Source organism: Providencia sp. LY12, assembly GCF_057621555.1.
In genome coordinates this window covers 576,713-634,383 of the sequence record NZ_CM172594.1, presented here as the reverse complement: position 1 = coordinate 634,383, position 57,671 = coordinate 576,713, and the positions used below count along the sequence as shown (strand labels likewise).

Genomic DNA, 57,671 nt, shown 5'->3' with positions numbered 1-57,671 from the left:
AATTGTAACTAACTCTATTATATACAACCAACGCTAAATACGGAAATGATCACAGCCTTATAAACTTGTCGCAAAACAAAGTCTACTTAATTATCCTCTCCTTTACACCAACCTACAAGCCACGACAATGCACCTACAGCCATAAATGCTGCTGCAATTCGGGTTAAGTCAGAAATAAAGAATAAGCTACCACAAAGAATAAAGGTCGCCCCAATTCCTAATAGGTACTGTGATTTACGTTGTTTAGTGCGTTGGTGCTTTAACTCTTGTGTAAGCTGTTCAATATTGGACTGCAAGAAACGGTGCTGCTTTAATGCCCCATAGATCAAATCAGGGATTTCTGGCATTTTTTCCGCCCAATACGGCGCTTTTTCTTTTAACGCTTTGGTGATAGCCGGAATGCCCACTTGGCTATGGATCCAATCCTCTAAGAATGGTTTTGCTGTTTTCCATAAGTCCAACTGTGGGTATAACTGACGACCCAAACCTTCAACGTACAATAAGGTTTTCTGCAATAACACCAATTGCGGCTGAACTTCCATATTAAAGCGACGAGCAGTATTGAACAGATTCAATAACACATGCCCAAATGAAATCTCAGCTAATGGCTTTTCAAAGATAGGCTCACAAACGGTGCGAATAGCAAACTCAAAATCTTCAACATTGGTATCTGGCGGAACCCAGCCGGAATCCACATGCAATTCAGCAACTTTACGATAGTCACGATTAAAGAAGGCAATAAAGTTTTCAGCTAAATAGCGCTTATCTTCTTTGTTAAGCGAACCCACGATCCCACAGTCGATACCAATATAAAGCGGATCTTCTGGATGATCGTAGCTAACAAAAATGTTGCCTGGGTGCATATCTGCGTGGAAGAAACTGTCACGAAATACCTGAGTAAAGAAGACTTTGACGCCCCGCTCTGCCAGCAATTTCATGTTCGTACCTTGCGCTTCTAATGCCGCAATATCCGAAACAGGAATACCGTAGATACGCTCCATGACCATCACGTTTTCACGGCAATAATCAGGGTAAACTTCTGGGATATACAGCATAGAGCTGTTTTCAAAGTTGCGTCGTAATTGGATAGCGTTAGCAGATTCGCGAAGAAGATTTAGCTCATCAATTAAGGTTTTCTCGTACTCGCGCACAACTTCTTTAGGACGTAAACGTCGTCCATCAGGAAGAAGAGGAACCCAATTGGCGATACGGTACATCAGCTTAATGTCCGCTTTGATGACAGGCAAAATATCAGGGCGAATAACTTTTAAAACAACATCTTTGCCATTTTCTTTTAATGTTGCAGTATGAACTTGGGCAATCGACGCAGAGGCAAGAGCCTGCTCATCAAAGTTATCAAACCACTGCTCTAACGGGCCACCAAGTGACTCTTCAATATAACGACGGGCTAATTTACCATCGAAACTCGCCACTTTGTCTTGTAACAATGACAGTTGGTCAGCAATTGCAGGAGGGAATAAATCTCGGCGAGTCGACAGCATTTGACCAAATTTGATCCAAACCGGCCCTAATTCTTGCAATGCTAAGCGCAGTCGTTCACCAAGATCTTTATCTTTGTGTTTGTTTTTGATCCAGAAAAAACCTAACCGCCCAACTCTTAAAGGCAATGTCAGCTTAATTTTAGGGATCAGCTCATCTAGTCCATAAGAGAGAAATACCCGAATAATGAAGTAAAGGCGTTTTATTTCACCGGGAGTCATTCTTCTCCTCCAACTGATTGAGTCGTTGTTCTAACTGACTCATTGAATTTGAAACCTGCTCAACTTCATCGCTAAAGTGCACTAATTCCAGCTGGCTTGGTGCCATTTTCCACTCTTCCAGAATAATGTCTTTAACGTATGTTTTTTGACGACTGACTAATCGAGACGCGAGGCAAGCCCCTTTACCCAACACTTTACTGATGCCTTCTGCCGCAATATCACCAATATAAGGCGATAAATAATGAGCTGGGTTCCAGATAGCTAAATCCAGTAATGAAGACCAATGTTGAACAATTTGCATATCGCCTTCAATCACAATATCGCCATTATTGATAAGTTGTGAAAGCTGCTGCTTATCTTTCAACTTAACCAATGTAAACAGTGACGTTTTGATAGTGCAATCCGCAGGTTCCTGCCATTCACTTAATACATCAACATGATTTTCAGCAAAAATAAGTGTCAGAGTTTTATTCAGCTCTTTAAGCTCAATCCCCATCACTTTACCTGCTAAACGCATTCTTGCAGGTTGCAGGACTTTTTCCTTGAACAACATATGGTTCAAGGAGGTTTCCATTAATGCCGTCATCAAGGAATACAAAACAGTATTAGGATTTTCAATATGCGCTGATGGTGCTTCCATCTTAGAATTTAAACCCTTTATGTAATGCAACAATACCACCGGTCATATTGTCATAAGAGACTTGCTCGAAACCTGCGTTTTCCATCATTCCTTTCAAGGTTTCTTGATTTGGGTGCATACGGATAGATTCAGCGAGGTAACGATAGCTTTCAGGATCATTCACAATCACTTGACCGATACGCGGTAAAATATGGAATGAGTAAGCATCGTAAGCTTTGTTCAGTGGTTCAAGAATTGGTTTAGAAAATTCAAGCACTAACAGGCGTCCACCCGGCTTCAATACGCGGAACATGGAGCGTAATGCTTTATCTTTATCGGTGACGTTACGTAAACCAAAAGAGATGGTAATACAGTCAAAATAGTTATCAGGGAATGGCAACTCTTCTGCGTTAGCTTGTACGTAATTAACATTACCAACAATGCCTAAATCGCGCAGTTTCTCGCGTCCCATTTTTAACATTGAATCGTTAATATCTGCGAGAACCACTTCACCTTTTTCACCCACAAGGCGAGAGAATTTTGCAGTGAGGTCACCGGTTCCACCAGCAAGGTCAAGTACACGTTGATTACGACGCACACCACTCGCTTCGATTGTGAAACGTTTCCAGATACGATGAATACCAAAAGACATTAAGTCATTCATCAGGTCATATTTAGAGGCTACAGAGTGAAAAACATTTGCTACTAGGCCAGCTTTTTCTTCTTTCTCTACAGTACGGAAACCAAAATCGATGGTTTCTTTTGTTGGTTCGGTCATTTCTATTATGCCTGTTAATCGTTCAAACTTTTTTGTGAAGTGTACCAGCCTTTGAGTGAAAACCCTATTATAACTCTAAGATTCCGCACAATTAGACTTGTCAGCCCGCTCAGCTAGCTGAGGGTCTATAGATTGCTTAACTTCCACACCTAACTCTTTAAAACTTTCCGCTTGAGCAAGCAAATTACCTCGGCCTTCAGCAAGGCGCTTCATTGCTGAAGAATAAGTGTGATTTGCTTTCTCTAAACTCGAGCCCAATACCTGCATATCATCAATAAATAAACGCAGCTTATCGTACATTTTAGCGGCTCTATCTGCGATTTCTTGAGCATTTTGCTCTTGCCGTTCATAGCGCCATAAATTATTAATGGTACGCACTGCCACCAGCAAGGTGGATGGGCAAACCAACATGATATTCAGTTTTAATCCTTCATCAAGTAGTTCAGGTGCTTCTTTTAATGCTAATAAATACGCAGGCTCAATCGGAATAAACATGAGCACATAATCTAAAGAGCGAACTCCCGGTAATTGATGGTAGTCCTTGCGACTGAGCATTTTCATATGGTTACGAATGGAAGCCACATGCTCTTTTATGCCTTGCTGCTGCTGTTCTGGGTCATCACTATTAAAATAGTGTTCATAAGCCACCAGCGACATTTTCGCATCGACCACCACATCCTTGCCTTCAGGAAGATGGATAATCACATCGGGTTGGTATCGGCTATTGAAGCCGGTGTTGATACTCACCTGAGTTTCAAATTCACTGCCTTTTCGCAGCCCTGAAACTTCTAAAATCCGCGTTAAAATCGTTTCCCCCCAGTTCCCTTGGATTTTGTTATCTCCTTTTAGGGCTCGAGTTAAGTTGACCGCTTCTTTGGTCATTTGATTATTTAACTGCTGTAATTGGCGGATTTCATAAGTGAGTGTATGGCGCTCTTTGGCTTCTTCGCCATAGCTTTGCTGCACTTGTTGGCGAAACCCTTCAAGTTGCTCACGAAACGGTGACAGCATAGCCATTAAATTTTTCTGATGTTGTTCGGATGCTCGACGTTCGTTCTGCTCAAAAATACGGTTCGCTAAATTTTCGAACTGAGCCGTAAGGCGTTGCTCGCTGTTTTGTAAAATCCGTTGTTTTTCTTCATTGGCAAGTTGCGTCTGTTCAAAGCGGGTCATCACTTCCCGCAGCTCTGCTTCTTGTTCGCGGTTAATATCCCGCTGTGTACGTAGCTCCTGATCGAGCCTGTCACATTCCTCTTTCCACTGGGCTAAATGCACATTTTTTTCATCGCTCACCGCCAATTGGCGGTATACCTCTTGTAGCTCTCGCTCTTTTCCCGCTATTTTTTGGACAATAGAAAACCAGACCGCTAAACCGCCGACCAAAATGCCACTTAAGGCGCCAATAATTGCATATAAAAGAGAGGTATCCACGAATCAATCCTTACTTTTTAAAATCTAGAGTAAGGTAATTGGATACTGTATAAGTGTCCAGAGGTAAATCTCCCAACGGCTACTTTTTGCGAGTGGCTTCGCAGCTTATCCCATCCAGCTCGCAAACCAACGTAAACCAAGCGCACCGGGGGCTAAAATACCAAACGCCCAAATCATCGCAGAGGCTAAGTTAGCGACTTGGAAATGTCGTTGCCGCATTTCACAAATCCCTGCAACAAGCGGTACCACCGCGCGTAATGGTCCAAAGAATCGACCGAAGAATATTCCCCAAACACCCCACTTTTCAAAGAAGCGATGCCCTTTGTCGATCATTTCAGGATTGCGGGAAATTGGCCACATTTCACGAACTTTTTCTTTATAGTGAAAACCAAACCAATAAGAGACCCAATCCCCAAAAAATGCACCTAATGCAGCGGCTAACCAAATCGGAAAAAAGGCAATTTCACTTTCACCAATCAATGCGCCCAGACCAAGTAAAATAACGGTCGCAGGGAGTAATAACGATAAAAACGCGAGGGATTCACCAAACGCAAGAATGAAAACAATAGGGATCGCCCACACTTCATGAGCGCGAGTAAATTCTGTAATGACCGTGACAATTTCATTAATACTCAAGGGCGAATTCCTACAGTTTAAGATTGATTTGTTAACTATAAGTCGACTAAGTAACTATTATTCAGCTAAGTAAACATATTATAGTTCTTGGAAGTAAATAAAGTTGCAACAAAACTGACGCGTTGCAACTTCAATTCCGCAGAGGTTTATTCGAGGAAATAACTTTGAAGTACACCGCGCTGAGCGTTATCTAAACCAAAGTCTTTTTCTAGCCAGTTATCCACGCTTCCATAGTTATTTTCTATGCTTTTCAATGCAGTTTGTAAAAACTCTTCACGAACAGAAAATACATACTCGAATTTTTTCACCACATTTTCACTCATGGTCTTGGAAAATTCTTCGAGTAAATGGTTACGAAATGGCGCTAACGTCTCGTTCGTTAAAAGGTAATCATCCATCACAGTATTCACATCTGCGCCCAGCGCAAACAGCACGAGAGCCGAGCCAACCCCTGTCCGGTCTTTACCCACAGCACAGTGTTGCACAAGCCCACCTTTTTCTGGCTGCTTCAACATGTTCACTAATTGGTGATAAGCGGCATTGTTCAACGGAAGCAACTCATAGAGGCGGAACATAAAGGCTTGAGGATCAAACTGTTCCAGCACTTCAGGAGTGAGTTTATCAAGGTTTGCACTCACTTCTTTTGCCAGCGGGTTTGCAGGGGCATGCACATAATGAGCGCCACTCCACACCACATCTGGTTTATCTAAAATTTCAGCTTCATCGCGATAATCGATGATTTGGAAAAGGTTTTGTGACTGTAAAACTTTTTCATCATCTTGGGTTAAGCGGTCGAGCGCCCCAGAACGAAATAAAACACCGGGCTTTATTTTTCCACCATTGGAAAGCTTTTTTCCCCCTAAATCACGAAAGTTAATTCCACCGGTTAAAGGCAACACAGAGGGGTGAAGGTAAGGTTTTGTTGACATACGTTTTCCCTTTTTAGCTCTGTCATTGCTCAAACTAAAAATAAACGAAATCATCAATTACTTGTAATTTGAGTAACTTAAGAGGCTTCTATTAATTGTTTTAAATGACAATAACAGATTCATAGATGAAGTGAATAAGAAAAACGCGAGAAAATAAATTTTGCGCTGATCAATTAGAGATACAAGAATATTTAAGATACGTGGGTATAACGATGATAACTGAACCCGTTTACCGAAAATCCACAACCGAGTGAAGTCAGTAAACGGGTCAGCTAATTAGGATTACAGCAGGCGGCGAGCAGCTTCGACAACGATGCTCAGAACATTGCCTTCTGTTTTTTTCAATAGAGCTTCATTTGGAATTTCTTGCTGAGTACGGTTTACGATAACCCCAGCCACCATACCCGCACGCAGGCCTTGGCTTGCACACATAGTTAACAGTGTTGCTGATTCCATTTCATAGTTCATCACGCCCATGTCTTGCCACTCTTTCATTGAGCCTCTGAAGTGGCGCATTACGCGACCTGTATAGGTATCGTAACGTTCTTGACCAGGGTAGAAGGTATCGGAAGATGCGGTAATACCGACGTGTACGGTTGCACCCGCTTCTGTCGCCGCAGCATACAGCGCATTAGTACAAGTGAAGTCAGCGACTGCTGGGAATTCCAGTGGTGCAAAGTGCTGGCTTGCGCCATCTAAACGAACAGCACCTGTGGTGACAAGTACATCACCCACATTGATGTTTTCTTGGATTGCACCTGTTGTACCAATACGTAAGAAAGTACGGATACCTAACTGAGCCAGTTCTTCAACTGCGATAGAGGTTGATGGACCACCAATACCGGTTGAGCAGACAATCACAGCTTTGCCATCAAGCTCGCCACGCCATGAGGTGAATTCGCGTAATGAAGCCAGATGTACAGGGTTGTCCATCAGACGTGCAATTTTTTCAACACGGTTAGGATCCCCAGGAACAATAGCAACGGTTGCACCCTGTAAGTCACTCTTTTTTAAACCTAAGTGGAAAACGTCAGACATATCAAACTCCTTTACACAATGGCATCATTGAATTAGTACATTATTGTCAATATAGCGCTTAGCTTTGATTAATTTAGTGACCAATATCTACTTTAATGGAAACAGATTCACTTGAATTTCATTAAAACGAGATCATGATCACAAATAAGTCTTATTGAGATGAATGTGAATAATGAGATACACCCAGTATAGATGAATGTTTGTGATTATCGAAAGAAAGCGCCCGAATGGGCGCTTTTATTAGGCAGAAGAAAAAAATACTATAATATCAATGTGCTAGATTTACAGCACGACATCAAGGATCAAGACCCCAACCAACCCGATAGCCCAAGCTATTGTTGTTGGAATAGACCAAACAATCATTTGTTGTTTAACGTCTTTGATCCCCATCATTCTGTTCACCACCCAGTAAAGGCTGTCGTTAAAGTAACCGAAGAACAGAGATCCCATCGTTGCCGCTTGGGCCGCAACTAATAAGTTGATATCAGGAATTTGGCTAATGATTGGCGCAGAAATCGAAGCTGCGGTGATCATTGCTACCGTTCCAGACCCCTGAATTAAACGCACTAATGTCGCGATAATAAACGGGATTAATACAGGTGTAATCGGTAAATTCGCCACATGCTCCGCAAGAATGGTTCCCGTCCCGCTATCACGCAATACTGCCCCTAATGCTCCACCAGCACCGGTCACAAGCAAGATGATACCCGCCGCTTGCAAACCTTCTTCCATACGGTCGATAACTTCTTCTTTCGACGCTTTTGGCATTAACGTATAGACCGAAATCAGGACGCTAATGGACAAGGCAATGATCGGTGCACCCAAGAATTGGAATGATTGGAAATACCAGTTATCATCCATGCCTTGGAATGCGGCTGTTTTCAGTAATAACCCGTTGATAGCATTAATGAAGATCAACAGAATTGGCGTGATGATTGGTAACAATGATAAGAATAAGCTTGGTAATGGTTTGTTGGCTTTTTCTTCCATGTAACGCGCATGCACTTCTTTTAAATCTTCGCTGCCCGTCTCATCTGGCATGAATTCAGGGTATTTAGTTCCCAACCATTTGGCGTAGAACACAATCCCGATGACACACGGCACTGCCAGCGTCATACCCGCTAAAATCATGGCACCAACATCAACCCCGAAGATCCCGGCAACACCGAGAGGACCTGGAGTTGGTGGCACAGTATGGTGGGTAACCACTAAACCACCCGCCAATGCGACACCAAGGGTTAAAATGCTGCGTTTTCCATTCTTCGCTAATGCTTTTGCCAGCGGATATAAGATAACGAATGCAGAGTCTACAAAGATAGGAATACTGACAATATAACCGGTAATTGCCAGCGCCCACTCTTCGCGTTTTTTACCTAACCATTTGATAAAACTATAAGCTATCTGCTCAGCAGCACCGGACACTTCCAGCACCCTTCCCATCATTACCCCGAGACCGATAACAATACCAATGCTACCGAGGGTCGAACCAAAGCCCTTTGTAATAACGGTGACGGTTTCCGCTGCAGTTAATCCCCCTGATAACCCTGCGATTGCAGCCGCAATCAACATCGCTAACAAGGCGTGAACCCGCGTTCGCAATACTAAAAAGATAAGGACAAATATGGCCACCGCGAGGCCAATAATAGGAATATAGGACATTATTTAATCTCCTATTTTGCACAGCCGTAGTGCTTAATGAAGGAACGGATCGCATCGCTAAATGACCCATCAGCTTTAAAACCTAAATCCAGTGCACGGCGAATATCGAATTTACCCGGCCAGCTTGCCACAATGCGGTTGACGGCTTCATCAGGCTCAAAACGAATTAAATCAACCGCTTGTTGACCAGCGACATCACGCAGGGCATCAATCATCTCTTGCACTGTCACGGTGATCCCCGGCAGGTTCACAGTACGTGAAAGACCAAATTTCTCTGCTGGAATTGAAACCGCATGGATGAAGTTGTTGATCACCGTTTCTGGGCTAGATAACCATAACGCCAACTCTGGAGACACTGGGCAAACACTCTCAATCCCATTTAGAGGCTCGCGGATAATGCCACTAGCAAAAGAAGATGCTGCTTTATTCGGAACTCCCGGGCGAATACTAATGGTAGGTAAGCGCATCACGCGTCCATCCACATAACCTTTACGGGAATAGTCGTTCACCATCAATTCACACATGGCTTTTTGAGCACCATAAGAAGACTGAGGGTTAACAACACACAGGTCTGTGATCACATCCGGTAATTCACCGCCAAATACCGCAAGGGAGCTGGTGAATAAAAACTTGATGGCAGGTTTTTTCGCGCGAGCAACTTCAAGCAATTGGCGAGTCGCATCGAAGTTCACTTTCATGCCTAAGTTAAAATCACTTTCAGCATGGCTACTGACAATCGCCGCAAGATGGAATACCACGTCAGTTTGCGCGTCAATCAGCTTATCTGCGGCTTCTGGCTGGGTTAAGTCTAATGCAACGCAACTCACGCGAGGATCTTCAATAGGCGATGTAGGGCATTGAATATCCGCTAAAACGAGTTGGTTAAATTTTAATCCTTGGTTGTTTTTAAGCAAAGCAGCGGCTAGCTGCTGGCCCAGAAAACCTGCGCCACCAGTAATAATAACTTTCATTGTCATTCTCCTTGCTATAACCCTGCCGGGCTATGCATCAGTAGGTAAGATGTTTTTTATGTATTTATTAAATGAAGTTTTATGTTTTTTTCGAGTATCTGTTGCACCACATCAGACGGTAAATGTTGGTCACAAATGATGTCGTGCAATTGATCTAATGGGCAGACACGGAACATACCGTATTTACCGAATTTACTGCTATCTGAAACCAGTACACACCGACGAGCGACATCCAATAAAGTTTGTTTTATTTGGACTTTTTCCTCATGTGGCGTGGAAACCCCATGTTGCAGATCCCATGAGCTAGTGCTAATAAACGCAATATCCACGTTTAATGTTTGCAACATAGCGGCCGCCGTATTGCCAACACAGGAATGGTTGCGTTTATCAACCTGCCCACCAGTGTGATACAAGTTCAGTTGTGATTTATTCATCAAATACTGCATGATGGAAAAATCATTGGTCACAATAGTGAGATTAAAACGCTCACCCAATACGCGGGCAATTTCGAAAGTAGTGGTGCCTGCATCGAGGTAAACCACCTGACCATCTTCAACCAGCGAACTGGCAAATTGACCGATTTCACGCTTCGTTTGATGATGAAGTCTTGCCTTTTCGCTCCACGGTAGCTCTTGGCGTAACGCATCATTTAATCGAACACCGCCGCTAATTCCGACAACCTTCCCTTCCTCTTCCAACATGCGAATATCACGTCGAACCGTCATATGAGAGACATTCATTAAGCCAACTAAGTCATTGATAGACACAGTTTGATGCTCATAGACATAGCGATAAATAAAATCACGACGTTCGGAAGGGATCATTCGGTTCTCCTAGGAATTAGCTTGTTTTAGCCAGCCTAAACCGTCTTCGGTGCGTCCTGCTGGGTGATATTCACATCCCAGCCAGCCTTCATATCCCATTTCATCAAGTTGATTAAAAATCCATGGGTAATTGACTTCACCGCTATCAGGTTCATGGCGAAAAGGTACTGATGCTATCTGAATATGACTAAATTTACCCCAAAGACGCTCAATTGTTTTCAATAAGTCACCTTCCATAATCTGGCAGTGATACAAATCCAATTGAATGAACACGTTTTCGCGATTGATTTCAGGTAACAGCGCTTCAGCCTGCTTTTGGGTCGTTAAGAAATACCCCGGCATATCGCGGGTATTAATCGGCTCGATAAGCACACGAATTCCGTGCTCAGCCATCACATCCGCAGCATGCTGTATATTCTTAATAAAACACGCTTTTTGCTCTTCATGTGTAAACTTGTCATCCACTTTGCCCGCCATGGCATGCACTTGTTTACAGCCTAGTGCTAAAGCGTACTTAAGTGCGGTTTGTACACCTTGAGCGAACTCGGCTTCACGACCAGGAATAGATGCCATTCCACGCTCGCCAGCACCCCAATTCCCCGCAGGCATATTAAATAATGCTTGGGTAAGTTGATATTTTTTCAATTCACCCGCAATAACATCCGCATCTTCTTCATAAGGGAAAAGATACTCAACGCCCTTAAAACCAGCCTGAGCGGCACGTTCAAAGCGTTGAATAAACGGAACTTCGTTAAACATCATACTGAGATTTGCTGCAAATTTAGCCATGTCTATCGCCTCATTTCTGTGGATAACGGCTTTCGAGCTCATGAACCTGCTCTTGCGTTAACGTGGTGAAGCCGTGTGGGCGCAATGTAATGTATAGGCGCGCGGTATCTTCTAATTCTTCCGCATTGAAAAACGCCTGCCTTAAGGTTTTTCCGCCAACAACAGGGCCGTGGTTAGAGAGTAAAATCGCATTATGATAAGGTGCTAATTTTGCGATTTCTTCACCAATACGGTCATCACCCGGTGGTAAATATTCAATCAAAGGTAATTTGCCCACACGCATTACGTAATAAGGTGTGATCGGTGGTAAACAGTTTGCGGTATCTAAATTCGGCAAACAGGATAGAGCCGTTAGCCAAGGTGAATGCAGATGAACCACCGCTTGGCAATCTGGACGCTGCAAATACATTGCCATATGCATGGAAACTTCTTTTGTTGGTTTGTCACCATCAATCCAGTTACCTTGCGCATCGAGCTTGCTCAGGCGCTCAGGATTTAAATCGCCAAAGCTCGAGTTAGTCGGGGTGACAATAATACAGCCATCCGGCAAGCGTGCGCTGATATTGCCTGCACCACCGCTGCTGTATCCGCGATTAAACATTGACTTCGCCCAATCCACTAACTCTTGGCGTAGCGCCTTTTCATTACTCATTAACCATCTCCTGTGCTAACTGGAAGAAATTCTCTTGACCAAAATTGCCTGATTTCAGTGCTAACCAGTTACCGCTTGCTAAGTCTTGTACCCAAGGCACACCCGGCGCGATAGGTGAGCCAATACTTAATTGTTCAGTTCCAAGGCTTTGAACTACTTTTCCAGACGTTTCGCCGCCCGCGATAATAAAAGTGTTATAACCTTGCTGCTGAAGTAACGTCACTACTTGACCAAACACATTTTCTACCGCGGTACTCGATAATGCGGCACCGTATTTTTCCTGCGTTTGCTTCAATAACTCTGGTGGTTGGGTGGCATATAACAGAGGCGCTAACCCAGTGATTTTCTGGTCTTTAACCCATTGTGCCAATACGGTTGCATAGTCTGAATTATTGATGCATTCACCCACATCTAGCGCTTTGCTAGGTGCAACTTGCTGATAGCTTTGTACTTGCTTGTTGGTCATTAGCGAGCAACTTCCCGATAGAATGACCGTTTTTCTGTCTTTACCCGTGGGCTTAGTGCCGCGGCTTCCCCCTTGTCCCCAAGCCACTTGGCTATCAATATTCGCAAGGGCAGCCCCCAATCCTGACCCGCCCGTTAATAAAGGCAGTGATTGCGAAGCCTGAGCAATAGGCAGTAAATCATCCATCGTGAAGCTATCCATAACCGCATAACTGATACCCTGCTGGCGTAGCTGTTCTAACTGTTCAGTGATGGCGGCGCTGCCCTTTTGCACTGTCGCAAGATTAATCAGCCCTGCTTTACCGGCTGACTGTTTTTCCATTACGCGCATCAGGTTGGCATCAGTCATTGGTGTGACTGGGTGGTGCTGCATTCCACTTTCATTGAGCAATTGACCATTAACAAACAGGTGCCCATGTACCACGGTTCGACCGTTAACGGGCAATGCAGGGCATACTAATGATAATGACGTACCCAACTGCTTCATCAGTGCATCGGTTACTGGACCAATGTTGCCTTTCTCTGTTGAATCAAAGGTTGAGCAATATTTAAAGAAAATCTGCTGACATTTCGCTGATTCTTTCAGCCAGCGGCATGCATTTACCGAGGCACTAATGGCTTCATCCACTGGACAAGAACGGCTTTTCAAGCTCACCACAATGGCATCCACATCTTGAGGGATTGGAGTGTTTTCATTCGGCTCATTCAGTAGCTGCACCACTTTCCAGCCGTTTTGCACCATAAAGCCTGCAATATCTGTCGCGCCGGTAAAATCATCAGCAATCACACCTAATTTCACTGTCATGCCTTTTTCTCCGGTAAAGCAATGCCCTTAAAAGTTTTGATAACGGCGCTATCATCCTGTAAACCAAAACCTTCATTGCTGGCTGAGATAAACATTTGATGCGCCGTTGCTGCCAATGGCAGTGGAAAATTCAGCGCTTTTCCGGTTTGCATCACCAAACCGAGATCTTTCACAAAAATATCGACTGACGATTTAGGGGTATAGTCTCCATCAAGCACATGCTGCATACGGTTCTCAAACATCCATGAGTTGCCAGCTGCATGGGTGACGATGTCATACATCACATCTAAATCGATGCCCGCTTTTGCCGCCAGCGCCATACTTTCCGCTGCAACCGCAATATGTACCCCCGCCAATAGCTGGTGGATAGTTTTCACTGTGGAGCCAAGACCGATTTCATCCCCCACACGATAGAGACGCTCTGAAATTGCATCAAATACCGTAGAAAGCTGAGCGAATAGCTCAGGGGAACCCGATGCCATGACGGTCAGTTTGCCTTCTGCCGCTTTAATCGCTCCGCCAGATATAGGCGCATCGACTAATGGAAGCTGGTATTCAGCAAGGCGCTGCGCGATTTGTTTTGTCTGCTCCGCAGCCAGTGTGCTGTGCAACACAATGACAGTATTTGGACGAAGCTTCTCGACCAGTGGCTTCTCACCACCAAATAAAATCGCCTCAACCTGCCGACCATTAACGACGACCATAAGTAGCGCATCTAGCTGTTGTGCATACTGCGCGGCATCTTGCCCTGTGGCTTGTGCCCCATATTCGAGTAGCGCCTCACAGGCTTGTGGATTTAAATCAAACCCATAGGTTGGGATCTTATTTCTTATTAGTGATTGCGCGATCCCCATCCCCATCGAACCCAGACCAATAACGCCAACATGGTTAACGGTATTTTTCATCTAGCCCCCTGATGTTGTCAGTTCCAACAAATGATAAATTCTGGTGAATACGGTTAGTTTTGGTAAACACTGTGAATTCTGGTGAATGTTGTGAATTTTCACATAACCAAATTCACAAACACATGACTATCATCACACTAAAGATAATATAAATTTTAAACAATTAAACCTTAATATACTGATATATATTGATTTTTATATTTAACATTCTGATGCTACCCTTCACAAGAAAGTGTGATAAAAATTGTGACCGATTTGGTTGTTTTCTGACCTACTGGTTTTTATACCTATTAAATTCCCTCTTTGTTTCTGATTTTCATTGACCTGTTGAGTAAATTCCCCAAAATAGCCGCCTATTATTTTTTGTAAAATGTTCCATACTTGGTATTGAACGCATCAATTACGTTATCGAGGAGTCAAAATGGGTCTGTTTGATCAAGTGTTAGGCATGGTTGCAGGCGATAAAATGCAACAGTTTCAATCTGTTATTGATTGGGTTGAAAAGCAAGGCGGGCTCTCAGGTGTCGTCGATAAATTTAACACTGAAGGCTTAGGCGGGATCGTTTCATCCTGGATTGCTGAAGGTGAAAATTTGCCAGTTAATGCTAGCCAATTAATGCAAGTTTTCGGTGATTCAGGGATCCAAGAACTCGCTCAACGCGTTGGTTTAGATCCACAGCAAGCAACCGATATGGTCGCTAAATATTTACCGACTATCGTAGATAGCGCGAGCCCGAATGGTGTGCTACCTGAAAATATCGATTTAGCCTCAATTGGCATGAACTTACTGAAACAAAAACTGTTCGGTTAAGATCTGCACTCAGCACAGATAACAAAAAGCCCACTTCAAAGTGGGCTTTTTACTGAACTAGCTTTGATACTCACTTCGCAGTTTTTTCGCCGCTTCCACCATGTTTGCCAGTGCTTGGCGAGTCTCTGTCCATCCACGAGTTTTTAAACCACAGTCTGGGTTTACCCATAAACGCTCCACCGGCACTCGCTGCGCAGCTTTACGTAATAGCGCCACAATCCACTCTACATTTGGGACATTAGGCGAGTGAATATCATAAACCCCCGGACCAATTTCATTTGGGTAATCAAAATCTTCGAATGCATCTAATAAATCCATATCCGAGCGCGAGGTTTCAATGGTGATAACATCAGCATCCAGCGCAGCAATCGAATCCATGATGTCATTAAACTCGCAATAACACATATGGGTGTGAATTTGCGTCTTATCATCGGCGATAGCGGCACTTAATTTAAAGGCATCCACCGCCCAAGTCAGATAGTCATTCCATTCATCACGACGCAGTGGCAGCCCTTCACGTAATGCAGGCTCATCAATCTGAATAATACCAATACCCGCTTTTTGTAAGTCATCCACTTCATCACGCAATGCCAGCGCAATTTGCTTGGCTATCGTTTCACGGCTGACATCTTCCCGAGGGAATGACCAACACAGAATGGTCACCGGACCTGTCAGCATTCCTTTAACGGGTTTATCCGTCAACGACTGCGCATACTTGGCCCACTCCACAGTAATGGCTTCTGGGCGGCTAATATCACCGATGATCACAGGTGGCTTCACGCAGCGAGAACCATAACTCTGTACCCAACCATTTTGCGTAAAAACATAACCATCAAAGTGTTCACCGAAGTATTCCACCATGTCATTTCGCTCAGCTTCACCATGCACGAGGACATCAATATCCAGCAGCTCCTGTTCCTTGATAGCTTGCTTGATGTGCTCACTGATACTGGTGCGGTAATTCAGTTGGTCTACATTCCCTTTTTTGAAATCAAGGCGCAAAGAACGAATTTCACTGGTCTGAGGGAAAGAGCCAATTGTCGTGGTTGGCCACAATGGCAGATTAAAACGTTGGCGCTGAAGTTCAGCACGCTCTACATAAGGGCGAGTACGCTCGGTATCTTTCGCGTTAATTGCCGCTAAGCGCTGAGCGACCTGTGCATTATTGACTCGAGAAGAGGTGCGTCGAGCACGAATTGGTGCACTATAGGTTTCTAACGCTGCAATATTTTCTGCCGTTGGTTGATTGAGTGTTTTCGTCAATAGCGCCAGTTCTTCACATTTTTGCAGCGCAAATGCAAACCAGCTTTTCACTTCGGCATCCAGACGCGTTTCATCATTTAAATCAATCGGACTATGCAGTAATGAGCAAGATGAACCAATCCACAGAGTGCGCTCTCCTAGCAGCGGTTTCACCCGTTGGAATTTCTCGCCTAAATCCCCTTTCCATACGTTGCGGCCATTAATTAATCCGAGCGAAAGCACCCAGTCTGCAGGAAGCGCTTGATGCAATGCTGCGATATCATCCTTGCCCGCCACCACATCCACATGTAGCCCTTGCACTGGCAGTTGTTTAATCACATCCAAGTGATGGCTGATACCGTCAAAATAAGTGGTTAATAATAAGTTAGTTTTACCCGCTAGGGATTGATACGCTTGTTGGTATGCGTTCTGCCATTCAATAGGTAAATCGAGTACCAGTGCTGGCTCGTCAATTTGCACCCATTCCACGCCTTTTTCAGCCAGTCGAGCAAGAATTTCTTGGTAAGCAGGCAGCAGATCCTTCAGCAAGGATAGGCGGTCAAAGGCTGGTCCCTTCACTTTTCCTAACCACAGGTAGGTAATTGGACCAATGACGACAGGTTTAACGTTATGACCGAGTTTTAATGCTTCGTCGACTTCGTCAAACAGTTGATTCCACGACAGTTTAAATTGTTGCCCTTGCTGGAATTCCGGCACGATATAGTGATAGTTAGTATTAAACCATTTGGTCATTTCTCCCGCTGCCGCTGGCTTGCCTGTTGGCGCACGACCACGAGCCACACGGAATAAGGTATCTAAATCAACAGAGCCATCTTCATTTTGATGACGTGGCGGAACGTTTCCTAGTAATAAACTGGTGGTTAAAACTTGGTCATACCACGCAAAGTCACCGACGGGTAGCAGGTCTACACCTGCATTTTTTTGTTGTTCCCAGTGACGAACACGTAATTGATAACCTGTTTCAAGAAGTGCAGATTGGTCAATTTTGCCTGCCCAATAATCTTCTTGTGCACGTTTGAGTTCTCTTTTCAGACCGACACGTGGAAAACCAAGTGTATGATTTATAACAGACATATTGACTCCTTAAAATATTTAGCCGTCTAGATGTTTACACATCTATAATCAACAGGTACTGTATAAAGCACAAGCGCAAATTATTCATCGTCTACTTGAAGGTTTCTCATGATCGAATTAAAACATTTAAAAACGTTGCAGGCGCTCAGCCAATACGGATCATTAGCTGCCACTGCGACGCACCTGCACCAGACTCAGTCTGCGCTATCTCACCAATTTAGTGATTTAGAGCATCGCTTAGGCTACAAACTGTTTGTTCGTAAAACGCAACCCGTCCATTTCACGCCGCAAGGGGAAGTTCTGCTGCAATTAGCGCAACGTATTTTGCCAATGGTGAAAGATGCCATTCGTGTCTGCAATGAACCGACGGTCAGTACGCTACGTATCGCGATTGAATGCCATAGCTGTATTCAGTGGCTGACCCCTGCATTGCAACAGTTTAGACAAGCATGGCCACAAGTGACCGTAGATTTTAAATCTGGCGTAACCTTTGACCCGCAACCCGAGTTACTTTCGCGAGAATTAGATATCGTGATGACCTCTGATATTCTTGCGGATCAAGATTTACATTACACGCCGATGTTTGATTATGAAGTGAAGCTGGTAGTGGCGAATGACCATCCATTAGCTAAAAAACCGTTAATTGAGCCTCATGATCTTGCCAAAGAGACATTGCTAATTTATCCAGTTCAGCGTCAACGTTTTGATATCTGGCGTCATTTTTTACAGCCAGCCGGTGTTTCACCCAATATCAAAACCGTCGACAATACGCTGATTTTAATTCAGATGGTGGCGGCTAAAATGGGAATTGCGGCACTGCCACACTGGGCGGTGGATTCCTTTGAAAAGCAAGGTTTGATTACGACGAAAACGTTAGGAAGTGGGTTATGGAGCCGACTGTACGCTGCATGTCGTGAAGGGGAACAGCGCCAGCCAGCCATTGAAACATTTACCAATACCGCTACTGATCACGCGGTGGAGAATTTGTCTTACGTGAAGCCGGTGCGAGGATCCAGCGCTTATGCACCCACAGAGACGCAATTATCAGGCTCGACCCAATGGTAAAACTGAGCCAATTAGGATGTTGCTGCCAAATGGCAAAGTTCACTAATAAACCTGCTGGAACCATCATGTTATTCATTATCGCGAGGGTTCCGGCATCCACTTTCGTGGCACCATAGTTCCACAGAAAGTAGCCTATCCCTGACGCAACCACACCCAACCAAAGTAAAACTATCCATTGAGCTTGGCTTGTCGGCACCATCGCCTTATTCCCAAACAGTAGCCATCCTATTAAGGCAATCAACGTCGCACCGAGATAGAACCACGAAAAAGCTTGATGTTGGGGAATCGGGTGCACTTCCATTAAGCGCTTATAGCCTACTTGCCCAAGTGCAAAGAAGATGTTGGCGAGCTGCACAAACATCAATCCAATCCAGAATGATTCGCTAAGGTGATCATAACGAATAATGGCAGCACCAATCACGGCTAATATCGAGCTAAACAGGTAGCCTTTACGTAGTCGCTGGCGCTCTAAAAGATCGTAAATCAACGTGACATATAGCGGAGTTAATACCGTAAATAGCAAAAATTCTGCCACGCTCAGGTATTTATAGGCTTGGAAAACAAAGTAATACATGATCCCCAGCTGGCAAGCGCCCACCAGCATATACAGTGAGATCACTTTGGCACTGAAGTTGCGCCAACGCAGGAAAGGTAGGAATACCAAAGAGGCTAAACTCACACGGATAAGCACAGATAGCCAGCTATCCACCTGCCCTGCGAGGTATTCCCCCATTAAACTAAAAGACGCTGCCCAGAGCAGCGTCGTGAAAACGAGTAACCACATTGTTGTTCACTCTCAAGCACAATGATTTAACAAACAAGATGCCCGTAGAATACTCGTTTTTTCGTTTTAATGCTCTTTTTCGATCAGTACGGCTTCTAATAAATCCAGGTCCACCAGCAAACTTTGCAAGGTTTCATTGCTAATTTTTCGTGTTGCGCGTAAGTGATAGAGCTCACCGCGTTCTGCACGTAGCGCCGTTAAGCGAAAACGCCGTTCAAGGTCTTCAATCTGCAAGTTGTGTTCCATCTCGTCTTGGTCGGCAGTTCGACGACGTAAATGACCAATCACCCTTGTCGCGACTTCGTTGATGTCTTCCGAGTCTAATTGCTCTTCCACATCCGCCGATAAACGCTCTTGCATCTTGTTCAAGCTGACAATCGCCACTTCGGCCATTGCGGCTTTCGCCATACGGATCTCGTTGATATCCGCCTCTTTATCCCCCACTTTAAAATTGCGCAGCAGAAGCGGTAACGCCACAACGCCCGCAAAAATGGAGAATAAAATGACCCCTGCGGCGATAAACACTAGCTGGTATCTTGCAGGGAACGGAGAACCATCGGTGAGAAACAATGGCACCGAGAGCACACCGGCTAAGGTAATTGCCCCACGAACCCCGGCAAACGACGCTAACCACAATTCACGGACGGTATAGCTCGCGAACTGTAATGGGCGTTTTTTCAGGAATAGACGGCTGAATCTCTTCATCAACCACAGCCAACAGAAACGTAAAATCAGCAAAGCAAAATAGATGATAACGACCGCGGTAAACAGCATCCAGGTTTCGACGCTTGGGTCGAGTTCTGCTTGAATAACCGATGTTTCCCAAATCCCCGGTAATTGCAGACCGAGCATAATGAACACTAAGCCGTTAAAGACAAACTCTAACATCGACCAAACGCTATCAGCACGTAAACGCATCGCCAAAGGCGCATTGCGGATAACGCCGGATTTGGTGATAGTCATACCCGCAGCAACCGCTGCCAAAATACCTGAGAAACCGATATGTTCCGCAATCATGTAAGAGGCGAATGGTAACAGCAGCATGAAGACAATTTGCGTTGCTGGGTCATCCCCACTCCAGCGGCTCATTAAGCGCAGAGACTTGCTGTATAACCATGTAACAGCAACACCTGCCAACAAACCACCGACTGCGACTTTAAAGAATTCGATTGTGACGCCCGATACGCTGAAGACCATCGTTCCCATAGCAATCGCCACGGCGAACTTCAACGCCACCAGACCGGAAGCATCGTTCATCAATGCTTCCCCTTCGAGTACGCTCATCATACGCTTGGGAATTCGCCCTTTCCCAACGATAGAGGACAATGCCACCGCATCCGTTGGAGAAAGTACCGCAGCCAGCGCAAAGGCGGCAATAAGCGGGATACCGGGCATCAGCCAGTAAATCAAATAACCAATCCCGATAACGGTTACCAATACTAGCACTAATACCAGAATGAAAATTTCTCGTCCATTCTGGAAAAATTCACGGGTAGGAGTTTTCCAACCATCGACGAATAACAGCGGTGGAATCAACAGAACCATAAAGAGTTCAGGGTCAAAAGAAACGTGTAACCCAAACTGAGGCCACGCTAATAATGCACCGATAGCAATTTGAATAAGAGGAAGGGGAATACGGATGGGAATGACTTTCGTCACCACACCAGAAACAGAGACAGCCAAGATCAAAATAAGAATAGTAAAGAAAATTTCCATGTTGCCCTTACTTATTAACTAATGCATACCCTAAATATCGCAGCTTAAAGTATAACGGGAGAACCCAAAATTTGCCTGCCGCCGCATAGTAAGAGATAGCACCGTCCAGACCATGAGATTTTCAGTCAAGGCAGCCACTGGTTAAAAATAGGCATTTTCACTTCATTTACCGCCTTAGCACTATTCTATCCTTAACAGGCTATCTGACGGGAAAATAATTTGGACTTTAGAACGAATCGCAACAATCCGTTAAAGGGCGACAGCAGCTGCCGCCCTATCATTAGAATTACCTTTAGATAGCGAGGTCGGCAGCATAAAACGCTACCAGCAGAACCGCGATAACTACGCTACCAATATTCAGTTTACGCCACTCACCCGCACAAATACGCCCGATAACCAGTGATGCGAAACCTAACATAATACCGGTGACGATATTACAGGTTAATACGATGAATACCGCACACAGTAAACCTGACATCGAATCCACAAAATCATCGAAATCCAATTTCGAGACATTGCTCAGCATCAGCAGACCCACATACATCAGCGCTGGTGCTGTCGCATAGGCAGGTACCAGATAAGATAATGGCGATAAGAACAAGATAAATAAGAATAAAACACCAACAACTACGGCGGTTAAACCAGTACGACCACCTGCTGCGGTTCCTGCTGCGGATTCAATGTATACCGCGGCTGGTGATGCGCCGATCGCCCCAGCAAAAATGCTGCTGACAGAGTCAGCGGTTAATGCTTTTCCACCATCGATAATCTGACCGTCTTTATCCAGCAAGTTCGCTTGACCCGCAACAGCGCGGATAGTCCCTGTTGCATCAAAAACTGCTGTCATCACTAATGCCAGAACACTTGGCAGAACCGCCGCTTGAAGTGCGCCCATGATATCCATACTGAACATCAGCGCTAAACCATCTTCACCGAATGAAGGCAGTTTAAAGAAACCTTGGTATTTAACGGCTGGGTCGAAAATCAAACCAATAATCGAAATCGCGATAATGACTAATAACACCCCACCTGGTACACGGCGTTTTTCTAAACCGAAAATTACCGCTAAACCAATCAGAGACATTAAAACAGGGAATGAAGTGAATTCACCCAACGCAACAGGTAAACCTGCATTTGGGTTTTTAACCACTAAGCCAACGCCCGTTGCTGCTATCAACAATAAAAACAGACCGATACCAATACCCGTACCGTGAGCCACACCCATTGGCATGTTACGTAAAATCCAACTACGGATACCTGTCACAGAGATAATGGTGAATAAACACCCCATTAAGAACACGGCACCCAACGCAACTGGAATACTAATGTGTTGCCCTAACACCAAGCTAAAGGCGGTAAATGCGGTTAATGAGATTGCACAGCCAATCGCCATCGGCAGATTCGCCCATAACCCCATCAATAAAGAACCGAAACCCGCCACTAAACAGGTTGCGATAAACACAGCAGTAGGTGGGAAACCTGCTTGTCCTAACATACCCGGCACCACGATGACAGAATAAACCATCGCTAAGAATGTCGTTAATCCCGCAATGATTTCGCGGCGCACTGATGAGCCACGCGCTGTGATCTTAAAATATGAATCCAATTTGCAATTGGATGAAGCCTGTTGGCCTGCCATGGTATACCTCTGCTATTAATTTTAGAAAATTCTATGTCACTATTTTTGCTAAGCTTTTTATAAGCATTTATTCATTTTTTGCTTGGTAACTTAGCGAACATCGACTCAAACTGAAACTCACGTAAACGATTACTTTTTTGGAAAATATTCACTGAACCGAGATAACAGGTAAACAAAATGACTCTCTAGGGACAGTGCGCAAACGTTTGGCTTTTAGAACAAAGTGAGGCGAATTGTGAAGAGCGTAATTATCGTTCGAAAGGGGGGAATTGATCAAGTGTTTTATGGCTGGCCATTTTTTAACCATGAACCATAAAAACTGTGTCATATTCTTACAATCTTCCATAAAAGTCAGTCATATTCCGTTCTATATACTCTTTGTTTAAATATACGCGTGAGAGTGTTGCTAAAATCCCCACTAATATTGAGTTTTTAATAAATAGTCTGTTTATGAACATATTTATTTTCTAATACTAATTAAATAACTCATTTCCCTGGTGATTATTTTTATAAATATATTTTTTAATAATACTTAACATTCGCTATAAATATTATGTCAACCATTACAGCCTCAATTAAAACAATACCAAAAAGTGCCTTAATACTTTTTGCTGTATTTTTACTGATTTATCTCCTTCCCGGGATTTATGGGCATAGCCCATGGAAGCAGGATGAAAACTACAGTTTTGGTATTATTCAAACGATGTATGAAACGGGTAATTGGCTGGTTCCTACCAATGCGGGCGAGCCTTTTATGGAAAAACCGCCATTCTATTATTGGACGGCAACGGTTTTTTCTCATTTATTATCGGGAATGATGCCGTTATACGATGCCGCACGCAGTGCGAGCTTATTTTTTTCTATTATTAATTTTTCATTTTTTATTTTATTAGCTCGTCGCTTTTTTAAATCCGATAGTTTTTCAGATGCCCGTATTTGGACTGCCTTTGCGCTGTATATTTGTGCGCCGGGAATATTGCGACACACCCATGAAATGTTCACGGATGTTTCATTAATGACCGGAGCAACCATCGGTTTATATGGCTTATTAGGGTTAATTCAGCAACAGAAAATTACCGCGTCCGCCTTCTGGCTCTGCCTTGGCACCATTATCACCACCTTATCTAAAGGCGTGTTTATTCCCGGCGTTCTATGGATCAGCCTATTTTTGGCACCTGTATTTCTTATTCAATGCCGATCTAAACAGTTTTGGCTACCCGCACTATTCGCGGGTTTGGTTGCCCTCATTGCAATTCTACCTTGGCCAGTCATGCTGTATGTACAGCATCCCGAGCTGTTCGTGACTTGGTTTTGGGAAAATAACATTGGTCGCTTCCTTGGATTCTCCGTTGAGAAGTTAGGGGCTAAAGCCAATTTCACGCGTATTCCTTCTGCAGTCGCATTTTTTGCGCTTCCTGCTGGGCTACTGGCAACTGCCTATTTGTTACGTCATCCGCTCAGACGCCTGCGTGATCATAATGAATATTTGATTGCCATATTTCCTGTCCTTGGCGTGGTATTCTTGCAAATGTCTGCCAGTGGGCGAGCGCTCTATTTACTGCCCTTTATTGCTCCGATGGCGCTCCTCGCTGTACAGGCTCTTGACTGGTTTTCAGAGAAAGTCTTAAACGCATTCGCACGCTTCGCCGCCTTCTTCTGGTCTGGGGTAATTCTCTTTCTGTGGGTTTGCTACGCTATCGTATTAACGGGTCATCACGCCCAATGGTTGCCTGTTTTTGGTCGTTGGCTACCTCTTGATTACCAAATGCATTTTTCTGTATTTGCGTTGATAGCGGGTATTTTTATTACCTGTTTTTGGTTCTTCCGCAATCATCTTATTTCCTCATCAAGCAGCGCTTTCCAAGCGATAAGAAACTGGTCACTGGGAATGGTGAGTGTGTGGAGCATTATTCTCACATTATTTGTTGGTTGGATTGATTATTCAAAAGGCTACGAAGGGGTTTTCCTGGATCTTCGACATCATTTAGAAGGGCAATTTACCCAACATGACTGCATGGCTTCCGAAAACCTTGGGGAATCAGAAGCGCCGATGCTCTATTACTACACCGGTATTTTGCATCAAAGACAGATGGAATTTGAAAAACCACAACAGTGCCGATGGCTGATTGTATTATCCAAAGAAGTTCAACCAGCTCCTGAAGGCATGGAACTGTTTTGGTCAAACCATCGTCCTGATGAATTTCGTGAAAATTTAGTGGTTTATCGAGTGATAGAATAGTTGATAGCGAATAAAAATCCCCGAGATAAAACTCGGGGATTTTTTAATGCATTGGTGATAAAAAGACGTTACTGAGCTTGTTGCTCAATAGCTTGAGCACCATATTTTTCACGGGTAAACCATAAAAATAGTCCCGCTATTCCAATCAATAATATCGGCAGACCTGATGGCGAAATCGCCGTTGCAGCGCCAGCCAATAATGGACCAGAAAGGTTACCAATGCCCCATAACATTGCCGCTGCGGCGTTAGCAATAATCAGCTCATTCCCTCTGAAGTATTGACCAATCTGCACTAAAGCGATGGTGTAAATGGCGCCAGCTGTCGCCCCTAACACAAACAATAAAACCCAAATAAAGACAGTGTGAGTAATTAAGAATGGCAGCAGCATGCTGGCCCCTAACGTCACCACGCCGCAAATACGGTACAATTTTTCGCGATTCATATGATCAGCTAACCAACCAAACGGCATCTGCATAATCGCATCCCCTGCCAAAATTGCGCTGATCATCATCGCCGCAACCGCCTCGGTATGCCCCATACCCATCCCGTAAATTGGGAACATCGACAAGATAGTGCCATCGAAAAAAGCAAAAAATAGGATCCCGGCACAAATTCCAGGAGCCACTTTCACGAATTGCACAATTGAAAAGTTAGATTCTGACGCCGTTTCTGCGAGCCTATCTCCCACTTTCTGATCCATCAGTAGGAATAAAGCCACAGAAATTAAGTGAATCAAGGTACAAATAAACAGAGGCGATTTATCTTCCACACCGTAATAAGCAATAAATGACGGACCTAATAATTGGCTTACGGTAAATACCGTCGTGTAAATCGCCAATATCCGCCCTCTCTTGTTTTCAGGGGATAATTCGTTGATCCACGTTTCCCCCAAGCAAATCATCACACCGCTTGCAAGTCCCGTAATCAACCGCAAAGGGAAAAGTAGCCATAAAGGCAATGAACTTAGCAGTGGCAGTAAGCTAATGGCGGAGATCACCGTCGCGATTAACATCGCTTTGCGCTTTCCACACCACTTTACAATACGCTGTACCACAGGGGCAATCAAAAACATTCCCAAGGCAGGAGCCGCAGAGATAATGCCAATGTACAATTCACCCACACCAAAATTATTCAGTCTCAGCGCCACCATCGGGATACTGAGACCAATCACGATGCCGATAACGGCAATGCTGGTTGTAATCGTAAAAATAGCAAAAGAAGCAGAACGTCGAAAATGTTGAAAACTCGAATTAGCAGGGCTCATTTTTGTATTAATCTGCTCAATTAGGATTAATTGTCAGATATAAACTCCGAAAAGATATTATTTATTTGAAATAAAACGCTGTAACATATTCAGTCATTAGAATAATACAAATTAAATTATATCATGAATTTATTCAACAAAATAACACACTGAAAAAACAATAAATCTTATTTTTATAACTATGTATTTAAAAAATAATTTTTAGATTATTTTTCCATTTATTCGCATTCGGCAAAATATTATTTTCATAATATCGTGTTTCTGACATTTCATATTTAAGATGTTAGAATTGGCAGCAGAAATGAGAATTTATAAAAATAATATTGTGGAAGACAGTGTCGTGGAAAATAAAATAAATATAAAAATTGGCCAGAAAGTACGTCTGTTGCGTCAGGCGAGAAACCTTTCTCTGAGTGAGCTTTCCCACTTATCAGGGATCTCCAAAGCCGCTCTTTCTAAGTTGGAATCAGGGGATTCAAACCCGCGCATCGACACCTTAGAGTCCATTGCAGCTGCGCTACGTTTTCCGCTCAGTGACTTATTTACACGCCAAAATGAATCTTATCCCTATTTGGTGAAGGCCACACAGCTTGAAGGCGATTATTTAGAGCAATTTAAATTCCGTATCAGTATGGGAAACGTCTCTGAAATTTGGCAACTCAGTATGAAACGAGGCGCAATTATTAACAGCCCCGCGCATATGGTTGGCACCCATGAACACATTATGGTACACGCGGGCTCCCTTATGCTGCGCTTAGAAGATGAGCAAAATGTCGTTCTTGAGGCTGGAGATTTTTACGCTTTCAGCGGAGACTTTCCTCACGCTTACTTATGTATTGAGGGGGATGTACACGCCACCGTCGTGATGACCTATTCACATTTGAGTGATGGAGTTTAATAAGTCAGCCCACAATCCTTGTAGGCTGACCACATTCATTCAGAATTACTGCAAATAATCCTGCATGGTTTCAAACACACGCAAGTCATCGCTAAAACGAACTTCGCGGACGTCTTCCAATTTCTCAACTTGGTTGACCATCTGCGATAAACGCTCATCTTTCTGAACTAATAACCAAATTCGGCTTTCGTCCTTATCTTTAATTGGCATACATAGGATACCATCCACGTTAAAGGCCCGACGCGCAAACAACCCACAAATATGTGACATGACGCCCGGATGGTTGCGAACAATTAATTCTAAGGCGATTGGGTGATGTTCAAATACCATAATTACGCTCCGATCATATCAATATTAGCGGCACCAGGAGGAACCATTGGATATACCTTCTGATTGACATCAATCAGGGCATGAATTAAGCAAGGTCCTTTAGTGTTCATAATCGCTTCCAGCGCCATTTCAGGGTCGGCTTCATTATTTAAATCGCACGTTTGGAAACCAAACCCAGAGGCAATTTTAATAAAGTCGGTCTGATACGGGTAAGCTGCTGCAAAGATACGATTCTCAAAAAACAGATCTTGCTGCTGATGAACCATGCCCAGTGCTTGGTTGTTCATTAAAACTATCTTAATGTTTAATTGATGCTCCACCGCCGTCGCCAGTTCCTGAATATTCATCATCAAGCTACCATCACCAGAGAAACAAACGATGGTTTTATCTGGGTGAGCCAATGCCGCGCCAATTGCTGCCGGTAAACCAAAGCCCATGGTGCCCAAACCACCGGATGTTAACCATTGGCGAGGTCGTGATAATGGGTAAGCTTGCGCCGCCCACATTTGATGTTGCCCAACATCCGTCGTGACAATCGCCTCTTCCCCTGCGGCGCGCGCGGTGGCTAATACCAAACCGTAATGATCTAATGGATCATCCGCATTGGCTAAATTCAGCGGATAATTATTTTTCAGATCATTAACTTGCTGAACCCACTCTTGACGATCATTGCGCTCAACTAATGGCAGCAACAGCTCCAAAATCTGCCCCGCATCCGCATGGATAGCAATGTCTGGACGTTTGATTTTACTGATTTCCGCTTTATCGATATCAACATGAATAATTTTGGCATTCGGGCAGAACTTTTCCGCTTTACCAATGGCGCGATCATCAAAGCGAGCACCGATAACAATCAGTAAATCAGACTCTTCCATGATCATGTTCGTGCTTCGTGCCGCATGCATACCCAACATGCCCAAATACAGCGGGTGACGCATTGGGATCGTTCCCAACGCCATCAAGGTCATTGTCGTTGGTAAAGAGGCTTTTTCCGCAAAAGCGATAGCCGTCGCGGTTGAATCTGAGCTAATCACCCCACCACCGAAATAGAGTACAGGACGCTTCGCACGGTTGATCATTTCCGCCGCTTGGATTACTTTTTCCATATCAAAACTTGGAGCTTTATCTTTCGGTAAAATCTCTGGCAGTACATCTAACTCAATGGTCGCAGTCTGTACATCTTTTGGAATATCAATCCAAACCGGCCCTGGACGCCCAGACTCCGCAATACGGAATGCTTCGCAAATCACGCGAGGCAGGTCTTCAATGCTGCGCACCAAATAGTTGTGCTTCGTAATCGGAATTGAAATACCGTAAGTATCAACTTCCTGAAACGCATCGGTACCAATCATCGAAGATGGTACTTGCGCAGTGATGCATACCAGTGGAATTGAATCCAGCTTAGCATCCGCAATTGCTGTCACTAGGTTAGTGGCACCAGGACCGCTTGAGGAAATACACACCGCCGCTTTGCCTGTGCTACGTGCAATTCCCTGTGCAATAAAACCCGCACCTTGCTCGTGACGCGCCAGTATGTGGCGAATTTTTTTGCTCTGCCCCAGCGCATCGTAGAATGGCAATGCAGCCCCGCCGGGGATACCAGAAACAATGGTAATACCATGTTTTTCCAACAAATGGACTATCAATTCTGCGCCTGTAAAACAGGTTTTTTGTGGTGATGTTGTGCCCGACTCGCTCATAATTTTTTATTCCTTCACTAGCCTGCGGATCCGAGTTTTAGGTCATAAAAAAACCCCGCTCGGTTTGCGCCGGCGGGGTTTCTAAATCGTGTGATTTGTTCCCGTTACGGCGCTAAGCCCACGACTACCACCACACGCACGACTACCGCGGCTAGTGGCGCGGTAAGTAGTAGGTTTGAACGGTTAGCGGTCATTTTCACGAGAGTTTCCTGTAATTTAATTCTGTCAGATTTAGCTAAAATCCATATTTACTGAATTTCCTGTTTAGCTAAAGTCTGTCTGATTTTTCATTTTTGTGTTTGCTGCATTTAAGAAACCATAAAATCCTAACCTTCACAACCCTTTTTTTCGTTTTTCTTAGTTGTGGATTTCAAATGAGAGGCGTATCACAGAATGTTGTTGAGGCGTGATAATCCCATTCTAATCAGCACACGCACAGAGAATGGATTTTTCTGAGCTCATCAATCATAAAAGAATTTTCATTATCAATAAGATCTTTTTTTATTGAAGCGATAATGATTTTAATTGTTTCCGTTCTATTTCTATCTAGAGATTGCGTTAAATCATTAAGTTCATTTGCAAAATTTGATGAAACTTTCATTGATAATCTTTTTCTCGGCATTGATGCCATTATTGGAGTTACCTTTAATAGTGCTTCATAATTATCAATATAAGTCTTTATTGATTCATCATTTTTATTATTTTGAACATACAAAAATAATAGTCGCTTATTCATATCTTGACTGCTACTCGAATCTATTTTCAAACAAGCTAAATTAAGTATTTCGATATAAATAGACGGTAGTATGGCTTCAATGGATATAACGTCCTTTTCTCTTTCTTTTTTTATCTCCGGCGTTGATTGTGCTGGTGTACTAACCGTTCTTCCACAGCAATCACAAACCCCAACAAGGATATTTTTAACAATTTTACTGGTTTCTTTAATTTCAAGATTTCTATAATCGAATGTTGTCGTTACTAAACCACAATCCTGACAAATCGCCTTGCTTTTATCGCCTTGAATATACAGTTTCATATTTTCCCTTATCATTTACTGATGGACGCTAATAAATATCCCCATTTCACCATCATCAATTAAATAATATTTAATATACCAGCCTTCTCTTTTTATTATATGTACATCTATTTCATTAGCTTGGTGATGTGAACTTTTTGAATAATCATTTCCTGTACTACGATGAATGATTTCTATAACCGTCTCTACGTCAATTTCACCCGTTTGCAACTTATTTTTATCGATATAATTATTACGTACTTCGTGTTGATAACAACCATGGACTAGCGCTGTTAAAATATCCTTTTTGACTTGCTTGAATCCCATAGAACACCCTTAATTTACGAAAAATTTCGTAAATGTCAAATGTTAGATATTTCGCTCAAATTGCATTTTATTTTTATATAATCAAATTGTTACATGCACATAAAATTAATTTCATAATAATTTTATGGCTAACTAATCTCCAAAAAATTAAAGCCCTTAAAATTAAGGGCTTTAATCGATGATTTTGATTTTCTAATTTAAAAATTAGAACGGGATATCGTCATCAAAATCCATTGGTGGTTCATTGGTTTGTGGCGCTGGTGAACGCGCTGGTGCTGCTCCGCCGCCACTGAATTGTTGTGCTGCTTGTGGCTGTTGTGGTTGACCCCAACCGCCCTGTCCGCCGCTTTGACCTTGTGATGGGGCATCGCCGCCACGACCACCAAGCATCTGCATTGAACCACCGATATTCACCACAACTTCGGTAGTGTAGCGATCTTGACCGCTTTGGTCTTGCCATTTACGGGTTTGCAGTGAACCTTCGATATAAACTTGTGAACCTTTTTTCAGGTATTCACCGGCAACTTCGGCCAATTTACCGAAAATTACAACACGGTGCCATTCGGTTTTTTCACGCATTTCACCAGTTTGCTTGTCACGCCAACTTTCAGAAGTTGCCAGAGTCAGGTTAGCGACAGCTCCGCCGTTAGGCATATAACGGATTTCTGGATCTTGTCCTAAGTTACCGATAAGAATTACTTTATTTACGCCTCTGGTGGCCATTTATTACTCCTGATGCATTGAATTTTTAATCTCTGGACTGACCGTGAAGTTTACCACGACCTATCTGTATTGCACCATAAATTGAGATTGCTTGATAAGAAGTTGCGAAGCGCTTTCCAAATTTAAGTGAAATCTGCATTACTGATTTTTAGTATAGACGTTAATTATTGGCGCCACAGATAAGTTGCCATCAGCCCCCTATGGAATGAAATATAAAGAGCACATATACTGTATATCCATTCAGCAAATTTTGTGCAATACTAAATCGTTTATTAATACTGGCTCGTTAATTAAGACTACCAAGTTCATTTTTGTTCACTATCAATTCATTCGGGAAGTGGTAAATGGAGAATATCGAAGTCCGCGGCGCACGCACGCATAACCTAAAAAATATCAATCTCATCATCCCCCGAGACAAGCTGATAGTTATTACAGGGCTATCTGGTTCAGGGAAATCCTCCCTCGCCTTTGATACCCTCTATGCTGAAGGTCAGCGTCGTTATGTTGAGTCGCTATCCGCGTATGCTCGTCAATTCCTTTCTTTAATGGAAAAGCCGGATGTTGACCATATCGAAGGGCTGTCGCCTGCTATCTCCATTGAACAGAAATCCACTTCTCATAACCCACGTTCAACGGTTGGGACCATCACCGAGATCCATGACTACCTGCGTCTATTGTTTGCCCGTGTAGGTGAGCCACGCTGCCCTGATCATGATATTCCGCTTGCGGCACAAACCGTTAGCCAGATGGTGGATAACGTCCTCGCACAGCCGACCGATCGCCGTATGATGCTGTTGGCTCCGGTCGTAAAAGAACGTAAAGGTGAGCACGTTAAGTTACTCGATAACTTAGCGAGCCAAGGGTATATTCGCGCCCGTATTGATGGTGAAGTTTGTGATTTATCCGATCCACCAAAACTCGAGTTACAGAAAAAACATACCATTGAAGTCGTGGTTGACCGTTTCAAAGTACGCGACGATATCGCCCAGCGCCTTGCCGAATCCTTTGAAACCGCATTAGAGCTCTCTGGCGGTACTGCTGTTGTCGCCGATATGGATGACCCGAAAGCTGAAGAGCTCGTGTTTTCCGCTAACTTTGCGTGCTCCGTCTGTGGCTATAGCATGATGGAGTTAGAACCGCGCCTGTTCTCATTCAACAACCCTGCAGGGGCTTGCCCAAGCTGCGACGGCTTAGGGGTTCAGCAGTTTTTTGACCCTGAGCGCGTGATTCAAAATACCGAAATTTCCCTCGCTGGCGGCGCTATTCGCGGCTGGGATCGCCGTAATTTCTATTATTTTCAGATGTTAATGTCATTGGGCGAACACTATAAATTCGATGTTGAAGCCCCTTATGACTCGCTCAGCCCTGCCATTCAAAAAGTGATTTTATACGGCTCAGGCAAAGAAACTATTGAATTCAAATACCGTAATGATCGCGGAGATATTACCGTACGCCACCACCCGTTCGAAGGTGTGCTTAACAATATGGAACGCCGTTATAAAGAAACGGAATCCACCGCAGTACGCGAAGAATTAGCGAAATACATTAGCAACCGACCTTGTGTCACTTGCTCCGGAACACGCCTGCGTAAAGAAGCTCGCTTTGTGTTTGTGGAAAATACCACCCTGCCTGAAATTGCAGATTACAGCATCGGTCATGCGATGGAGTTTTTCCAAAACTTAAAACTCAGTGGGCAACGCGCCAAGATTGCCGAAAAAATCCTGAAAGAGATCAGCGACCGTCTGAAGTTCTTAGTGAATGTGGGGCTCAATTACTTAAGCCTTTCACGCTCCGCAGAAACATTATCTGGTGGTGAGGCTCAGCGGATCCGTCTAGCTAGCCAAATCGGTGCTGGTCTGGTCGGTGTGATGTATGTGCTGGATGAACCGTCTATCGGGCTCCACCAGCGTGATAATGACCGATTGCTGGAAACCCTGATTCACCTACGTAACTTAGGGAACACCGTGATTGTGGTTGAGCACGATGAAGATGCGATCCGCGCGGCTGACCATGTGATTGATATTGGTCCAGGTGCCGGTGTTCACGGTGGGCAAATTGTGGCGCAAGGCACATTGGAAGATATTGTTGCTAACCCAGAATCCTTAACGGGCAAATTCTTAAGTGGTGAGCGCAAGATTGATATCCCGCAAACACGTGTTCCATTTAATAAAGACAAAGTCCTGACAGTCTCCGGCGCAACAGGCAACAACCTGAAGAATGTCACCCTGAATATTCCTGTTGGCTTATTTACATGTATTACAGGGGTTTCTGGTTCCGGTAAATCCACGCTCATCAACGATACGCTATTCCCAATTGCTCAGCGCCAGTTAAATGGGGCAACGGTGATTAACCCTGCGCCGTATACCAATGTCGAAGGTTTAGAGCATTTCGATAAAGTGATCGATATCGACCAAAGCCCTATTGGACGTACACCGCGTTCAAACCCAGCAACTTATACGGGCATATTTACGCCAATTCGTGAGCTGTTCGCAGGTGTACCAGAGTCACGGACTCGCGGCTATAACCCAGGGCGTTTCAGCTTTAACGTGAAAGGCGGACGTTGTGAAGCTTGCCAAGGGGATGGGGTAATTAAAGTCGAAATGCACTTCTTACCCGATGTCTATGTGCCGTGTGACCAGTGTAAAGGCAAGCGCTATAACCGCGAAACCTTAGAGATCAAATACAAAGGCAAAAGCATCCATGAAGTGTTGGATATGACTATCGAAGAGTCCCGCGAATTCTTTGATGCCGTGCCTGCACTAGCGCGTAAGCTGCAAACGCTGATGGATGTGGGTCTCTCCTACATTCGCTTAGGTCAATCTGCGACGACCTTATCCGGCGGTGAAGCACAGCGCGTAAAATTAGCTCGCGAGTTGTCTAAACGCGGCACCGGACAGACCATCTATATTTTGGATGAGCCAACCACCGGATTGCACTTTGCCGATATCCAGCAACTGCTTGTTGTCTTGCACCAATTGCGTGATCAAGGCAATACCATCGTCGTCATCGAGCATAACTTGGATGTGATCAAAACGGCAGACTGGATTGTCGACCTAGGCCCAGAAGGTGGTAGCGGTGGCGGTGAGATTTTAATTTCAGGTACCCCTGAGCAGGTCGCTGAATGTGAAAAATCCCATACTGCGCGTTTCTTGAAGCCTATCTTAGCGCGTGGCTACTGAGTTAACTGAAGTAAAAATAGTTAACAGAAACCGCCAATCAAAATAGAAAAAGGGGAACTCAGTTCCCCTTTTTAATGCTTATATAACCGTTCGTTACTAACGATTACTGGCTAACTGCCGCGAACGCTTCCACGATACGCTTCACGTTATGACGGTTTACACCTGCCATACACACACGACCAGTTCCAACTAAATAAACCGCAAACTCATCTTTCAGACGGTCAACTTGTTGTTGAGAAAAACCCGTGTAGCTGAACATACCGCGCTGTTTTAACAGGTGGTCGAAGTTTTTATTTGGCAGCGCTTTTTTCAGCTCATCCACCAAAACAGTGCGCATATCTAAAATACGCAAACGCATCTCTTCCACTTCGTCCAGCCATTTCGCTTTTTGTTGGCTATCAGTCAGTACTGCCGCAACAATTTTTGCGCCGTTAGATGGTGGGCTTGAATACAGACGACGAACGCCCGCCTTCAATTGACCCAACACGCGGTCGCGCTCATCTTTATCTTTACAGATAACGGATAAACCACCCGCACGTTCACCGTAGATACCAAAGATTTTCGAGAATGAATTGCTGACGAATACTGGCAGGCCCGCTTTCACCATCGTGCGAATTGCATAAGCATCTTCATCGATACCTTCCGCAAAACCTTGATACGCGATATCTAAGAATGGGATCAATTTGTGTTCAAGTGCCACTTTCGTCACTTCATCCCACTGGGCTGGCGTTAAATCCGAGCCGGTTGGGTTATGGCAGCAAGGGTGCATTAAGATGATGCTGTTTTCTGGTAACTTTTTGAAGGTTTCCAGCATTTCATCAAATTTAACCCCTTTGGTTTTTTCATCGAAGTAAGGGTAGTAATGCACTTTTGTGCCAGCGCCAGAGAAGATAGAGGCGTGGTTTTCCCATGTTGGGTTACTGCACCAGACTTCTGAATTCGGGAAATAATGGTGTAAAAAATCAGCCCCAATTTTCAGTGCGCCAGAACCACCGATGGTTTGTACGGTAGCAATACGCTCTTGAGCGATTAGCGGGCAATCTTCACCGAACACCAATTTTTGTAATTCAGTACGGTAATCTTTCAAACCTTCCATTGGCAGATAAAGCGATGCACTTGCCGGAAGTTTTCTCAGTGCAGCTTTCGCTGTGCCGACGGTTTCCAGCTCAGGGGTTTTCCCCTCTGCATCATAATAAAGACCAATACTCAGGTTAATTTTGCCTTCACGAGTATCTTTATTAAATTCATCCATCAGCGATAAAATTGGGTCGCCCGGATAAGCATCAACATGTTGGTACACAGGATATCTCCTACTTGTAGGTTTTCTTTATTACTTTTGTCTTGTGAAAATAACCCTTTAAAACCTATTCGTCTACATATTCCATTGCGACTCGTGAGGTCAATTTCGTCAAAAGCTCATAGTTAATGATGCCTGTTTGTGCGGCAATTTCTTCCACTGGCAGAGCATTTCCCCATAGAATGACGTCATCCCCCACTTTATCGGTGGCATCTGGCCCTAAATCCACGACGGTCATATCCATGGAAATTCGTCCAATAATCGGCACTTTTCGTCCATTTACTAGAACGGATGTTCCTGATGGTACGTTACGCGGATAACCATCTCCATAACCAATCGCTACCACCCCAAGGCGGGTATTGCGTTCACTGCACCAGGTTTCGCCGTAGCCAACACACTGCCCTGCCGAATGCTCTCTCACCGCAATCAGGCTAGATTTTAAGGTCATGACGGGTAATAAACCGAAGCTTGCGGCGCTTTTGCCTTCTTGTGGTGAAGCGCCATACATCATAATACCGGGGCGAACCCAGTCATAATGAGCTTCTGGCCATAAAAGGATCCCTGCGGATGCCGCGATGGATTTTTCACCCGGTTTATCAGAGACAAACTGTTGGAAGCATTCGATTTGTTTTTTGGTGGTTGGGAGCTCAGGCGCATCGGCCTGACAGAAGTGGCTGACAATGTTGATAGGTAAATCGACGTTGCTACAGTTTTGAAGACGTTGGTAAAAACTTTCCGCATGCTGAGGAAGTACGCCAAGGCGATGCATGCCTGTATCGAGTTTCATCCATACTTTGATTTTTTTGGCAAGCTGGGCATTTTCCAGCATTTCCAGTTGTTCAATGCAGTGGATCACCGTATCGATGTTGTATTCCACCATCAACTGCAAATCGGATTTTTCGAAGAAACCTTCTAATAAAACAATCGGTTTTGTCACGCCTTGATGTCGAAGCAGCAGGGCTTCATTTAAACGCGCCACCCCAAAACCATCGACAATTCCTTGAATTTCGGTGCCAACTCCAATTAATCCATGACCATAAGCGTTTGCTTTAACAACTGCAATCAGACGGCTATTCGGCGCCAATTCTCTCACGCGTTGCAGGTTGTGTCGCAGAGCGCGGCGGTTTATTAATGCGGTTGCCGCTTTCATTTCTTCCTCTTAATTATTCATTTTAAAATGTATCAACCAACTACCTAAACTTAAATTAACCGAAATATTCTTTAATCTTTAATTATCAATAAGCTCTAAATAGTTTGAACTGTAGCAAGGCGGTAAACGAAGCCATCCCGAGGAGCATACACAAGTATGTGACTAGGGTGGCTGAGAGCAACCAACACAGCTACAGCTCAAAATATGACGAGCTTACCAATCTCTAAATAATTCGCACTGTGGCTAGGCGGCAAGAGAAGCTAAGCCTGGGGAGCATACATAAGTATGTGACTCAGGTTAGCGAACGCAGCCAACAACGCCACAGTGTGAAGTATGACGAGATTACTCGTCGTCATAGGCCGGGCCGGCGTAGTTATCAAACCTCGACCACTGCCCATTAAACGTCAGCCTCACCGTCCCTATCGGACCATTACGTTGTTTACCTAAAATAATTTCTGCGACCCCTTTGAGGTCGCTGTTATCGTGATAGACCTCGTCACGATAGATAAACATGATTAAGTCGGCATCTTGCTCGATGGAGCCTGATTCACGTAAGTCGGAGTTTACTGGGCGTTTATCTGCTCGTTGCTCCAAGCTACGGTTTAGCTGGGAAAGTGCCACCACTGGCACATTTAATTCTTTCGCTAACGCCTTGAGGGAACGAGAAATTTCGGCAATTTCTAATGTACGGTTATCCGACAACGCTGGCACGCGCATTAACTGAAGGTAGTCGATCATAATCAGGCTTAGCCCACCGTGTTCGCGATAAATTCGGCGAGCACGAGAGCGGACTTCCGTTGGTGTTAACCCCGATGAGTCATCAATGTACATATTGCGTTTTTCCATCAATATGCCCATGGTGCTCGAAATTCGCGCCCAATCCTCATCATCAAGCTGCCCCGTACGAATACGGGTTTGGTCGACGCGAGACAGTGACGCAAGCATACGCATCATGATCTGGTTGCCGGGCATCTCCAAACTGAAGATAAGTACTGGTTTTTCTTCAGTCATCGCCGCATTTTCACACAAGTTCATCGCAAAGGTGGTTTTACCCATGGATGGACGCGCAGCAACAATAATTAAATCTGAGCCTTGTAACCCTGCGGTTTTCTTATCTAAATCTTGATAGCCTGTGGAAACTCCGGTGACACCATCATGAGGCTGCTGATAAAGCTGTTCGATTTTCTCAACGGTTTCCGACAAAATCGCTTCAATCCCTTTCGGGCCTTCATCTTTATTCGCGCGCGATTCTGCGATTTGGAAAACTTTGGTTTCTGCGAAATCGAGTAAATCTTCACTACTGCGACCTTGTGGGTCATACCCAGCATCAGCAATATCATTGGCGACGGAGATCATATCTCGTACAATAGCACGTTCGCGGACGATGTCCGCATAAGCATTGATGTTCGCCGCACTTGGGGTATTTTTCGATAATTCGGCTAAGTAAGCAAAGCCCCCAACGCTGTCCAATTCCCCTTGTTGTTCAAGGGATTCTGACAGGGTGATCAAGTCGATGGGCTTGCCCTGCTCAAGCAGGATCTGCATTTGGGCAAAGATAGTGCGGTGAGGACGACTAAAAAAGTCCGCTGACGTGACACGCTCGGAGACCGTGTCCCAACGTTCGTTGTCTAACATCAGTCCCCCCAATACAGACTGTTCCGCTTCGATAGAGTGCGGCGGAAGTTTTAAGCCTTCCATTTGCTGATCGCGCGGTGGGTTTGTCTTGTAATCTGAGGAGGGTTTTTTAGCCATACTTGAAATATCCACGTCTATAATTAACCAACAGTTAGTATACGCCAATCTTAGGTGTCATGTGGCGTCTTTATTGTTATCTGTACAAGATATTATTGCAGGCACAATCTTAACGCAGCGCACAAACCGATAATTCTTCTCATTAAAGCATCGCGTTATGATGGGGCAATTGATACTGTTAATAAAAACAAACTCACTCATTGGAGATGATCATGGCAAAACGTATTGAATTTTCGCAACATGGTGGTCCTGAAGTCCTCAATTTTGTCGACTATTCCCCGAATGGGCCGGCTGAAAACGAAATCCAAATCGAAAACCGTGCAATTGGTATTAACTTTATTGATACCTATGTACGCAGTGGACTGTATCCAGTTGCAAGTTTGCCATGTGGACTTGGCACAGAAGCGGCGGGTGTAGTGGTTAAAACTGGCTCCCAAGTCACCGGTTTCAAACCGGGTGATCGCGTGGTTTACGCACAAGGTCCGCTAGGGGCATACAGTGAAGTTCATAATGTGCCTGTCAATGCCGTGGCACACTTACCCGATGACATCACCTTCGAACAAGCGGCCGCCTGTTCGCTTAAGGGGATGACAGTTTACTATCTACTCAATCAAACCTATCAAGTTCAAAAAGATGAAGTTTTCTTATTCCACGCTGCGGCGGGTGGTGTTGGTCTAATTGCTTGCCAATGGGCAAAAGCGTTAGGCGCGAAAATGATTGGTACTGTTGGCTCCGAAGAGAAAGCGCAGCGTGCGAAAGCCGCAGGGGCATGGGAAGTCATCAATTACCAAACTGAAAATATTGCTGAGCGAGTGAAAGAAATCACTCACGGTGAAAAAGTGAATGTGGTGTATGACTCCGTAGGTCAAGCGACCTGGCTAGCTTCTTTAGATTCACTGAAACGTCGCGGTTTGATGGTAAGCTTTGGTAATGCTTCTGGCGCCGTAACTGGGGTTAATTTAGGGATCTTAAATCAAAAAGGCTCCCTGTATGTGACCCGCCCATCATTAGGTGGCTATGTCACTAACAGAGAAGAGTTAGACCAAGCCAGCAAAGCCCTGTTTGATATGATTTTAAGTGGCAAAGTGAATGTTGATGTGCCGGCATCTCAAATTTTTGCGCTGAAAGATGCCCAAAAAGCCCACCAAACACTGGAACAACGTAAGACTCAAGGCTCAAGCTTGCTCATTCCTTAATTCCTAAAAAAAGCGCCAGCTATTAATAACTGGCGCTTTTTAACTTCTAACAACGGTAATTTTTACTCACTTCCGTTGCACTAAATAATTACTTCAGTTGCACGAATTAATAGTGCCCTTTGCGTGCTTGCTGCTCTTTGTAGATCTGCTGGTTCTCTTTGATGGTGTTTAGCACCGTTCCTTCATAGGGATCTTGCTTTGGGGGTTCTCGCATCTGCCCACCTGACCCCGAACATCCAGCAACTAACAGCAGCAAAGAGGTTGCTATTAATATTTTCATCTGCTTCTTCCTCATTCATTAATGAGTTTTATCATAGCATGCAGATAATCCTATTCAGCCCGCATCAGCCAAAATCACAATTTTATTTAAGTAATATTTACTCGCCGCGAGTTACAAACGCGAGCGCTTGTTCAACCACTGATAAGTCAGCACCTTGTTTATGGGCATTTTCGCTTAAGTGGCGACGCCATTGACGAGCTCCCGGAATTCCTTGGAAAATCCCTAACATATGGCGAGTCATATGCCCTAAATAAGCCCCGTTAGATAGCTCTTTTTCGATGTATGGATACATACTACGGACAGCGGCAACGCTATCGATAATGGGCATTGTTTCATCAAACAATTGATTATCTACTGCGGTCAAAATTGACGGATTTTGATACGCTTCACGACCCACCATCACGCCATCTAAATGTTTTAGATGTTCTTTAGCTTCTTCGAGGGTTTTAACCCCGCCATTGAGAGCCATAGTCAAGTGAGGGAAATCGCGTTTTAATTGGTATACGCGTGGGTAATCCAGAGGGGGAATTTCACGGTTTTCTTTTGGACTTAATCCTGATAACCACGCCTTGCGAGCATGGATAATAAACATGTCGCAGTCCCCTTTTGTGGAGACGGTATCAATGAATTCGCATAAAAATTCGTAGCTATCTTGCTCATCAATCCCAATGCGCGTTTTCACCGTTACAGGGATAGATACCACGTCACGCATCGCTTTTACACAATCTGCGACCAGCTGAGCATCCGCCATTAAACATGCACCAAAACGCCCGTTCTGTACGCGGTCTGATGGGCAACCAACGTTCAGGTTGATTTCATCGTAGCCACGCTCTTGCGCTAATTTTGCGCATTGCGCTAAAGCCGCAGGGTCACTACCGCCCAATTGCAAGGAAACTGGGTGTTCTTCTTCGCTATAAGCAAGATAATTGCCTTTGCCATAAATGATCGCGCCCGTCGTCACCATTTCGGTGTACAGCAACGTATTTTTCGTTAATAAGCGATGGAAATAACGGCAATGGCGGTCGGTCCAATCGAGCATAGGCGCAACCGAGAAGCGGTTAAGGTTTTTGTAACCACCTGTTGTTGATGGTGTATTTTGTTCTATCGTTTGATTTTGTTGCATGTTGGTCTTTTGGCGTTGATATCGAATTTAAGGCTTATGCTGTTGTGAAATAGCAAAAGAAAGCCGCATTTTAACAGCTGACTTTCTTTTGTCATAATAAACTATTGCCATAATAAACTGGGCAGGTCGTTTTCGAGGAGTTGGTAGCGCCCTTATTATCTATGATAAAAAAGGCGCTTCTGGCTTAGATTTTTTGAAGGGAAACTTGGCCGAACGTCATAAAAATCAGTGTACTACCTGCAACGCCGCGATAAACACCTTGTTGCTCATTTAACTCACAAGCCAATGCCGCCAACTGCCATGCATCATACTCTTCGATATCGCTCACACGGGAGGTCAGCAAACTATTATCTTGGCGCTCACCGTAAGCTTTAACCGCAATCGCATCTCGCATTAATGACTCATCAATGGAGCTATTTGCCCAGCCCCACATCCAGCTCCCCACATTTTGGTCATAAGTCCCAATGATTTGCACGGGTGCCGTCACCATTATATTGTCCGGTGCATGGAAAATAATGGTGCCTTCATCTTGATCCACCGACCAACTGGCTTCATCCAATTTCCAATTATCGCAATGGAACTGATTTTTCAATTCCAGAGAGTTCATGCTGCGTTCAATTAATGCCTCATAAGGCATCTGTTCTAATTCACTCTTCATGTTAAATACGATTCCATTAACCAATATTTTTCAGTGCGTCGATAACCATCTGCCAAAACTTGTCACGGTCTAATTTCACGGCAACCTGGGTATGGCAATCCGCAGGAGCGGGATGTCGAAAATCTGCCACCGTCATGCCAAGAGTCAGCGTTCCCGTTAATTCAATGTCCACAGGAACTTTTTGGGTGGTCATTACTGATGGGTCTATCACATAGGCAACAGCGCAAGGATCATGCACTGGCGGCGCATCAAAACCCTGAGCTTGTTTGTACATTTTTCCGAAGAAATCCAGCAATTCGACAACAAACTGCGAGCATTTCGTGTCTATTTCGGCAATTTTCGCCACGACTTCTGGCGTTGCCAGTGCTTGGTGAGTGAGATCCAGACCAACCATCGTTAGCGGCCATTTTTCATTGAAAACAATATGGGCGGCTTCTGGATCTATTTTGATATTAAATTCTGCGACTGGACTCCAATTTCCCACATGGTAGCCACCGCCCATCAACACCACTTCTTTTACACGTTCCACAATCCGAGGTTCTAGCCTTGCCGCTAACGCGATATTGGTCAGCGCCCCCGTAGGCACTAAGGTAATGGTTTTTGGTGGGTGGGACATGATGGTATCGATGATCAAATTTACCCCATGGCGCTCATCCAACGCTAACGTTGGGGTTGGGAGCTCAGGACCATCCAATCCAGAATCCCCATGAATATCAGGCGCTACTTCCACTTCACGCACTAATGGGCGCGCTGAACCCGCAGCAAAAGGAATGCCGCGAATATTCGCCATTTCAGCAATCGCACGGGCATTACGGGTGACTTTTTCGAGAGTTTGGTTGCCTGCAACCGTGGTGACGGCGAGTAAATCGATGTTTGGATTGCCGTAAGCCAGTAGCATAGCGATGGCATCGTCATGCCCTGGGTCACAGTCTAAAATAATCTTTTTCGTCATAGGGTTGCCTTATCGTCAATCGGGATCCATATTTCGCGGATCCCAATTTAGCTATCTCATGCGGCAAAATCTATGCTCGATGTCTGAATACGAAGAAATTTATTTCAAAACATGCGCATACACGCGCTTTGGTCCATTCTCATTTTTCGAAATATAGACCCCTTGCAGCTCAGGTGCAAAACCAGGTAAGGCATTAATCCCCGCTTCCAGCGCTTTAAAATACTGAAGAACAGGCCCTGACCAGACTTCCCCCGGTACCACACACAGCACGCCCGGCGGATAAGGTAACGCCCCTTCTGCGGCAATTCGCCCCTCTAACTCATCCAGTGGCAGTAATTCCACATTGCCGCGAATAAACTCCAGATGTGCCTGTTGTGGATTCATTTTCACTACAGGGAAATGCGCCTTGCGGAACATCTCTTTTTGTAGCTGTTTAATATTAAAATCCACGCTTAATTGATGCATTTCTTGGCACAATCGACGCAGAGTATACCCTTGATACTGTTCCTGATAACGCTGATACACGGATGGTAAAACGTCTTCAAATAATGCGTCTTCATCCAGAAGCTGCTCGAAACGTACTAAGTGAGAAACCAGCAATTCCAGCTTTTCACGTGATTCCGCTGGTGTTAGCAGGAATAAAATCGAGTTTAAATCGCATTTTTCAGGGATCACCCCATGTTCACGCAGGAAATGTGCCAAAATCGTCGCAGGAACCCCGAAAGACTCATACTCGCCGCTTTCTACATCAATCCCCGGCGTCGTCAGCATCAGCTTGCATGGGTCAACGAAATATTGGTCTTGCGCGTAACCCTCAAACGCATGCCAACGCTCTTTCGGAATGAAATTAAAGAAACGCTGCTCCGATGCAATTTGTTCTGTTGGGTATTCATGCCACGGCTTTCCATCCACTCGCTCAGGCACAAACGGTCTAAAGTGACTGCAGTGTTGAATAATGGATTTTCTAACCTCAATCCCTTGTCGCACACACTCCATCCACATCATTTCCCCCGCTTCCCCTTGGTGCATGCGCGCATTCACATCTAATGAAGCAAACAGTGGGTAAAACGGGCTGGTAGAGGCGTGCATCATAAACGCGTTATTCAGTTTCTTATGGGAAACAAAGCGCTCTTGACCTTTGATATGGTTATCTTTTTTATGGATCTGCGAAGCCTGTGAAAAACCCGCCAACTGCTTATGAACAGATTGCGTCACCATAATACCGGGGTCATTCTCGTTCAGTTCCAGCAGCAACGGCGAGCATTGGCGCATCATCGGGATAAATTGTTCGTAACCCACCCACGCGGAATCAAACAGAATGTATTCGCAAAGGTGCCCAATCTTATCCACCACTTGCCTCGCGTTGTAGACTGTTCCGTCATAAGTCCCGAGCTGGATCACGGCAAGGCGGAACGGTTTTTCTGCCTGTGCTTTTTCCGGCATTACTTCGCTCACCGCGTTTCTTAAGTATTCTTCGGTAAAACAGTGAGCATCAATCCCACCAATAAACCCAAATGGATTACGGGCTGTTTCCAAATACACCGGTGTTGCCCCCGCTTGAATCAGGGCGCCATGATGGTTAGATTTATGGTTATTACGGTCAAACAGCACTAAGTCACCCGGTGTTAATAAGGCATTCAACACCACTTTATTGGATGATGAAGTGCCATTAAGCACAAAGTAGGTTTTATCTGCATTGAACACTTTCGCCGCAAATTTTTGGGCTTCTTTTGCTGCACCTTCGTGGATCAGCAAATCCCCCATCGCCACATCGGCGTTACACAAATCGGTACGAAAGAGATTTTCACCATAGAATTGGTAGAACTGTTCACCCGTTGGATGACGACGGAAAAATTGTCCACCTTGGTGCCCGGGGCAGGCAAACGTCACATTGTGACCCGCAGCATAATCCATCATTCTCGCAAAGAATGGCGGTAATAGCTGTTCAAGGTATTGGTTTGCAGCATCCCGTAATTGGCGGCTATTCTCTTCACGCGCAGCAGGCGCTGGCAGTAATAATGCGGTCAAATAGTCAGGTGTTGGTGCATTGTCTGGTAGCTGCTTGTCACTAATGACAAACAGCGGAATACTGAGTTTACTGTCTGCAACTCTCTTCCACAGCCCTTGGTTTGCATCTTGTTCAGAGAGCACAACCGCAGCGATATTATTTAACTGTGCATCGCGAATATCTACCCACTGGAATTGACCCGTAAAATAGATAGCGACCCCCTGGCTACATGCCACATTGATTTTCTTCATAGCAGTCTGGCTCTTGGTTAGCTGAGGTAAAGAGGGGCTCAATATACTTGATAGATACTGAGAATGAAATAGTCAGAATTAATGCAAAATTATTCAGTTTTGCCTAGGGTGAATATTTTTTATAACTTACTGGTTAATCGTATAAAAATTTCCGGATAATCTCACCGGCTTTTTAGTCATAAACCATAAAAAATAGATTATTTGCAGATTAACCGACCGAAACAGACAATAATGACAGTGGATCAGTCGGTTAATTTTTCGAGACGACGAGGTTACTTGTTTCTTTCTACGTACAGAGTTTGAGATGGATATGCAAAGTCCGCATTATGACGCTTAACTATATCAATAATTTTCAAATAGACCGCTTGCTGCGCATCCAGCCATTCTGCCCATACGGTGGTTTTCGTAAAGCAGTACACCATAATATTTAGGGAAGAATCCGCAAACGCATCAAAATAGACCAGCAAGGTTTGCCCTGTATCGATATTTTCATCTTGCTTCAGCATGGTGCGAATATCGTCCACAATCGCGCTGACTTTGTCGGCATCTTCATAACGTAAACCGATTTCTGTTTTAATCCGTCGGTTAGTCATGCGCCCTGGGTTTTCAACACTAATGGAAGAAAATAGCGAGTTAGGAATATAAAGCGGACGATGGTCAAACGTAACAATCTTGGTGATCCGCCAGCCAATTTCGACGACCGTCCCTTCAATATTTCTATCCGGCGAGCTGACCCAATCCCCAATATTAAACGGGCGGTCAAAATAGAGCATGATCCCTGAGAAAAAGTTACTCAGAATATCTTTACCCGCCATACCGATAGCGATACCGCCAATGCCCCCAAATGCCATCAAACCTGACAAACTCATGCCAAAATGTTCGCCAAATAACAGCATAATGATGACGATGACCGCGGTCTTAAATATGCGCGCAATAATCCGCGCGGAAGTTGGGTCACTGCCTTTTTTAATCTGTTTTTTCTCTAGGCGGTTAACCAACTGAAAGAATTTTCGCGTGATAATCAATGCTATCACCGATATGGCGACTAGATTAATCAGTGGTGTTGAAATAAAGGTTAAATCAAAGTCACTGGCTGCCATATCTACAGATTGAGCTGCCACTAACACCATCACGCACAGCACCATGGTTTGGATCACATGCACCAAAATGCTTTTTCGCTTATGTTTGTGCCGCTTGTGTAAAACTTCAAAAAGCAAATACAACGCTAAACAGACGGCAATGATGGTCATGCCAATGGCATATTTTTCAAGTAATGCTTCTATCATGTCGATTGCCCTAAACTGACATTAAAAACTAATTTGCTGTGTAAAATATAACACTCTAAATAGTGAGTGAATAACTGCTAAGATATCAATTATTCATTTAATTTTCTCAATAATTATCAATTACTTTTTAGGTAGTCTAATAATGAACAGTGTCTATTTCTCACCTAAAAAACAAGAAATCCAAAATGTTCTACTACTGAACCCCCATCAACGATATGACTATTTTATCGGCAAGGTTGCAGATTGGGAGCAAGTATGGACATTGGGTAACCATGAGGGTTTAGTCACGGCACAAGATGATAGCCAGTGTTTATTTTTACCTCTGTGGGTCGCAAAAGAGTATGCCGAATTATGCTTAACCGATGAATGGGTCGAATGTTCCCCGCTTCCTATGACGTTGGAACATTTAATGACGGAAATATTACCTGACATGGCGAGCGCCAATATTAAAACAGCAATCATGATGCTACCCAATGGCAAGGGTACCCCAATATTTGATGCTCAGAGCGTACTCGATGACTTACAAGAAGAGTGCCAGCAATATGAATAAAAGGCTGCACATTGGCAGCCTCATAAAAAACTCAAAAACAAATTTTACTGTTCGACACCCGTCGTCACAGTAAATTGACGGTTTTCTCCCGCTTCCAACCAAATCAGCGTTTGGTTATTTTTCGCGGCAATAAACCCTTCTGGGCGACAGGTCGCTGGTAACACAAATGCCCCCACTTTTTGATCGCCATTATATAAAATCCAGCGAGTCGCATAGTTCAGTTCATTGGCTTTAAAGCGGGTCACAAAGGTATTGCCCACAGGCGAGGTCATCTTAAATTCGGGATTGGCCGTATATTGGCTCAAATTATCCATAAAGAAGACAATCTCAGGATCACACATTTGTGGCTGATTCAGCTGATTAAGTGTCACTTCGCCTGACTTGAGCGCTTGGTTAAAATCGAGCCATTTTTGGGTTGGATGCACATGTCCCGGAATGGATTCACGCAGCTTAATCGCCTGTTCAGGAATATTTTGCGTTAAAGTGGCGTCGTCCACATAGGCATAGTTCATATGGCACATATATTGAAGCGGCATTGGTACAGATGCCAAGTTAGTGACGGACATATGAATATCAAACAGCGCGCTATCAGTATGCAGTTGCACAGACGGCGCCGCACGATAATGATGGCCAAAGCCCATCACATACTCATACTCGCCACACACTTTAAGACTGTTTTCCGTCAATTCAAGCCATGCGCTATCCATTGGTGCGCAAGGCATTTCCCCGTGTAATGGGTGATTATCTTCTGGCGATGGGCAACCATTACTAATTAATCCAGAATGGAAGGCGAAGCAGCCATAGGTTTCAATCACAGTTGGAACAGGCTTAGGTTCTGAAAACATATTTTCCATTTTCAGATTTTGCCCACAAAACTCAGCATCCCAAATCATCTGCCCTAAAAATGGCAAAATGGTTAAATGTCCCTGCGAGTTTTCAACACGCAGCCCTTGCACACCAGATTGATAGACAAATGCGGAAACGGAAAACTGGCTATTTTTCAAAACTAAGGTCGGTTTTTCCGTAAATAAGCGTTTATGTAACGGGATAATTGTGTTCATTGTCATACTCACGGTTTGAGGTAAAGATGGGGTAGGCATGAAGCCTACCCTGAGTCACAGTCTATTATTTGGCTTCTTGTTTAGCTTTAAAGCGGCGCTCACCAACGAAGTAAATACCCACGTAGACAAAGCACAGCATAGAAACTAAGAAAGAGAGTTGCAGAGAGTGAGTGATATCCGCGACATAGCCTTGGATAGCAGGAACAACCGCAGCCCCGACAATCGCCATCACAATCACCGCACCTGCCATTTCAGTGTGCTCATTATCGACGGTTTCCAGCGTACCCGCATAGATAGTCGCCCAGCACGGTCCAAACAGGATGCTCACCAGTACTGCTGCATACACTGCGGTGAAGCTCGGCATAAAGGCCACATACACCAGGAACAGCACACCAATAATTGAATAGATAATCAGGACTTTATCCGCGTTAAAGCGAGTCATTAAGATGTTGGCAATAAATTTACCGATAAAGAAGCAGGCGAAGCTGTACACCATGAAGTTAGAGGCATCACGTTCGTTGATATCCCCCATTTCCAGCGCTAAACGGATGGTGAACGACCAAACGGCAACTTGCATGCCCACATATAAGAACTGGGCGATGATCCCTTTTCTAAAGCGGCTGTTTTTAGCTAAATATTTTAAGGTATCCAGTGCAGAAGGACGTTTATGTTCCGCCGTTTCTGCCACTTTACATTTCGGGAATTTCGTCAGTAAAAACAGGAGCATCACCACAACCAATACCATGATCATATAACGGTATGGCTCAAGGGTGTTTTCCAGCATCGCTAAACGGAACTCATGGATTTGAGTCGCATCCATGTTTGCCATTTGGTTTTGCAGGCTTTCCCCTTCGGAGAAGACCAAATATTTACCTAATAAGATCCCGCCAGCGGCACCGATTGGGTAGAAGGTTTGGCTGATGTTCAGACGCAGAGTCGCGTACTGTTTTGGACCAATCATCGAACTGTAGGTATTCGCTGCGGTTTCAAGGAAGCTTAAACCAATCGCGATAGCAAAAATCGCGGCTAAGAACATGGTATAAGTCGCCATATGAGACGCAGGGAAGAACATGGAACAACCCGCGATATACAAAATAAGCCCGATCATAATCGCGTATTTATAACTGGTTTTTTTGATAACCAGTGAGGCTGGAATGGCAATCAAGAAATAACCGCCATAGAACGCACTTTGCACTAATGCAGAGGCAAAGTTGCTGAGTTCGAAAACACTTTTAAACTGTGTGATTAAAATATCATTCAGTGCTGCTGCACATCCCCAGAGCGGGAATAAGCAGGAAAGTAGGATAAATTGGAATATAGGAGTCTTATTCAGGTACCCATCAGGTAACTGAGTTATATTTTTGATGTTCATATTAACCCTTAATAATTTTTATTATATTTTTAACCGGTTAAACGGGCTTTTTGCTCTAATGGCAACCTTCATTTCAACCGGTCATGCTCAACATCATTCAAATTCAGAGCAAATATTGTGGGTACAGGTAATGCTTCTGGTGCTTGAAAGATGATGCGTACTAATTATTCAACTGCACAAACTCACTGAACTGCTCGATGCTTGGGTAAGACGATTGCGTGCCTTTTCCCGTTACACTAAAGGCTGAAAACAGAACCGCTTTTTTCATCGCTTCTTCAATATTTCCGGTATGAACATAGTAATGAGAGAAGCAACCAATGAATGCATCCCCAGCCCCGCTGGTATCAATCGCGTTCACTTTGATAGCCGGAATGAACAGTTCGCTTTCACGAGTCATCCATAACGCACCTTTATCACCTAAAGTCACAATCAGGTTTTTCAGGCCTTTATCTAATAGGGATTGAGCCGCACGACGCACGTTATCCATGGTATCCACAGGCATATTGGTCAGAATTTCTAGCTCGGTTTCATTCGGTACAAAGAAATCACAACGGCATGCGTAATCTAAATCCAGTGCGCGTTGTGCTGGCGCTGGGTTAAGCAACACAGGAATGTTGTGCTTATTACCAAAGGCAATTGCGTGGTAAACCGTTTCCAGCTGCACTTCCAGCTGCAATACGATCAATTTACATTTTTTCAGATCTTCCGCAGCACGGTCGATATCTTCAGGGGATAAAAACTTATTCGCCCCTTTGACGATCAAGATGCTGTTCGATGAGTTTTGATTCACAAAAATCGGTGCAACGCCGCTCGATGTGCAAGGCACTTTTTCTACATAACGCGTATTGATGCCGTAAGACTCAAGATTACGAATCGTGTTATCCGCAAAAATGTCGTCACCGACCTTAGTTAGCATAATGACTTTGGAGTTTAATTTTGCTGCGGCAACAGCTTGGTTTGCCCCTTTACCGCCACAACCGATTTTGAAGGCTGGGGCTTCGAGGGTTTCCCCTTCTTTAGGCATTTGATCAATGTAAGTGATCAAATCGACCATGTTTGAACCGATAACTGCTATATCCATAATGTCCCTCGTGTTAAATAAATCACATAATGATATAATCCTAACATTATCATGTTGCAAAAATATCATTTGTGATTAGGATCTCGAATAACGAATGATCAAGTGTTATATCTGCCACATTTCCTCATTCTTTGTTACCTATTCCACATCTATTCTGAAAAACTTCATATAGGAAGGTTTAAAATGCAAGATTTAGCGAAATATATTGATCACACTTTATTGGCTGCCAACGCAACAGTTAACGATATCAAAACGTTATGTGCAGAAGCCGCAGAGCATCACTTCGCCTCTGTGTGTGTTAACACTGGCTATGTGCCATTGGCAAGCGAATGTTTAAAAGATAGCGATGTGATGGTGTGCTGTGTTGTTGGTTTCCCATTAGGCGCATGTTTAACAGAAGCCAAAGCCTTTGAAGCTGCTGAAGCTGTGCGCCGTGGTGCCGATGAAGTGGATATGGTTATCAACGTAGGTATGCTGAAAAGCGGTGATTTAGACTTTGTTCGTCAAGATATTGAAGCCGTTTTTGCGGCTTGTGGTAAGGCAACATTAAAGGTGATCCTCGAAACTTGCCTGTTAACTGATGAAGAAATCACACAGGTTTGTGAAATTTGCCGCACAATTAACGTTGGATTTGTGAAAACTTCAACAGGATTCAGTACAATGGGTGCCACTGAGCATCACGTCGCTTTAATGCGCAAAGTGGTTGGTAATGAAATTGGCGTCAAAGCATCCGGTGGCGTACGTACGCGTGAAACCGCAATTAAGATGATTGAAGCTGGTGCTAACCGCGTTGGTGCAAGTGCGAGTGTCGCTATTGTCACGGGAGAAAATACCACTCCAAGTGACTACTAAACAACGGGGCGCGGTTCGTCCGCGCCATCATAAAAAGGATTGCAGGGTGATAGAAACTAAACAAAAAGAACGCCTTCGCCGATTAAGTGAATGTATTAAACGTTCAGGACGCATTCATCTTAAAGAAGCCGCGAGAATACTCGAAGTCTCTGAAATGACCATTCGCCGAGATCTCAATGCGGATACCGAAGGCCCTATCCCAATGTCACTGCTTGGTGGCTATATTGTTTCTGTCACTCAACCTACCGCTTTAGCCCCTCACGAACCCCATGCCGATATTTTCACGCCAGATCAAACTGAAGACCTATATATTCCTAATTTAGCCGCCAGTATGGTCAGTGAAGATGATGTGATCTTTTTCGACAATGGCATCGAAATGGCGACCTTGATAGCCTTAATCCCAGAAGAAATTAGCTTTACCGGAATTTGTTATTCTCATAACGTTTTTCTCGCATTGAGCCAGAAAAAAAATGTCACGGCGCTACTATGTGGTGGGGAATACCGCCCAAAAAGTGATTCTTTTTACAGCCCAACGCTGCCTTCGTTACTAGATTCCATTAACCCCAAAAAAGCGTTTATGTCCGCCACTGGGGTTCACAGTGCTTATGGGGTGACTTGCTATAATCTCGATGATTTACCGATGAAAAAGAAAGGCATGGAAAAATCTATCCGTAAGATTTTATTAGCACCTTACAATCTGTTTGATGAAGTGGCGACCGCTAATATGGGCGAACTGTCCCAGTTTGATGTGATTGTGACAAACCGACAGCTTAGTGATGAATACGAAACATACTGCCGCAATGGGTTTGTGAAAGTGATTTATTAGTATGACGCATTTCATCAAAACAAATCGACACGTTTGAAATCGTGTCGATTTGTTTTCTCACTAAATTTTAACCGTCAAATAATCTTCCGCTATTTGCGTCTCAGGAAACTCAGCTTGGCACTCCGCCAATAAACGCGGAATGTCATCCGACCCATAACGCCCACTGATATGCGTCGCAATAAACCGTTTTACTCCTGCTTGTTTGGCAAGCTGCGCCGCTTGTCGGGTAGAAGAGTGCCCATGTTCATTGGCTTTCGCCTCTAGCGCCACTTCTAGAGTAGTCTCATGCACCATCACATCGGCATTTTTTGCCAATAACAACGCATCTGGCGTTGGGATAGTATCCCCAAAAATCGCCACTACTTTACCTGCAACTGGCTCACCAAGGTAGTCAGCTCCATTCACGGTGCGACCATCTTCTAGCTCAATCACTTCGCCCTTTTTCAGCGCCTGCATCCAAGGCCCGCGAGGGATCCCATCTTGCTCCAGTTTTTGCACATTTAGCGCCCCCGGTTTTGGATGTTCTTCAATACGATAGCCATAACATTCTACGCGGTGATCCAACCGATACGCAGTGACAACCATCTCCCCATCATCAAATAACTTACCTGCCTCAATTTCTACAATTTCAAGAGGATAAGTCATATAGGAATCGCTCACTGATAAAACCGTTTCCACATACTGCTTCAGCCCTTTTGGCCCATATAGCGTCAGGGGATCCGTCGTTCCCCCCATAGAGCGGCTACACAGCAATCCCTGCAACCCAAAAATATGGTCACCGTGTAAATGGGTAATAAAAATCTTCTCGATTTTGGGTGTTTTAAAGGGGCTGTTTAAGATTCGGTGTTGAGTACCTTCGCCACAGTCAAAGAGCCAGTAGCTTTTACGGATACCGACTAAATTTAATATCATACTGGTGACATTGCGCTCTTTTGTTGGCACTCCTGCGCTAGTACCCAAGAAAGTCAGCTCCATAATTCCTCTTCTATCTCTTTGTTTTAAATTACTAAAATACAATTCCAAACTTTTCCAAAGTGGCTAACGCAGCCTTTTTGAAGGCTTTTTTATTATTGCAATTTTCGTCGTGTCCATGCTGGCAAAATTTATGGAATTCACAGCTATTCCAACTGCCCAATTTAGTTTCTTTTTAAGTCAAATTAATTCACAAGCTCGTATCTAGCTCCCTACTCCAAAATGGCCGCGTAAATTTTCGCCACTAGGAATCCATTGAATGAGCCCCTCTTTTTTAACCGTTAAACAAAAACTGGCTAACGGTTTTGTGATATTTACGGCTATTTGGTCGTCCGTCATTATGCCTGTTGTTCCAGCTTATGCAAAAATGTTGGATAACAAAGAGCTACCATCACTAGGTAGCGAGCAGATCATCAACGAAGATAATACTGAGCGCTTAACCGCCGAACACACTAAAACAATCGGAACCTTCCTTTCACAAAAGAAAACGATGAAGGATCTGTCTGAGATGGCGCAAGACTACGCACGAAATAAAGTTGCCAGTGAAGCCACAAAAGAGATTGAACATTGGTTATCCAAAGCGGGTAATGTCAAACTCAATATCGATATTGATAAAAAGTTCTCCGTTAAAAACTCACAGTTTGACTGGCTGATCCCTTGGTATGACCAAGAGGAAATATTGCTATTCACCCAGCACAGTCTACATCGTTATGATGAGCGATTTCATACCAATAATGGGATTGGCTTACGCCATTTCCATGAAAAAAGCACTATTGGTATGAATGCATTTATCGACCACGATTTTTCTCACGCCCATACTCGCGCAGGATTAGGAATTGAATATTGGCAAGACTACTTAAAATTAAATGCCAATAGCTATTTCGGTTTAACCACATGGAAAAGCGCACCAGAACTCAACCATGATTATAATGCCAAACCCGCCCACGGCTGGGATATTCAAGTAGAAGGCTGGCTACCCGCTTATCCACACCTAGGTGGAAACTTAAAGTATGAGCAATACTATGGTGATAGCGTTGCCTTATTCGGAAAAACAAAACGTCAAAAAAATCCGAATGCCGCGACCATTGGAGCTAACTGGACGCCATTCCCATTATTAACATTAAATGCCAGCCATAAATTTAGCAGCGAAAAACAAGCCGAGACCCAAGCTAAACTTCAATTTACTTGGACTTTCGGTAAGAGCTTAGCCCACCATTTAGATCCAACTAAGATCGCCGAGACACGCCGTCTTTCAGGTAACCGTTATGATTTTGTTGAACGCAATAATAATATTATTCTCAACTACCAAAAGAAAACCTTACTGCACCTGTCATTACCGACTAAAATCCAAGGGGAAACAGGACAATCCGTTCCACTAGTCAAATCTTTCACTGGTAAATATCCTCTCAAGCACATTGAGTGGCAAGCACCTGAGTTTTTAGCTGCAGGCGGCTCTATTAGCTCCACTGATCAAACGGCTACCCTGACTTTACCATCATATAAAACATCCAATACGGCAAAAGATACACAAAAGATAAATCGCTACCGTTTACAAGCAACTGCCTATGATATTAAAGGCAACGCCTCACCTATTGCTGAAACCTTAATTGAAATTATTCATCCTGACATGCTCAGCATCAGCCCTAATGACGTGACCTTTCATGGTAAAGGTTTAGCCAATGGTCTTGATATTAATGCCCTTACCGCCATTGTCAGAGACCCTTTAGGTAATCCGGTTTCCAACGCAAAAGTCATGTTTATTTTACCCAATACACTCTCTCTCGCTTCCCAGAATATAAAAACTGCCACTAACTCCAGTGTTCAGAACGACCTACGTAAAAAAATGCAAGCGATGAAAGGAACAAAACCATTGGAGTACACCACGACAACAAATACGAAAGGCGAAGCTAGAGTACAATTCACTTCACAAATTGCAGGATCATACGAAATTAGTGCTTACACAGGTAATCAGCAACTCACGAAAGCTCAAGTCGTTTTCAAGCCTGATTCCACTCAAGCGCATATTTACAGTGTTATCGTCACCCGGGCTAAGGCTATAGCTGATGGTATTTCAACAAATGCAGTTCAAGCTTATATTACTGACAAAAATGGAAACCCTATTGCCAATCAGGAAGTTACCTTTGCAGCTACTCATGCAAAAATCGTTGATAAAGCAACAACGGATAAAAATGGTGTTGTTGAAGTTACACTCACTAGCTTAAAAGCCGGTCCAAGTGAAGTGACCATATCAGTCAATGGTCAGAGTGAGACCAAAGCCGTTGAGTTCCTTAGCGGAAAATTACATCAAGTGACTGTCTTAGATGTACATGAAGTACATGCAGGCAGAGAAAGCCAAGTGTCATTCCAATTATTGGATAGCCACGGCAATCCAATAATTGATGCCCAAAATGACATTACAGTCATCATTGACCAAAAACCGGAATCTGCCGCCATTAGATATACTGATATCGATAATGGTATCTATGAGGCTAAAATTTCAGGACAACAATCAGGGAAGCATACGATCCAAGTTGTTCTGGATAAATTAACCTCACCTGAGCGAACGTTTACCACACTTGGAGCTTCATCCATAAAATCAGCCAATACAGATGGTAGTGGTGCAGCAGGGGCATTAGGTGTCATTGCAAGCATTGAAATAGACATCAGCCCTAACCGGACTAATTTTAAATCTGGCGACAACCCGCTTATCATGGTCACGCTGAAAGATAGTTTTGGTAATGCAATTGAAAATGTGGATTTCAATAATATTCACCTTGGCAACACTAAAGGCAAAGATCTTGCTTGGCGCGATGAAGGGCACAGTGACTATATTGTCAATTTACCATTAACCACAGTTGGTGATATTGATATCACTGCCCATGTAAATGGAATATCTGGTCCGAAAACTATTTTGACGGTCAACCGCAATAGTGATATTTCAAATATTCAAAATGTCGTGGTGATACCAATCAATCCGTCTACCAATGCGGGAGATAAACCGGTATTAAAAGTTGAACTGACAGACAGCCACGGCAATACCGTTACAGGTGTTCAACAGATTGATATCACTATCGATAATCAAACGCATACTCTGCCTGTGACCCAAAACTCAGATGGTAGCTACACCCTCACCCTTCCTGCACAACACAGTGGAAATAAGCACATTCAGGTGTTGGTCAATGGTAAAGGCTCCAACCAAGCGACCATTACCATACAAGCACCTTCTACCATCTCGTCAGTCCCAAATGGGCAATCCGGTGCACAAGGGGTGCTGGATACCGTTACCCTGAGTAGCAGCGCCCTCACCAACCTCAAATCCGGTGACTCACTGGTGTTAACCGTGACAGCAACCGATAGTTTTAATAACCCGTTAACTGGTTTGGCTTCAGCTATCACGTTGACCCATCTTCAAACCGGCAATGTAACATGGACAGATAATCAAGACGGCACTTATACCGCGTCACTGGTATTAAGCAAACTGGGCAGTGATACCCTGACGGCAACTGTAAATGCTATCGCTAGCCAAACCATTTCAATCACAGTGGAACCTAAATAAAGTAAAGCAATAACCACCGTAGAGTTACATGCCTAGCCCCCAATGATTACTGCGGGGTAAAGCACAACTTTCACTCTTACTCTACGTGACAAACTTGCATTAACAATCATTACCCCTCCCCCGCTTCGGCGGGGATTTTTCTTATGGCATTATATTTTCTGCGATATAGCACCTTCAAACTCCTGCTTTCACCCCATCCCAATCCAATCCAAATTTAGCTAAATACTTTCGCAGCCTATCTGCATCATTCGGTTGCTTTTTCTGTTGGCGAGACACCGCAAATAGAGTGCGCCCAGCTTCTGATAATGATGAAGATTTTCGGCACACATCCAGTACGGTGGCTAACTGCTGCTGTTCAAACAGGTCGATTTCCCCGACTTGCTTAGGTAGCTGTAGTTTAGATTTCGGCTGCCACTGCTGGCTTAAACGCTGAATTTCCTCCTCCACCACAGATTGCGTAATACGCCCACGTTCGGCGAAGGTTGCCATACGGGAAATTGAAGCGCCTAATTCACGGAAGTTGCCTCGCCATGCGGCTTTAGGGGAGCAAGAAAACTGAACATAGCGCTGACGTGCTTCTCTATCAAAACGGATTTGGCTCTGCTCTGCTTGGCAGAATTTTGCCAGTTCATAATCGATATTCGGCTCAATATCCTCACGGCGATCCGCCAGCCCTGGCAACACAAATGTCCACATATTAATACGGGCGAATAAATCTTCGCGGAATTTCCCCTCTTCCACCCACTCGGCAAGGTTGCGATGGGTGCCAGCTATCAACTGAAAATCACTTTGAATTTCACTGTCCGAACCAAATGGGAAAAAGCTTTTTTCTTCAATGGCTTTTAATAGCATTGCCTGCTCATCAAGCCCTAACTCGGCAATTTCATCCAAAAATAAAATCCCGCCGTCGGCCTCTTTCAGTAACCCTTGGCGTGGGTTAAGCGCGCCCGTAAATGCGCCCTTCACATGCCCAAATAACGTGGACATCGCATTATCGCCGCGCAAGGTGGCACAGTTAATCTCCACAAAGCGACCTTTGACTTGATGGCGCCCTTGGCGTAACTGGTAAATTCGCCGAGCCAGAAATGATTTTCCTGCCCCCGTTGGGCCATTGAGCAAAATCGGCGCTTTAGAGCGTAGTGCCACACGCTCGATTTGCTCAATCATGGTATTAAATGCCTGATTACGGGTGGCGATC

The 57,671-nt window shown here is 44.2% G+C and carries 49 protein-coding genes (1 of these 49 cut by a window edge); 10 read left to right on the top strand and 39 right to left on the bottom strand.

What is annotated here, in order from left to right:
• Positions 1-86: 86 nt before the first annotated feature.
• From ubiB to ltnD, 14 genes are all read right to left on the bottom strand, one after another.
• Positions 87-1,721, bottom strand: coding sequence for a ubiquinone biosynthesis regulatory protein kinase UbiB (gene ubiB, locus ACY3ZI_RS02780; protein WP_211887834.1), 1,635 nt, complete (start codon positions 1,719-1,721; stop codon positions 87-89).
• Positions 1,708-2,361 carry a ubiquinone biosynthesis accessory factor UbiJ gene (locus ACY3ZI_RS02775; protein ID WP_211887835.1) on the bottom strand — a complete coding sequence of 218 codons (654 nt, stop codon included), beginning with the start codon at positions 2,359-2,361 and terminating at the stop codon, positions 1,708-1,710. Before ACY3ZI_RS02775 ends, ubiB begins: the two co-directional genes overlap by 14 nt.
• 1 nt (position 2,362) lies before the next feature.
• Positions 2,363-3,118, bottom strand: a complete 756-nt coding sequence (gene ubiE, locus ACY3ZI_RS02770) for a bifunctional demethylmenaquinone methyltransferase/2-methoxy-6-polyprenyl-1,4-benzoquinol methylase UbiE (protein ID WP_036954951.1) — start codon at positions 3,116-3,118, stop codon at positions 2,363-2,365.
• A 75-nt stretch (positions 3,119-3,193) separates the two neighbouring features.
• The gene (gene rmuC, locus ACY3ZI_RS02765; protein ID WP_211887836.1) at positions 3,194-4,549 is read right to left on the bottom strand and encodes a DNA recombination protein RmuC; all 1,356 of its coding nucleotides are present in this window, start codon (positions 4,547-4,549) and stop codon (positions 3,194-3,196) included.
• Between the two features lie 105 nt (positions 4,550-4,654).
• The gene (locus ACY3ZI_RS02760) at positions 4,655-5,185 is read right to left on the bottom strand and encodes a DedA family protein (protein ID WP_036954954.1); all 531 of its coding nucleotides are present in this window, start codon (positions 5,183-5,185) and stop codon (positions 4,655-4,657) included.
• A 146-nt stretch (positions 5,186-5,331) separates the two neighbouring features.
• On the bottom strand, positions 5,332-6,114 hold the full coding sequence (locus ACY3ZI_RS02755; RefSeq protein WP_036954957.1) for a tyrosine-protein phosphatase: 783 nt from the start codon (positions 6,112-6,114) through the stop codon (positions 5,332-5,334).
• Between the two features lie 282 nt (positions 6,115-6,396).
• Positions 6,397-7,152, bottom strand: a complete 756-nt coding sequence (gene udp / locus ACY3ZI_RS02750; RefSeq protein ID WP_006658334.1) for a uridine phosphorylase — start codon at positions 7,150-7,152, stop codon at positions 6,397-6,399.
• Positions 7,153-7,434: 282 nt separating this feature from the next.
• Positions 7,435-8,811 carry a GntP family permease gene (locus ACY3ZI_RS02745; RefSeq protein ID WP_036954960.1) on the bottom strand — a complete coding sequence of 459 codons (1,377 nt, stop codon included), beginning with the start codon at positions 8,809-8,811 and terminating at the stop codon, positions 7,435-7,437.
• Positions 8,812-8,822: 11 nt separating this feature from the next.
• A complete protein-coding gene (denD, locus tag ACY3ZI_RS02740; protein ID WP_487375945.1) occupies positions 8,823-9,782 on the bottom strand; it encodes a D-erythronate dehydrogenase in 960 nt (319 codons plus the stop codon).
• Positions 9,783-9,838: 56 nt separating this feature from the next.
• Positions 9,839-10,606 (bottom strand): DeoR/GlpR family DNA-binding transcription regulator, encoded by a 768-nt coding sequence (locus ACY3ZI_RS02735; protein ID WP_132497145.1) that lies wholly within the window; start codon positions 10,604-10,606, stop codon positions 9,839-9,841.
• Positions 10,607-10,615: 9 nt separating this feature from the next.
• Complete coding sequence (gene otnI, locus ACY3ZI_RS02730) at positions 10,616-11,395, bottom strand: 2-oxo-tetronate isomerase (RefSeq protein ID WP_487375944.1); 780 nt, start codon at positions 11,393-11,395, stop codon at positions 10,616-10,618.
• A 10-nt stretch (positions 11,396-11,405) separates the two neighbouring features.
• On the bottom strand, positions 11,406-12,047 hold the full coding sequence (gene otnC, locus ACY3ZI_RS02725; RefSeq protein WP_487375943.1) for a 3-oxo-tetronate 4-phosphate decarboxylase: 642 nt from the start codon (positions 12,045-12,047) through the stop codon (positions 11,406-11,408).
• A complete protein-coding gene (gene otnK, locus ACY3ZI_RS02720; RefSeq protein WP_487375942.1) occupies positions 12,040-13,317 on the bottom strand; it encodes a 3-oxo-tetronate kinase in 1,278 nt (425 codons plus the stop codon). The genes otnC and otnK overlap by 8 nt, the downstream gene beginning before the upstream one ends.
• Positions 13,314-14,222 (bottom strand): L-threonate dehydrogenase, encoded by a 909-nt coding sequence (gene ltnD, locus ACY3ZI_RS02715; RefSeq protein ID WP_211887841.1) that lies wholly within the window; start codon positions 14,220-14,222, stop codon positions 13,314-13,316. The genes otnK and ltnD overlap by 4 nt, the downstream gene beginning before the upstream one ends.
• 421 nt (positions 14,223-14,643) lie before the next feature.
• Between ltnD and ACY3ZI_RS02710 the strand changes: the two genes are divergently transcribed.
• Complete coding sequence (locus tag ACY3ZI_RS02710; RefSeq protein ID WP_154626130.1) at positions 14,644-15,033, top strand: YidB family protein; 390 nt, start codon at positions 14,644-14,646, stop codon at positions 15,031-15,033.
• A gap of 57 nt (positions 15,034-15,090) precedes the next feature.
• Here the strand turns inward: ACY3ZI_RS02710 and metE are convergent, their stop codons facing one another.
• Complete coding sequence (gene metE / locus ACY3ZI_RS02705) at positions 15,091-17,370, bottom strand: 5-methyltetrahydropteroyltriglutamate--homocysteine S-methyltransferase (protein ID WP_487375941.1); 2,280 nt, start codon at positions 17,368-17,370, stop codon at positions 15,091-15,093.
• Between the two features lie 108 nt (positions 17,371-17,478).
• Here metE and metR point away from each other — a divergent pair, with 108 nt between their 5' ends.
• The gene (metR, locus tag ACY3ZI_RS02700; RefSeq protein WP_154638713.1) at positions 17,479-18,435 is read left to right on the top strand and encodes an HTH-type transcriptional regulator MetR; all 957 of its coding nucleotides are present in this window, start codon (positions 17,479-17,481) and stop codon (positions 18,433-18,435) included.
• On the opposite strand, the gene ACY3ZI_RS02695 is transcribed toward metR, so the two are convergent.
• The 3 genes from ACY3ZI_RS02695 to ACY3ZI_RS02685 all read right to left on the bottom strand — a co-directional run bounded on the left by ACY3ZI_RS02695 (position 18,332) and on the right by ACY3ZI_RS02685 (position 22,574).
• Complete coding sequence (locus ACY3ZI_RS02695) at positions 18,332-19,219, bottom strand: carboxylate/amino acid/amine transporter (RefSeq protein ID WP_211887843.1); 888 nt, start codon at positions 19,217-19,219, stop codon at positions 18,332-18,334. The two genes, metR and ACY3ZI_RS02695, sit on opposite strands and share 104 nt — an antisense overlap.
• Before the next feature lie 66 nt (positions 19,220-19,285).
• Positions 19,286-20,935, bottom strand: a complete 1,650-nt coding sequence (locus ACY3ZI_RS02690; RefSeq protein WP_036955001.1) for a Na+/H+ antiporter — start codon at positions 20,933-20,935, stop codon at positions 19,286-19,288.
• A 292-nt stretch (positions 20,936-21,227) separates the two neighbouring features.
• Positions 21,228-22,574 carry an NCS2 family permease gene (locus tag ACY3ZI_RS02685; protein WP_036955005.1) on the bottom strand — a complete coding sequence of 449 codons (1,347 nt, stop codon included), beginning with the start codon at positions 22,572-22,574 and terminating at the stop codon, positions 21,228-21,230.
• A gap of 553 nt (positions 22,575-23,127) precedes the next feature.
• Between ACY3ZI_RS02685 and ACY3ZI_RS02680 the strand changes: the two genes are divergently transcribed.
• Complete coding sequence (locus ACY3ZI_RS02680; protein ID WP_487375940.1) at positions 23,128-24,813, top strand: ArnT family glycosyltransferase; 1,686 nt, start codon at positions 23,128-23,130, stop codon at positions 24,811-24,813.
• A 68-nt stretch (positions 24,814-24,881) separates the two neighbouring features.
• Here the strand turns inward: ACY3ZI_RS02680 and ACY3ZI_RS02675 are convergent, their stop codons facing one another.
• The gene (locus ACY3ZI_RS02675) at positions 24,882-26,078 is read right to left on the bottom strand and encodes an MFS transporter (RefSeq protein WP_211887844.1); all 1,197 of its coding nucleotides are present in this window, start codon (positions 26,076-26,078) and stop codon (positions 24,882-24,884) included.
• Positions 26,079-26,418: 340 nt separating this feature from the next.
• On the opposite strand from ACY3ZI_RS02675, the gene ACY3ZI_RS02670 reads away from it, so the two are divergent.
• Entirely contained in the window at positions 26,419-26,976 is a 558-nt protein-coding gene (locus ACY3ZI_RS02670) for a helix-turn-helix domain-containing protein (RefSeq protein WP_211887920.1), read from the top strand.
• A gap of 45 nt (positions 26,977-27,021) precedes the next feature.
• Here the strand turns inward: ACY3ZI_RS02670 and ilvN are convergent, their stop codons facing one another.
• From ilvN to ACY3ZI_RS02640, 6 genes are all read right to left on the bottom strand, one after another.
• Entirely contained in the window at positions 27,022-27,306 is a 285-nt protein-coding gene (ilvN, locus tag ACY3ZI_RS02665) for an acetolactate synthase small subunit (RefSeq protein ID WP_108479335.1), read from the bottom strand.
• Positions 27,307-27,308: 2 nt separating this feature from the next.
• A complete protein-coding gene (gene ilvB / locus ACY3ZI_RS02660) occupies positions 27,309-29,006 on the bottom strand; it encodes an acetolactate synthase large subunit (RefSeq protein WP_487375939.1) in 1,698 nt (565 codons plus the stop codon).
• Between the two features lie 104 nt (positions 29,007-29,110).
• Positions 29,111-29,200 carry an ilvB operon leader peptide IvbL gene (ivbL, locus tag ACY3ZI_RS02655; RefSeq protein ID WP_108479355.1) on the bottom strand — a complete coding sequence of 30 codons (90 nt, stop codon included), beginning with the start codon at positions 29,198-29,200 and terminating at the stop codon, positions 29,111-29,113.
• Positions 29,201-29,430: 230 nt separating this feature from the next.
• Positions 29,431-30,042 (bottom strand): hypothetical protein, encoded by a 612-nt coding sequence (locus tag ACY3ZI_RS02650; RefSeq protein WP_211887846.1) that lies wholly within the window; start codon positions 30,040-30,042, stop codon positions 29,431-29,433.
• A 15-nt stretch (positions 30,043-30,057) separates the two neighbouring features.
• Positions 30,058-30,348, bottom strand: a complete 291-nt coding sequence (locus tag ACY3ZI_RS02645; RefSeq protein WP_154602087.1) for a hypothetical protein — start codon at positions 30,346-30,348, stop codon at positions 30,058-30,060.
• 204 nt (positions 30,349-30,552) lie between these two features.
• The gene (locus ACY3ZI_RS02640; protein WP_036955024.1) at positions 30,553-31,071 is read right to left on the bottom strand and encodes a single-stranded DNA-binding protein; all 519 of its coding nucleotides are present in this window, start codon (positions 31,069-31,071) and stop codon (positions 30,553-30,555) included.
• Positions 31,072-31,415: 344 nt separating this feature from the next.
• Between ACY3ZI_RS02640 and uvrA the strand changes: the two genes are divergently transcribed.
• Complete coding sequence (gene uvrA / locus ACY3ZI_RS02635) at positions 31,416-34,250, top strand: excinuclease ABC subunit UvrA (protein ID WP_211887847.1); 2,835 nt, start codon at positions 31,416-31,418, stop codon at positions 34,248-34,250.
• A 103-nt stretch (positions 34,251-34,353) separates the two neighbouring features.
• Here uvrA and ACY3ZI_RS02630 read toward each other — a convergent pair whose 3' ends face one another.
• The 3 genes from ACY3ZI_RS02630 to dnaB form a co-directional block, all read right to left on the bottom strand.
• Positions 34,354-35,550, bottom strand: a complete 1,197-nt coding sequence (locus ACY3ZI_RS02630; protein WP_036955033.1) for an amino acid aminotransferase — start codon at positions 35,548-35,550, stop codon at positions 34,354-34,356.
• Between the two features lie 64 nt (positions 35,551-35,614).
• A complete protein-coding gene (gene alr, locus ACY3ZI_RS02625) occupies positions 35,615-36,697 on the bottom strand; it encodes an alanine racemase (RefSeq protein ID WP_487375938.1) in 1,083 nt (360 codons plus the stop codon).
• Between the two features lie 342 nt (positions 36,698-37,039).
• The gene (gene dnaB / locus ACY3ZI_RS02620) at positions 37,040-38,449 is read right to left on the bottom strand and encodes a replicative DNA helicase (protein ID WP_036955040.1); all 1,410 of its coding nucleotides are present in this window, start codon (positions 38,447-38,449) and stop codon (positions 37,040-37,042) included.
• Between the two features lie 212 nt (positions 38,450-38,661).
• Between dnaB and ACY3ZI_RS02615 the strand changes: the two genes are divergently transcribed.
• Complete coding sequence (locus tag ACY3ZI_RS02615) at positions 38,662-39,645, top strand: quinone oxidoreductase (protein WP_211887849.1); 984 nt, start codon at positions 38,662-38,664, stop codon at positions 39,643-39,645.
• Positions 39,646-39,751: 106 nt separating this feature from the next.
• Here ACY3ZI_RS02615 and ACY3ZI_RS02610 read toward each other — a convergent pair whose 3' ends face one another.
• From ACY3ZI_RS02610 to ACY3ZI_RS02585, 6 genes are all read right to left on the bottom strand, one after another.
• Positions 39,752-39,925, bottom strand: coding sequence for a hypothetical protein (locus ACY3ZI_RS02610; protein WP_181477955.1), 174 nt, complete (start codon positions 39,923-39,925; stop codon positions 39,752-39,754).
• Positions 39,926-40,022: 97 nt separating this feature from the next.
• On the bottom strand, positions 40,023-41,048 hold the full coding sequence (dusA, locus tag ACY3ZI_RS02605) for a tRNA dihydrouridine(20/20a) synthase DusA (protein ID WP_211887850.1): 1,026 nt from the start codon (positions 41,046-41,048) through the stop codon (positions 40,023-40,025).
• A 184-nt stretch (positions 41,049-41,232) separates the two neighbouring features.
• A complete protein-coding gene (locus ACY3ZI_RS02600; RefSeq protein WP_036955048.1) occupies positions 41,233-41,706 on the bottom strand; it encodes a DUF6882 domain-containing protein in 474 nt (157 codons plus the stop codon).
• Positions 41,707-41,722: 16 nt separating this feature from the next.
• The gene (uriH, locus tag ACY3ZI_RS02595) at positions 41,723-42,658 is read right to left on the bottom strand and encodes a uridine-preferring nucleoside hydrolase UriH (protein ID WP_211887851.1); all 936 of its coding nucleotides are present in this window, start codon (positions 42,656-42,658) and stop codon (positions 41,723-41,725) included.
• 99 nt (positions 42,659-42,757) lie between these two features.
• The gene (locus ACY3ZI_RS02590) at positions 42,758-44,917 is read right to left on the bottom strand and encodes an ornithine decarboxylase (protein ID WP_487375937.1); all 2,160 of its coding nucleotides are present in this window, start codon (positions 44,915-44,917) and stop codon (positions 42,758-42,760) included.
• 272 nt (positions 44,918-45,189) lie between these two features.
• Positions 45,190-46,203: a mechanosensitive ion channel family protein gene (locus ACY3ZI_RS02585; protein ID WP_487375936.1), complete on the bottom strand. Its 1,014-nt coding sequence runs from the start codon at positions 46,201-46,203 to the stop codon at positions 45,190-45,192.
• A 142-nt stretch (positions 46,204-46,345) separates the two neighbouring features.
• Here ACY3ZI_RS02585 and ACY3ZI_RS02580 point away from each other — a divergent pair, with 142 nt between their 5' ends.
• On the top strand, positions 46,346-46,753 hold the full coding sequence (locus tag ACY3ZI_RS02580) for a DUF2750 domain-containing protein (RefSeq protein WP_487375935.1): 408 nt from the start codon (positions 46,346-46,348) through the stop codon (positions 46,751-46,753).
• Between the two features lie 44 nt (positions 46,754-46,797).
• Here ACY3ZI_RS02580 and ACY3ZI_RS02575 read toward each other — a convergent pair whose 3' ends face one another.
• The 3 genes from ACY3ZI_RS02575 to rbsK form a co-directional block, all read right to left on the bottom strand.
• Entirely contained in the window at positions 46,798-47,814 is a 1,017-nt protein-coding gene (locus ACY3ZI_RS02575; RefSeq protein WP_211887921.1) for an aldose 1-epimerase family protein, read from the bottom strand.
• 64 nt (positions 47,815-47,878) lie between these two features.
• Entirely contained in the window at positions 47,879-49,186 is a 1,308-nt protein-coding gene (gene fucP, locus ACY3ZI_RS02570; protein ID WP_211887855.1) for an L-fucose:H+ symporter permease, read from the bottom strand.
• Between the two features lie 160 nt (positions 49,187-49,346).
• Entirely contained in the window at positions 49,347-50,267 is a 921-nt protein-coding gene (rbsK, locus tag ACY3ZI_RS02565; RefSeq protein WP_154601062.1) for a ribokinase, read from the bottom strand.
• A 183-nt stretch (positions 50,268-50,450) separates the two neighbouring features.
• Between rbsK and deoC the strand changes: the two genes are divergently transcribed.
• Together deoC and ACY3ZI_RS02555 are read left to right on the top strand one after the other, a co-directional pair.
• Positions 50,451-51,119, top strand: a complete 669-nt coding sequence (gene deoC, locus ACY3ZI_RS02560) for a deoxyribose-phosphate aldolase (RefSeq protein WP_036955058.1) — start codon at positions 50,451-50,453, stop codon at positions 51,117-51,119.
• A 46-nt stretch (positions 51,120-51,165) separates the two neighbouring features.
• Positions 51,166-51,945: a DeoR family transcriptional regulator gene (locus ACY3ZI_RS02555; RefSeq protein WP_487375934.1), complete on the top strand. Its 780-nt coding sequence runs from the start codon at positions 51,166-51,168 to the stop codon at positions 51,943-51,945.
• 60 nt (positions 51,946-52,005) lie between these two features.
• On the opposite strand, the gene rnz is transcribed toward ACY3ZI_RS02555, so the two are convergent.
• The gene (gene rnz / locus ACY3ZI_RS02550; RefSeq protein ID WP_211887922.1) at positions 52,006-52,920 is read right to left on the bottom strand and encodes a ribonuclease Z; all 915 of its coding nucleotides are present in this window, start codon (positions 52,918-52,920) and stop codon (positions 52,006-52,008) included.
• Positions 52,921-53,176: 256 nt separating this feature from the next.
• Between rnz and ACY3ZI_RS02545 the strand changes: the two genes are divergently transcribed.
• A complete protein-coding gene (locus ACY3ZI_RS02545; protein WP_487375933.1) occupies positions 53,177-56,473 on the top strand; it encodes an inverse autotransporter beta domain-containing protein in 3,297 nt (1,098 codons plus the stop codon).
• Positions 56,474-56,647: 174 nt separating this feature from the next.
• Here the strand turns inward: ACY3ZI_RS02545 and rtcR are convergent, their stop codons facing one another.
• A protein-coding gene (gene rtcR / locus ACY3ZI_RS02540) for an RNA repair transcriptional activator RtcR (protein WP_487375932.1) crosses the window boundary here: on the bottom strand, positions 56,648-57,671 show its 3' portion. Its footprint extends 560 nt past the window's final position; the window shows 1,024 of its 1,584 coding nt (coding positions 561-1,584); its start codon lies off the right edge, out of view — the gene reads right to left on this strand; its stop codon occupies positions 56,648-56,650.

What these genes read in the sequence shown, in the direction of transcription:
- ubiB (WP_211887834.1), bottom strand. Translation starts at nt 1,721, where the DNA reads ATGACTCCCGGTGAAATAAAACGCCTTTACTTCATTATTCGGGTATTT.
- ACY3ZI_RS02775 (WP_211887835.1), bottom strand. Translation starts at nt 2,361, where the DNA reads ATGGAAGCACCATCAGCGCATATTGAAAATCCTAATACTGTTTTGTAT.
- ubiE (WP_036954951.1), bottom strand. Translation starts at nt 3,118, where the DNA reads ATGACCGAACCAACAAAAGAAACCATCGATTTTGGTTTCCGTACTGTA.
- ACY3ZI_RS02755 (WP_036954957.1), bottom strand. Translation starts at nt 6,114, where the DNA reads ATGTCAACAAAACCTTACCTTCACCCCTCTGTGTTGCCTTTAACCGGT.
- udp (WP_006658334.1), bottom strand. Translation starts at nt 7,152, where the DNA reads ATGTCTGACGTTTTCCACTTAGGTTTAAAAAAGAGTGACTTACAGGGT.
- ACY3ZI_RS02745 (WP_036954960.1), bottom strand. Translation starts at nt 8,811, where the DNA reads ATGTCCTATATTCCTATTATTGGCCTCGCGGTGGCCATATTTGTCCTT.
- denD (WP_487375945.1), bottom strand. Translation starts at nt 9,782, where the DNA reads ATGAAAGTTATTATTACTGGTGGCGCAGGTTTTCTGGGCCAGCAGCTA.
- ACY3ZI_RS02735 (WP_132497145.1), bottom strand. Translation starts at nt 10,606, where the DNA reads ATGATCCCTTCCGAACGTCGTGATTTTATTTATCGCTATGTCTATGAG.
- otnI (WP_487375944.1), bottom strand. Translation starts at nt 11,395, where the DNA reads ATGGCTAAATTTGCAGCAAATCTCAGTATGATGTTTAACGAAGTTCCG.
- otnC (WP_487375943.1), bottom strand. Translation starts at nt 12,047, where the DNA reads ATGAGTAATGAAAAGGCGCTACGCCAAGAGTTAGTGGATTGGGCGAAG.
- otnK (WP_487375942.1), bottom strand. Translation starts at nt 13,317, where the DNA reads ATGACAGTGAAATTAGGTGTGATTGCTGATGATTTTACCGGCGCGACA.
- ltnD (WP_211887841.1), bottom strand. Translation starts at nt 14,222, where the DNA reads ATGAAAAATACCGTTAACCATGTTGGCGTTATTGGTCTGGGTTCGATG.
- ACY3ZI_RS02710 (WP_154626130.1), top strand. Translation starts at nt 14,644, where the DNA reads ATGGGTCTGTTTGATCAAGTGTTAGGCATGGTTGCAGGCGATAAAATG.
- metE (WP_487375941.1), bottom strand. Translation starts at nt 17,370, where the DNA reads ATGTCTGTTATAAATCATACACTTGGTTTTCCACGTGTCGGTCTGAAA.
- metR (WP_154638713.1), top strand. Translation starts at nt 17,479, where the DNA reads ATGATCGAATTAAAACATTTAAAAACGTTGCAGGCGCTCAGCCAATAC.
- ACY3ZI_RS02695 (WP_211887843.1), bottom strand. Translation starts at nt 19,219, where the DNA reads ATGTGGTTACTCGTTTTCACGACGCTGCTCTGGGCAGCGTCTTTTAGT.
- ACY3ZI_RS02690 (WP_036955001.1), bottom strand. Translation starts at nt 20,935, where the DNA reads ATGGAAATTTTCTTTACTATTCTTATTTTGATCTTGGCTGTCTCTGTT.
- ACY3ZI_RS02685 (WP_036955005.1), bottom strand. Translation starts at nt 22,574, where the DNA reads ATGGCAGGCCAACAGGCTTCATCCAATTGCAAATTGGATTCATATTTT.
- ACY3ZI_RS02680 (WP_487375940.1), top strand. Translation starts at nt 23,128, where the DNA reads ATGTCAACCATTACAGCCTCAATTAAAACAATACCAAAAAGTGCCTTA.
- ACY3ZI_RS02675 (WP_211887844.1), bottom strand. Translation starts at nt 26,078, where the DNA reads ATGAGCCCTGCTAATTCGAGTTTTCAACATTTTCGACGTTCTGCTTCT.
- ilvN (WP_108479335.1), bottom strand. Translation starts at nt 27,306, where the DNA reads ATGGTATTTGAACATCACCCAATCGCCTTAGAATTAATTGTTCGCAAC.
- ilvB (WP_487375939.1), bottom strand. Translation starts at nt 29,006, where the DNA reads ATGAGCGAGTCGGGCACAACATCACCACAAAAAACCTGTTTTACAGGC.
- ivbL (WP_108479355.1), bottom strand. Translation starts at nt 29,200, where the DNA reads ATGACCGCTAACCGTTCAAACCTACTACTTACCGCGCCACTAGCCGCG.
- ACY3ZI_RS02650 (WP_211887846.1), bottom strand. Translation starts at nt 30,042, where the DNA reads ATGAAACTGTATATTCAAGGCGATAAAAGCAAGGCGATTTGTCAGGAT.
- ACY3ZI_RS02645 (WP_154602087.1), bottom strand. Translation starts at nt 30,348, where the DNA reads ATGGGATTCAAGCAAGTCAAAAAGGATATTTTAACAGCGCTAGTCCAT.
- ACY3ZI_RS02640 (WP_036955024.1), bottom strand. Translation starts at nt 31,071, where the DNA reads ATGGCCACCAGAGGCGTAAATAAAGTAATTCTTATCGGTAACTTAGGA.
- uvrA (WP_211887847.1), top strand. Translation starts at nt 31,416, where the DNA reads ATGGAGAATATCGAAGTCCGCGGCGCACGCACGCATAACCTAAAAAAT.
- alr (WP_487375938.1), bottom strand. Translation starts at nt 36,697, where the DNA reads ATGAAAGCGGCAACCGCATTAATAAACCGCCGCGCTCTGCGACACAAC.
- dnaB (WP_036955040.1), bottom strand. Translation starts at nt 38,449, where the DNA reads ATGGCTAAAAAACCCTCCTCAGATTACAAGACAAACCCACCGCGCGAT.
- ACY3ZI_RS02615 (WP_211887849.1), top strand. Translation starts at nt 38,662, where the DNA reads ATGGCAAAACGTATTGAATTTTCGCAACATGGTGGTCCTGAAGTCCTC.
- ACY3ZI_RS02610 (WP_181477955.1), bottom strand. Translation starts at nt 39,925, where the DNA reads ATGAAAATATTAATAGCAACCTCTTTGCTGCTGTTAGTTGCTGGATGT.
- dusA (WP_211887850.1), bottom strand. Translation starts at nt 41,048, where the DNA reads ATGCAACAAAATCAAACGATAGAACAAAATACACCATCAACAACAGGT.
- ACY3ZI_RS02600 (WP_036955048.1), bottom strand. Translation starts at nt 41,706, where the DNA reads ATGAAGAGTGAATTAGAACAGATGCCTTATGAGGCATTAATTGAACGC.
- uriH (WP_211887851.1), bottom strand. Translation starts at nt 42,658, where the DNA reads ATGACGAAAAAGATTATTTTAGACTGTGACCCAGGGCATGACGATGCC.
- ACY3ZI_RS02590 (WP_487375937.1), bottom strand. Translation starts at nt 44,917, where the DNA reads ATGAAGAAAATCAATGTGGCATGTAGCCAGGGGGTCGCTATCTATTTT.
- ACY3ZI_RS02585 (WP_487375936.1), bottom strand. Translation starts at nt 46,203, where the DNA reads ATGATAGAAGCATTACTTGAAAAATATGCCATTGGCATGACCATCATT.
- ACY3ZI_RS02580 (WP_487375935.1), top strand. Translation starts at nt 46,346, where the DNA reads ATGAACAGTGTCTATTTCTCACCTAAAAAACAAGAAATCCAAAATGTT.
- ACY3ZI_RS02575 (WP_211887921.1), bottom strand. Translation starts at nt 47,814, where the DNA reads ATGAACACAATTATCCCGTTACATAAACGCTTATTTACGGAAAAACCG.
- fucP (WP_211887855.1), bottom strand. Translation starts at nt 49,186, where the DNA reads ATGAACATCAAAAATATAACTCAGTTACCTGATGGGTACCTGAATAAG.
- rbsK (WP_154601062.1), bottom strand. Translation starts at nt 50,267, where the DNA reads ATGGATATAGCAGTTATCGGTTCAAACATGGTCGATTTGATCACTTAC.
- deoC (WP_036955058.1), top strand. Translation starts at nt 50,451, where the DNA reads ATGCAAGATTTAGCGAAATATATTGATCACACTTTATTGGCTGCCAAC.
- rnz (WP_211887922.1), bottom strand. Translation starts at nt 52,920, where the DNA reads ATGGAGCTGACTTTCTTGGGTACTAGCGCAGGAGTGCCAACAAAAGAG.
- ACY3ZI_RS02545 (WP_487375933.1), top strand. Translation starts at nt 53,177, where the DNA reads ATGAGCCCCTCTTTTTTAACCGTTAAACAAAAACTGGCTAACGGTTTT.